We start from the raw sequence: 57203 nt of genomic DNA on the forward strand, positions 1-57203 counted from the left end.
GGCGGACGGGGCGGGGGCGGGCACGGCGGGGTGGGCGGTCCGGTCGGCCGGTGGCGGGGCGCTGTCCCGTACGGCCTGCGGCGGGTCGTCCTCGGGCGGGGGCGGGGCGTCGGTGAAGCGGTCCAGGACCACGACGAGGCGGCCCCCGGCGGTCCCCAGCATGGTCATCAGCGCCTGGACGGCGGGGGCGAGCGCCTGGGTGAGATAGGTCAGCGCGCCGACCAGGGCGCCCGCGGTCAGCCCGTTCCGCAGCAGCCAGGGCGCCGCGAGGAGCAGCAGGAGCGGGGGGAAGCGGCCGCAGACGGCGAGGGCCAGCACCCGGACGGCCGACCAGCGGGCCAGCGACCGGGAGGCGGCGAGCTGGGCTTCGGCCAGGGCCCCGGACTCCGCCACGGTCCGCCCGGCGGTTCCGGCGGCGGCGATGTCGCGTACGGAGGCGGCCAGTTCGCCGGCGTGCGCGGCGTACGCCTCGTCGGCGGCGAGGTAGGCGCGCTGGCGGGCGGCCATCGGGGGCAGGGTGGCGAGGAACAGGGCGGCCCCCACGGCCAGCGGCGGCAGGACGATCAGGAGCAGGGCGGGCGCGAGGGCGAGCAGACCGGTGACGGCCCCGGCGGCGGTGAAGGCGAACGAGCGCAGCGTCAGCACGAGTCCGGCCCAGCCGTCCCGGGCGATCTCACTCTGATGGGTGACCTGTGAGAGGGACCGCGTGCTGACGTCCCCGGAGCGGCCGAGCGCGCCGCCGAGCGCCCGGGACACCGCGCGCCGGACCAGTCCGTCGCGCAGCGGCTCCACCAGGTCCGCGAGCCGCCCGAACACCCCGCGTGCGGCGAGCACGGAGGGCAGGACGGCGACCGCGGCGACGGCCAGCCAGCAGAGGCCGGTCGCCGGGCGTGAGGCGAGGAAGCCGTCATCGAGCGCGCGGGCGACCCCGTACCCGCTGAGGAAGGTCTGCGCGAACTCCAGCAGGGACCAGCCGGCCAGCCGCAGGACCGCCCCCGTGCGCGCCCGCAGGAAGGGGCGGGCCTCCCGGGCGACGCGGCGCAGCGCGGTGTCGCGCCGGGGGCGCGGGGCCGTGGGGCCGTTCGCCTTCACCGGGCCGCCTCCGCTCCGGTCGGTTGGTGGGGGGTGTTCGGTCCGGTGGGTTCGTGGAGTGGGTGGGGGCCGGTCGGTTCGCGGGACGCCTTCGCATCGGCCCGTGCCCGGGTCGCGTCCGGCGCTGTCGATTCGCGGGACGGGTCCGGCCCGGTCGGTTCGGGGGACGCCTCCGTCTCGGCCCGTGCCCGGGTCGCGTCCGGCGCCGTCCGTTCGCGGGGCGTGTCCGGTCCGGTCGGTTGGTGGAGCGGGTCGGGGCCGGTGGGTTCGCGGGCGGTTTCCGTCCCGGCCCGTGCTCGGGTCGCGTCCGCCGGTTCGTCGCGGAAGACCGCCCGGTACTCAGGATCGGCCCACAGTTCGTCGTGGCGGCCCGTCGCGCGGAGCCTGCCGTCCTCAAGCCAGGCGACGCGGTCGGCCCGCGCGGCCGACGACAGCCGGTGGGCCACGATGATCCGGGTGCAGCGGCCGGCCCGCGCGTCGAGGGCGCGCCGGACGTGGTGCTCGGTCACGGTGTCGAGGCTGGACAACGCGTCGTCGAGGATCAGCAGGCGGCCCGGGTGGGCGAACGCGCGGGCCAGCCCGAGGCGTTGGCGTTCACCGCCGGAGAGGGGGGCGTCGGCGAGCGGGGTGGCGTAGCCGTACGGGAGCAGGGCGACGAACCCGTCGGCGCGGGCCGCGCGGGCGGCCTCGCGTACGGCGTCGGGCGCGGCGGTCCAGGGGCCGTGGGCGATCGTGTCCTCGACGGTGGTGCCGGGGAGGGCCGGGCGGGCGAAGGCGTACGCCACCTCGCGGCGGAGCCGGGCCGGTTCCATGCCGTCCAGCGGGACGCCGTCCAGCAGCACATGGCCGGTGTCCGGGTCGAGGAGCCGCCCGGCGACCGCGGCGAGCTGCGACTTGCCGGAGCCCGAGCGCCCGACGACGGCCAGGGACGTACCGCCGGGGACGGTCAGATGGACGCCGGTCAGCAACGGGACGCCGTCCTGTTCGACGCCGACGTCCCGGAGTTCGAGCTCTCCGGGGGCGTCCGGGACCGGTCCCAGGCCGCGGTGCGGCAGCGGGGCGAGGGCGAGGAGCGGTTCGAGGGCGGTGGCGGCGGCGCGGCTGCGGGCGAGCGCACCGAGGGCGCCGGTCAGGGAGCCGATGCCGACGGCGAGGCTCGCGTAGCGGGAGGCGGCGACCAGGTCGCCGACGCCGATCGCGCCCGCGCCGAGGCGGAGTCCGGCGACCGCGAGGACCAGCAGCATGAGCAGGGGCAGCAGGAGTCCACTGCGGCCCACGGCCCGCCCGTACACCTCCCACGTACGCCTGCCGTGTTCGGCGAGGGCGGTCAGGGGTTCCAGGACGCGGCGGTGTTCGCGGGCGGCGGTGCGGGCGGCCCGGATGGTGTCGGCGCCCTCCAGGGCCTCGGTCAGCCGGTGGGCGATGAGCGACTGGGCGCGCTGGTAGTCGGCCCCGGCGTCGGCGGTCCCCCGGGTGAAGGCGCGCAGCAGGACGACGAGCAGGGGCGCGCCCACGAGGAGCGCGGCGGCCGTCCACACGTCGATGAGGAGGAGGCCCACGAGCGCGCCGAGCGGCAGCAGGACGCCCGCGACGGCTCCGGCGGCGGTGGCCGGGCCGGCGGCGGCGTCGGCGGTGCGGGCGGTGAGCCGGGCGGTCAGGTCGCCGGTGGGCAGCGCGAGGGCGCGGCGGGGTTCTGCGGCCAGGACGCGGGCGGCGGTGCGGGTGCGCAGGGACGCGGTGAGCCGGGCGGTGGTGGTCGTGCCGGTCACGGCGGCGGCCGCGTCGAACCCGGTCTCGGCGAGGGTGAGGGCGGCGCAGAGCAGCAGCCCGGACCAGGGCACGGGACCGCCGGAGACCAGCCGGTCGACGGTGTGGCCGAGGGCGGCGGGAAGGGCGAGGGCGGCCAGCGCGCCGCCGGTGGAGCAGAGGAACAGCCAGGTCAGGGCGGCCGGGTGCCGCCGGGAGAGCCGCCGGACGCCGGACGCGGGGCCCGGTCGGAGGTGCAGCGGCACGGGTCGCCTTTCTGGTCGGCGGGACGGCCGCGGGGACGTCCCGGCCGCGCGGTCGGCGCCGGGCCCTCGCGGGCACGTGGCCGGCCGGCCCATCGGCGGTGCTCGCCGATGGGCCGGCCGGGGTGGTTCACGGGGTGCAGAGGACCACGCTGAGCGAGCTGTACTCGCAGACCAGCACCGAGACCTGGCTGCCCGTCGCGAGCTCGCCGAACGAGTCCTCGGCCGGGGTGTCCATCGCCTGGAGGTCGAGAAGCGCCATGATGATGTCCTTTCGGGGACGGTTGCTTACTGAACGGTGGTGTTGCCACGACCCCTGGAGGGGCCGGTCTGTGGGGCCGCTGGAGCGGCCGGGTGCGCCGCCGGGGCGGCGGGCAGGAAGGGAAGTCCGATCGGGGCGCCGTGCGCGGCCCCCAGGGCGAGGAGCGCGCCGGCGGTCCCGGTGGCCAGGTCCATCGACAGGCGCATCAACTGTTCGCCGGGGAAGGCGAGTCCGCCGCCGTCGGTCAGGGCGTGGCTCGCCAGCAGGTCGAGGTGGCGGTCGATCGCGCGGAGCCGGTCGGCCGGCTCCGCCAGCGGGGTGGCCGCGAGGTGGGCCAGGAGTCCGGCGGAGCCCCGGAACAGTCCCGGCTGCACGTAGAAGGCGGAGCAGGCGGCCGGCAGGAGGGCGCGGCCCGCTTCTTCGAGCGCGGGGTCCGGCCGCTGGGCCAGGTAGGCGTCGATGACGGCGGCTATCCCGGCGCTGCCCGAACCGAGGTACGGCATCAGCCGTTTGCCCTCGACGACGAGGAGTTCGCCGTCGTCGCCTGCCCGGCACCGCTCCAGGTCGCGGTGGAGCGCGGCGGCGGCCAGGTCGAGGAGGGCGGTGTCCCCGGTGTTCTCGTACCGGCGTATCAGCAGCAGGGCGACGCCGCTCGCGCCGTGCAGCAGTCCGGTGCGGGGCGAGGGAGGGCCCTCGGTGAGCGCGCGGACGGCGAAGGCGGTGCAGCGGGCGGCGGCGGCGGAGAGGGCCGGGGCGTCGGGGCCGGAGGCGGTGCGGGCCAGGTCGTCGAGGGCGAGGCCGATGCCCGCGTACCCGTTGTGCAGGCCGGGCGCCAGGCCCTCCAGCGGCTGGTCGAGGACGATCCGCAGGAGGTCGGCGGCCTCCGCGGTGCGGCCGAGCCGGTGCAGGGTCCAGGCGATGCCGGTCAGCCCGTCGTAGAAGCCGAGGGGGCTGCCGGACGCCGGGGCCTTGGCGTGGCGCAGGAGCCAGTCCTCGGCGGCCGGGCAGGGCGGGGCGCCGGTCTCGTGGAGGGCGTAGAGCACGCCGGCCGCCCCGTACGCGAAGGACTGGCCGCCGGTGGCCGTGGCGAACTGGGCGATGTCCCCGGGGAAGCAGCGGTCGTCGCGCTCCGGCGTACAGGAGGCGGCGATGGCGTCGGCCATGGCCTCCCGGGCGCGCGGCCAGTCCCGGAGGTCGGGCCCGGCGGCGTCGGCGTACGGGCCGGGTGCGGCGGTCGCTGCGTCGGGCGTACGCGGGGCGGTCGAGGCGTCGGAGGTACGCGGACCGGGTACGGCGGCGTGCGGCGGGGCGTCCGTCGCGGCGGTCGCGTCCGCCTCGCCCGTCCCCCGCAGGATCTCGGCGACCGCCGGCCGCAGCGCCTCCTCCGTGACCGGGAAGACGCGGGCGATGTCCCGGGCGAGCCCGGCCGCCTTGGTGCGGTCGATGCCGAACAGCGTGGTGAGCGGGAGGTACAGGGCGAGCCGCAGGCAGGCCAGCGCGTACCGGTCGATGTCGGTGCCGCGCCGGTCGGCCGGGGCGACGAAGGCCGGGTTGGCGACGATCTGGCGTCGGCGGTCGGCCGCCGGGAAGGCCGCCTCGAAGTCGAGCAGGGCGATCCGGCCGCTCTCCTCGTCGACCATGACGTTGCTCATGTGCAGGTCGCTGATGACGATGCCCCGGGCGTGGACCGCCTCGACGGCGCGCTCCACCTGCCCGTGGACGTCCTCGGCCCACGCCGCGTGGGCGGCGAGCAGTTCGGGCGAGGGGTGCCGCCGGGCGAGCGGGAAGCGGCGGGCGAAGACGGTGTTGAGGGTGGCGCCGGGCATGTACTGGAGGACCAGGAAGTGGTGGTCGCCCACCTCGAAGGCGTCCTTGACCTCCGGCACGCACTCCAGCCCGGCGAGGTGTTCCAGGGCGGTCCGTTCGCGGTCCAGCCGGGCGACGGCGTCCGCCCCGTCGGCGGCCAGTCCGGCGTACGGGCGGGCCTCCTTGAGGACGACCTGCTCGCCGGTGCGGGTGTCGCGGCCCAGGTAGACCCCGCCGCCGTTGGAGAAGTGCAGCGCCTTCTCCACGGTGTACGGGAGGTCGCCGAGGCCCACGGCGGCGCGGGCTTCGAGGTGCGGGGCCAGGAAGCCGGGCGGCGTCACCCAGGAGGGGATGCGGAAGGCGGGGCCCCGGTCGTCCGGGACGAGCCGGCCCCGGGGGTCGGCGACGGCCGGCACCGGCCGCCCGTCCGGGCCGGAGCAGAAGCGGGCGGCGAACGCCCCGTAGCGGGTGTGCACGGGACCGTTCCCGCAGCGCAGGTCGCTCAGGATGTACGGTCCGTGCTCGCCGTCCAGCAGCTCCATGAGGGCGGTGCACACCTCGGGGAACGCCTCGTCGGACGGCGGGTAGACGGTGATGAACTTCCCGCTGCCCGCCCGGTCCGCGTACTTGGCGTTCCGCAGCGCCAGCAACCCCGGGTTCGGTACGCACTTGAAGGCCAGCCGGTGCGCCAGACAGTGGGCGACGACCCGCTCCAGCACCGAGTCCGCGTTGTCGAGGGCGGCGGATATGTGCAGCTTCCAGCCCTGGGGCGGCAGACGCAGCCCGTCGGGGCTGTACGAGAGCCAGTCGCCGCGCCGGGAGCGGGTCCACCCCTGGGGGGCGGCGCCTCGGACGGCCGGGTAGAACGCAAGCTCCTCACCACCGGCGCCCCCGGCCGGCTGGAGGGCGCGGTGGGGTGCGTCGTAGAAGCGGCGGTCCGCCTGGCAGTACGCGGCGTACTCCGGATTCACGCACGTTCCCCTCGCTCGGTTCGGTCGCGGCGAGAGAGAAATTGTCATAACGACGAGCGGTGCCCATAGTCACGGTTGTCACGAGTCGTACATGCACGCCAACCGTCACCGCACATGCGAAGCGCACGGGTTACCGGTGCGTACCCCCTTCCGCGCAGGTACGGACCGGTGCGGACCGGGGGGCGCACCGGGGCGTGCGCCCGGCGCTTTCGGTGCCGGTCAGCTCGCGCTGCGCACCAGGACGTCGCCCGCTTCCGTACGGACGTAGAGCACGGAGCGGCCCGCACGGCGCCGGCGGACCAGGCCGGCGTCCCGGAGGACCCGCAGATGGCGGCCGACCGAGCCCAGCCCCTGGCCGGTCAGCGCGACGAGTTGCGTCGTGCTGAGCGGCGAGGCCAGCAGCACCAGGACCGCCGCCCGCGCCGCGCCGAGCAGCGCTCCCAGCGCGGTCGGTACGGGGCCGCGCCCGGCGTCGGTGAGCGCGCCGGAGCACGGGTACACCAGCGCGTACCGGCGCGGGATGTCCCAGCCGACCCAGCACTGGTTCGGGGTGACGGGGACGAACAGCAGCTCGGCGCGGCCCAGTTCGCGGGGCGGGTTGTCGTAGGCGTTGATCTGGAGGCGGCTCTCGCCGAGCCAGCGGATGCCGGGGCGCATGCCGTTCAGCGCTTCGGCCCAGCCGCCCCGTCCCAGGCGGGCCGTCCGCGCGACCACATCGGCTTCGAGCACCCGCCGCCGCCTCGGCCAGTCGGGCAGCACGGTGTGCGTCCAGACCCACGCGACGGCGTCGGCGGCACGGTCGGCCAGGTCGTCCCGGTCGAGCGCGGCGGGGAGCGGGCCGCCGCCCAGGGTCACCGCCAGGTCGGCGCGGGCCTGGTCGGGCGGGGTGGCCCGCATCCGGGCCAGTTCCTCGGCGAAGGCGGGCGCGGGCCGGCCGGGCGGGGCGGGGACGGGGGCGGCGCCCAGGAAGTCGGCGGTCCAGCGAGGTGCGAGGGCGGACCGGATCACCAGCGCGGAGACCGGGTCCTCGGCCGCCCGCCGCCGGTAGGCGGGCAGGTGCTCCGCCAGCCAGGCGCGCTCCCCCGGGTGGGCGGCGGCGGCCCGCTCCAGGAGCAGCAGACTGGCGACGGCCTCCGCGAGCGGTGAGACGACGAACCGGCTCCCGGCGAGGGTGTCGGCGCTGATCTGCCACCAGCCCATCCCGCTCTTCACCGCCCTGTTCGCTCGGTCCGCTCGGTGCGCGCTGTGGTGACGGCCGCACCGTCCGCTCGCGCTCAGCATGCGGTGTGCGGGGGCTCCGCCTGCGCGGCGGCCCCGGGCTTTCGCGTCCGCGCGAAACAGTAACGGCCTCGGCGGCGGCCTCCGCAGACTCCGGTCATGCGCACCTACCGCGAGCTGTTCCGGACCCCGGAGTTCACCCCCTTCTTCACGGCCGTCTCGGTCCAGACGGCCGCCCACACCGCGACCGGCCTGGCGCTGGGCACCCTCGTGTACACGCGAACGGGCTCGCCCCTGCTGTCGGCGCTGGCGATGTTCGGCCCGTCGCTGGCCCAGGCGGCCGGGGCGCTCACGCTGCTCTCGGCGGCGGACCGGCTGCCGCCACGCGCCACGCTGAGCGCGCTGGCCCTGCTGTCGGCGGTGGCCGCCTGTGTGCAGGCCGTACCCGGACTGCCGCTGTGGGGAGCCTTCGCCGTGCTGCTGGTGGTCGGGGCGGCCGGGTCGGCGGGCGGCGGGGTGCGGTACGGGCTGCTCAACGAGATCGTACCGCGCGAGGGGTTCCTGATCGGCCGTTCGGTGCTCAACATGACGGGCGGCGCGATGCAGATCTGCGGGTTCGCGGTGGGCGGGGCGCTGGTGGCGGTGGTCTCGGCGCGCGGCACGCTGCTGGTCGGGGCCGCCCTGTACGTCGTCGCGGCGGCCGTGACCCGGTTCGGCCTGTCGGCCCGGCCACCGAGGGCCCCGGGCCGTCCCTCCGTCCGCGAGACCCGGCGGACGAACGCGCTGCTCTGGTCGTCGGTCCCGCGCCGGTACGTGTTCCTGGCGCTGTGGGTGCCCAACGGGCTCGTCGTCGGCTGCGAGTCCCTGTACGTGGCGTACGCGCCGGCGCACGCCGGGCTCCTCTTCGCCTGCGGGGCCCTGGGGATGCTGGCCGGGGACACCGTGGTGGGGCGGTTCGTGCCGGCCCGGTGGCGAGCCCGGCTCGGGGCTCCGCTGCGGCTGCTGCTGGCCGCGCCGTACCTCCTGTTCGCGCTGCGCCCGGGGCTGCCGGTCGCTCTGGCGGCGGTGGCCGTGGCGAGCACGGGGTTCGCCGCGAGCCTGCTGCTCCAGGAACGGCTGGTGGCGCTCACCCCGCCCGAGCTGAGCGGCCAGGCGCTCGGGCTCGCCTCGTCGGGGACGATGGCGATGCAGGGGGTGGGGGCGGCCGTGGCCGGCGGCATCGCCCAGTTGACCTCGCCCGCGACGGGCATGGCGGCGGTCGCGGGGCTGTCGGTGGCGGTGACGTCGGCGCTGGCCCCGGGCCTGGGCGATCGTCGCGCGGGCGGACGGGGCAGACTGCTGGGAGCGGACGGAGTGCCTCCGGAACCCGGAGCTCCCGACGCGCCGCGCGCACCCCGGACGAAGGAGACGAGTTGAGCGACGAGACCAGGCCCGGCCAGGACGACGGCAGGCCCAGCCAGAAGGAGGCCATGCTCTCCGGCGAGCTGTACCTCGCGGACGATCCCGAACTGGCGGCGGACGCGCTGCACGCGGCCGTCCTGAGCGAGCGCTACAACGCCACGTCGGCCGCCGACCCCGAGGCCCGGCGCGCGGTCCTGGCCGAACTCCTCGGCGAGGTGGGCGAGGAGGTGGACGTACGGCCGCCGCTGCGGGTGGACTACGGCTACCAGACCACCATCGGGCCCCGGACCTTCGTCAACTTCGGCGCGGTCTTCCTCGACGTCGCCCGCATCACCATCGGCGCGGACGTCCAGATGGGCCCGAACGTCCAACTGCTCACCCCGACGCACCCGGTCGACCCCGAACCGCGTCGCGCCAAGTGGGAGGCGGCGCTGCCGATCACCATCGGCGACAACGTGTGGCTGGGCGGCGGGGTGATCGTCTGCCCCGGGGTGACCATCGGCGAGAACACGGTGGTCGGCGCGGGCGCGGTGGTCACCAGGGACCTGCCCGCGAACGTGGTGGCGGTCGGCAACCCGGCCCGGGTGATCCGCGCGATCGGCGAGGAGACGACCGAGGCGTGACGCGCCGCCGGCCCGCCCCCGGACGAGGCCGGCCGATCCGCGCCCCGTACGCGCTGAGACCCGCCGGCCCGTACCCCGTACGCGCCGAGACCCGCCGGCCCGTACCCCGTACGCGCCGAGACCCGCCGGCCCGCCGGGTTCAGCGTCCCGGTACGAACCGGCGGGTTCCGCGCCCCGCTTGAGACCCGCCGGCCCGCCGGGATCCGCACCCCGGGTCCGGACCGGCGGGCGGGCCTCACGCCCCCGGGGCCTGCCCGGCGACCACGCCCCGCGGGCCTCACGCCTCCCGTACCGGCCAGGTGATCGCCCCGCGCGGTCTCACGCCTCCCGCCAGGTCTCGGTGGAGCACGGCACCTCGAAGTGCCACCAGCCCTCGTCCTGGCCCCGGGCGAGCAGTTCCTTGACCCCGCGCAGGTCCGCCCCGCCCGGCACGGTCAGCGCGAGGAGCGGGAACTCCTTGCTGAAGACCTCGCCCGTGAGGCCGAACCCGGCGAGCCGCTCGTGCACGGCGCGGGCGTCGCGCCCGAGTGGACCGGAGGGCACCGGCAGCACCCGTACCGTGCAGTTGTCCGACGCCGCCACCCGCTCGACGGCCCAGTGCTGCCCGTCGTCGTCCGTCCGGAACCGTACGGTGTCCCCCTCGGCGACCCCGTCCTGGAGGAAGGGCACGTTGTCCACCCGCGCGGTGTCCGGACCGAGCCGCCGCGCCCAGAGTCCCTCGGTGTCCTGCGGCAGCCAGCCCTCACGCGGGACGAACCGGAACCAGACCTTGATCTGGTCGGCGTCGATCTCATCGGCTTCGCGGGAAGAGTGTTCCGGACCGGCGGAGAGGTTCATGGCCCCATCGTCTCGCGTACACGAGACGCACGCGAAGCGCCCCCCTCACCCGCGCCACCGCTACCGCGACCGGACGCGACGTCTTCCCGCTACGGACCCACGGAGCCCGTACGAGGACGCACCGACGACTCCGCCCCCGGCCGGGGTTCCCGGGCGGGGGCGGAGAGGGGTGCGGGTGGAGTGGTGGTGCGGGGTCAGCCCTGGCCGGTCAGGTCGATGGTGACCGTGCGCTCGGCCTCCGTCGTGCCGGTCAGGGCGGTCTTCATCGCCTGGGCGACGTCGTCCGGGCCGACCTCGTGCTCCTTGCCGTCGGCCTTGACCGCCATGATTCCGTCGAAGACGCCGTCCAGCAGCTCGTCGATCGCCTGCTTGTCGTAGACGTCGACCAGCCTGCCGTCCACGGCCTTCATCGAGAGGATCTGCGGCAGCGACCGGGCCGGGCCGAACTGGATCTGCTTCGGGCCGGCCTTGATGGTGATCAGGCCGGACATCGCGGGCTGCGCGAACTCCTTCATCGCCCGGTCCAGTTCGGCCTTGGTGATGGTGGGCTCGCTGGTGGTGACGGGGAGTTCGACCAGGCGGGCCTTCCCCGTCTGTACCTGGGCCCGGTAGGCGTCCCGGACGGAGATCAGGGACTGCGCCGCGTCGAGCCGCTTGCCCGGCTTGCCCGGCACCGCCACGGCCTTGTTCGGCTCGAAGCGGATGGTGCCGTCGTTGGCCGAACCGGACGTGCCCGCCAGATCGTTCAGCGCCACGCCGAGCTTCTCCTCGTCGACCGGGATCACCGGGTCGGCGGGACGCTCCCCGCCGAACAGCGAACCGATCACCGAGACGGGGTTGTAGTCGCTGCCCGCCGCGCCGCGCACGGTCTCCTGGCTGTCCAGGGTGAGCCCGGCCTTCTCCGGGTCGAGCTTCTCCTCCTTGCCGTCCACCGACAACTGGAGGGGCGCCTTGGCGCGCTCGCCGAGGGCGCCGTCGAGCTTGGCGACCGCCTCCTCCTTCGTGCCGCCGCCGATGTCGACGCCGAGCACCGTGGTGCCCTTGGGGACCTCGGCGTGGTTCAGCAGGAGGCCGGCCCCGTACGCGATGCCGAGCAGCACGACCGCGGCCACGCCGAGCAGGACCAGCTTGGAGCGGCCCTTCCTGGCGGGGGCGGGGGCCGGTTCGGGGGCCGGGCGCTGCGCCGCCGGACGCGGCGCCGCCGGGCCGGACCCGGGACCGCCCGGAACGCCGGGGCCGCCCGCGCCGGGGCCGCCGGGGGTGCGCGGGCCGCCCGGGAACGTGGAGCGCGGTTCGCCGGAGATCACGGGGATGCCGCTCGTCAGCGTGTCACCCGAGACATGGCCGCCGGGCTCGGGCGCCGGGGCCTGCGGCGTGAGGATCGCGGTGTCGTCGGACATCCGGGGCGGGTGCGCACCGGGGCCGCCCGGGGCCATCGGCCCGGTGCCGGGGCCGGGCCCGGCGATGTCCGGGACGCCGTCGAGGTTCGGGGTCAGCGAGGACGTACCGGTGACCGGTCCCGTGGTGGGGCCGGACGGTCCGGGCATACGCGGACCACCGCCGGGCAGGTCGGCGCCGTAGCCGTCGAGCGCGCTGCGTTCGGGGCCGGGCGCGCCGGGGCCGCCACCGGGCTGCCCCGGTGCGCCGCCGGGCTGCGGAGCGTCCGAGAAGTACGGCAGGTCGGGGCGCGGCCGGCCGGGACCGCCGTCGGACGCGCCGCCGGGGCCGGCGGGGCCGCCCGGAAGGCCGGCGCCCGGGCCGGAAGGACCACCCGGGCCGGAGGGTGCGCCCGTGCCGCCCGGCGCTCCCGCGCCCTGGGGCTGCGTTCCCGGCGCGGGGGCCGGAGCCTTGCGCGGGGCGAACCAGTCGCTGCCGCCCTTCTCGCGGGCGGGCTTCTCGGCGGGCGGCTCGGCGGCGGCCGGAGCGGCGTCCCGGGACCGGTCCGCGGGCGTCCCGCCGTCCGGCCCCGTCGAACGGTCCGCCGCCATCGGCGCCGGCGCGGCCGGCGGGGTGCCGGGCCGCGGGGTCGCCGAGGTGCGCTCCGGGTCGGGGCGGTCGCCTGAGATGTCGCTCTCCGCCATCGGCGTGCGCATCACGACGGGCGGGATGGGGCGCGATCCGGGGATGTTGATCCGGATGCGCGTCGTCAGCGTCGTCTCGGTCTTCGGCTCCTCGGGCCGCGGCGGATTCACGGATTCCGGGTCCATGTCGGAGCCGTCCTGCGCCGAATGCGGCGACGGATACTGGCCGGATCCGTACGGCGGCGTACCCGACGGGTACGCGGCTCCACCGCGCCCCTGGGGCCCGGAGGACGAACTGTCAGTTTCACGACTCAAAGCAGGTTCTCCCGATTGGCTCCGCCGCCCGTACTTCCCCCATGCCGCAGGCCAGGGGACGGCTCGGCGCGCGCACCACCATACTGGCCGCCGCCGCCGGACACTCCGCGACCGGGGGAAACCTCCCCCTTCGCGTCACACCTCTGAGGACCGTTCACGGCCCCGACTTGGCACTTCACGTACCGGACCGACCGCTGTGCATGGCTGATTGCGGCACTCTGGACGTGGTGGCACAGATCACAGCGACGGCGGTTCCGCCGAGCATGAAGAGAATCAGGCCGAGTTCGTCGCCGAAGACGTAGTCGCCCTCCGGCCGGCCGCTCAGCAGCAGGAACACCGTGATGAACCAGCCGGCCGCCGGGGCCAGCGCGCCGATCTGGGTCCGGATCAGGACCCGGCCGCCGTAGAAGAGCCCCGCGGCGGCCGCCAGCGCGATGATCAACCCGCCCGGGAACCAGGCGGCTTGGACGAGGGTGCCGGCGAGTCCGACGAGCGCGCCGACGACGGCGAGGCCCGCATAGGCCGCGATCCGGGCCGGGTTGGGCCGGGCGGCGAACCCGACGGGCTCGGGCTCCCTGGGCGGGGCGTTCCGTCGCGGAGCGTACGAGGACGAGGAGGCGGAAGCGGACGACCGCGCCCGGACGCGCCCCTTGCCCTCACGGGCCTTCCCGGCAGACCCTTCGGCCTTCCCGGCGGACGCACCGCCGTTCCCGGCCTTCCCGGTGCCGGCGCCCTTCCCGACGGACCCACCGCCGCTTTCGGCGCTCCCGGCCTGCCCGGTGCCGCCGCTCATGCCGCGTCCTCCCCGGCGCCCGTGAGCCCGGCGAACAGGTCGCTCTCGCGCACGGGCGCGACCACGCCCCGTTCGCCCCGCACCAGTTCGTAGTACTCGGTCGTCAGCAGCGGCTGGCAGAGATCGTTGGAGAGCGCGAAGTAGGGCTCCTCGACCGCGATCTGGGTGGCGTGGGCGCGCATCGCCGCCGCCTTCACCCCGGCGTACGCCGATCCGTCGATCTCCGCCGTGATCCGCTCCCCGTCCGTCACGCCCGGTACGTCGTCCACGGCGGCGATGCCCGGGAAAGCGTCCGGCGCGGTCGTGCGCAGCCGGTCGAAGGCGGCCTCGACCACCTGGCGCTCCACCCGGTTCCAGTAGATCTTCGCGACCGCGTGCGGGGCGTCGGAGCCGTACGCCGGATCGGCGGCCAGCTCGGCGGCGCGCATCGCGACGCGGTGGGCCTGGATGTGGTCGGGGTGGCCGTAGCCGCCGTCCGGGTCGTAGGTGACCAGGACCTGGGGGCGGACCTCGCGGATGACCTCGACGAGGTGGGCCGCGGCGTCGTCCACCGGGGTGGACCAGAAGGAGCCGGGGCGGCCGTTCTGCTCGGCGCCCATCATCCCGGAGTCCCGGTAGCGGCCCGCCCCGCCGAGGAAGCGGTGGTCGCTGACGCCGAGTTCGCGCATCGCCGCGGCCAGCTCGCCGACGCGGTGCGGGCCGAGGGCGTCGTCCCGGTCGGCGGTGAGGCGCGCGAGCGCGGGCGGGATGACCTCGCCCTCCTCGCCGAGCGTGCACGTCACCAGGGTGACGTGGGCGCCCTCGGCCGCGTACCTGGCCATCGTGGCGCCGTTGTTGATCGACTCGTCGTCGGGGTGCGCGTGCACCAGCAGCAGGCGGCGGTCGCGGAGGTCCTTCATGGGGACCACCCTACGAGCCCCGGAGGCCCCGCGGTGACCTCCGCCCCCGCCACCGGCACGCGCACCGCGCCCGCGCCCGCCCTCACGCCCGCGGACGCGCGGGCGGCGGACCGGCGGTCAGAACTTGATGCTGCTGATCATCCCCGCCACGTTGCTCGTCAGATCGGAGATGGTCGGCGCGACGGACGAGCTCGCGATGTAGAACCCGAGCAGCATGCAGACCACCGCGTGCCCTCCCTTCAATCCGGATTTCCGGATCAGCAGGAAGACGATGATCGCCAGCAGCACTACCGCCGAAATCGAGAGCGCCACGGCGGTTCACCTCCATCGGTACGTTCGGACGGTCGGAACGGGGGTACACGCTCGGCAGGTATCTACCCACCGAGCGCTACGGATCATAACTATCCGTGCCAACGCATTGATCGGGGCACAGCAGCACGAGGGGCGCACGGACCGGCCCGCGCGGATAGGTTCGGTGCCATGACCTCGCAGAAGCTGTCCTTTCCCCGCCAGCAGGCTCGCACCCAGCGCTTCACCCTCGGCGCCCCTCGGGCCTTCACCGTCTCACCGGATGAGACGCGCGTGATCTTCCTGCGGTCCGCCTCCGGGACGGACCGGACCAACCGGCTCTGGGTGCTCGACCCGGCGACCGGCGAGGAGCGCGTCGCCGCCGATCCCGAGGCCCTGCTGGGCGGTTCGGCCGAGAAGCTGTCGCCACAGGAGCGGGCCCGGCGGGAGCGGACCCGGGAGGGTTCGTCGGGGATCGTCTCCTACGCGGTGGACGCGGCGGTGGAGTTGGCCGCTTTCGCCCTGTCCGGGAAGGCGTACGTGGCCGAGTTGCGGGCCGGGACCGCGCGGGCGCTGCCGGTGCCCGGCCCGGTGATCGACCCCCGCCCCTCCCCGGACGGCCGGCACGTCGCGTACGTGGCGAAGGGCGCGCTGCGGGTCGTGGGCGCGGACGGCGAGGGCGACCGGGCGCTGGCCGAGCCGGAGGACCCCCAGGTCACCTATGGTCTGGCGGAGTTCATCGCGGCCGAGGAGATGCACCGGTACCGGGGCTTCTGGTGGTCCCCGGAGTCGGACCGGCTGCTGGTGGCGCGGGCCGATGAGAGCCCCGTGCGGCGCTGGTACATCGCGGACCCCGCGCACCCCGACCGCAAGCCGGCCGAGGTCGCCTACCCGGCGGCCGGGACACCCAACGCCGACGTGCGGCTCTACGTGACGGACCTGGAGGGGGCCCGTACCGAAGTGGTCTGGGACCGGGCGGCGTTCCCGTACCTGGCCCAGGTGCACTGGTCGGCGGCGGGCGCTCCGCTGCTGCTGGTGCAGGCGCGGGACCAGCGTGCCCAGCGGTATCTGGCGGTGGACCCGGAGAGCGGTGCGACCCGGATCGTCCACGTCGACGAGGACCCGGTGTGGCTGGATCTCTTCCCCGGGGTGCCCGCGTGGGCGCCGGACGGCCGGCTCGTGCGGATCGTGGACGAGGGCGGGGCGCGGGTGCTGGCGGTCGGGGACCGGCCGCTCACCGGCTCGCAGCTGCACGTCCAGTCGGTGCTGGACATCGGGGAGTCGGACATCCTGGTCTCGGCGGTGGCCGGTGAGGACGCGGTCGAGCCGGAGGTCGGGCAGGTCCATGTGTACCGGGTGAACGAGCTGGGAATCGAGAGGATTTCCGAAGGGGTGGGTGTGCACTCCGCGGTCCGCTCGGGCGCTCTGTCGGTGGTGGTGTCGGCCGTTCCCGAGGAGCCGGGGGCCACCGCGTGGGTGGTGCGGGACGGCGAGCGGCTGTCCCGGATCGCGAGCCACGCCCAGGAGCCGGTGATCTCCGCGCGGGTGACCCTCACCGAGGGGGGCGCACGGCGGATTCCGTGCGCCGTGCTGCTTCCGTCGGACTACCGCGAGGAGGACGGTCCGCTTCCGGTCCTGATGGACCCGTACGGCGGTCCGCACGGCCGCCGGGTGGTCGCCGCCCACAACGCGCACCTGACGTCGCAGTGGTTCGCGGACCAGGGCTTCGCGGTGGTCGTGGCGGACGGCCGGGGCGCGCCGGGCCGTTCGCCCGCCTGGGAGAAGGCCGTACGGGACAACCTCGTGCTGACCATGGAGGACCAGGTCGAGGCGTTGCACGGGCTGGCCGGCCGCTTCCCGCTCGACCTGTCCCGGGTGGCGATCCGCGGCTGGTCCTTCGGCGGGTACCTGGCGGGGCTCGCGGTGCTGCGGCGGCCCGACGTCTTCCACGCGGCGGTCGTGGGCGCGCCGGTGACGGACCAGCGGCTGTACGACACCCACTACACCGAGCGCTATCTCGGGGACCCGGCGGTTCAGCCGGAGGTGTACGCGTACAACTCGCTGCTCACCGACGACGGGCTCTCCGAGCCGGCCTCCGAGGTGCGGCCGATGATGATCGTGCACGGTCTGGCCGACGACAACGTGGTGGTCGCCCACGCGCTGCGGCTCTCCTCGGCGCTGCTGGCGGCCGGGCAGCCGCACGAGGTGCTGCCGCTGAGCGGGGTGACCCACATGACGCCGCAGGAGCAGGTCGCGGAGAACCTGCTGCTGCTCCAGGTGGACTTCCTCAAGCGGTCGCTGGGGATGTCGGGGGCCTGAGCGGGGCGGGGGCGGGGCGCCCGGCCGGGGCGACAGGACGACGCCCCGGCCGGACCACGGCACCCGCACGGCCGTACGCGGTCCAGCATGGGGCGTCCGTATATCGGGGCGGCGTCGGCCGGGTTGCCCGCGTGTTAACGCCCCCGCCGCCCGCTCACGGCGTCCCGTCCTCCTGCTGCGACGGCGTCCCGTCCTCCTCCGGCAACCGCCCCGCTCGCGGTTCCCCGGGCCCCGGCAGGTCCTCCACCGCCGGCCCGCCCCGGCCCGGCGCGTCCGGCGACGGCCCCTCCCGCTCGCCCTCCGGCGGCACCACGCGCTTCTCCTCCGCGAAGTGGCACGCGGAGTCGTGGCGGGCCGGGGTGTCGGCCGAGCGGAACACCGCGGGCACCGCCAGCAGCGGCACCTCCAGCTCGCACCGCTCCTGCGCCTTCCAGCACCGGGTGCGGAAGCGGCAGCCCGAGGGGATGTTGGCGGGCGAGGGCACGTCCCCGTGCAGGATGATCCGCTCCCGGTGCTCGCGGGCCGACGGGTCGGGCACGGGGACGGCGGACAGCAGCGCCTGGGTGTACGGGTGGGTGGGGTGGTCGTAGATCTCGGCGTCGGAGCCGATCTCCACGATCCGGCCCAGGTACATCACGCCGACCCGGTCGGAGATGTGCCGCACGATGGAGAGGTCGTGGGCGATGAAGACGAAGCTGAGGCTGAACTCGGCCTGGAGCCGGTCCAGCAGGTTGACCACCTGGGCCTGTACGGAGACGTCGAGCGCGGAGACCGGTTCGTCGGCGACGATGATCTCCGGGTTGAGCGCGAGGCCGCGGGCGATGCCGATGCGCTGGCGCTGGCCGCCGGAGAACTGGTGCGGGTAGCGGTTGATGTACTCCGGGTTGAGCCCGACGACGTCCAGCAGGTCCTGCACCTTCTGCCGCCGGCTGCCCTTCGGTGCGACCTCGGGGTGGATCTCGTACGGCTCCCCGATGATGTCGCCGACCGTCATGCGCGGGTTCAGCGAGGTGTACGGGTCCTGGAAGACCATCTGGATGTTGCGGCGCACGGCCTTCAGCGCGCGGCCGGAGAGCCGGGAGATGTCCTCGCCCTTGTAGCGGATCGACCCTGCGGTGGGGCGCTCCAGGTGGACGAGCATCTTGGCGACGGTGGACTTGCCGCAGCCGGACTCCCCCACGATGCCGAGCGTCTCGCCCGCGTGCAGGTCGAAGTCGACGCCGTCGACGGCCCTGACCGCGCCGATCTGCCGCTTGAAGAGGATGCCCTGGGTGAGCGGGTAGTGCTTGGCGAGTCCCCGCACCTGGAGGATCGGGTCGCCCTCGGCGTACGGGGCGACGGCGTCCTCCCGCGCTTCGGACAGCAGGGTCGATCCCCCGCCGCTCCCGCCCGTGTCGCGCCCGTCGCGGTCAGCGTGCATCGAGCGTCTCCTTCCAGAAGTGGCAGGCGCTCCGGCGCCCGGCGTCGACCTCGTAGAGCGGCGGCACGTCGGTGCGGCACACGTCCCGCGCGATCGGGCAGCGGGGGTTGAACGCGCAGCCCGGCGGGATGCGGGTGAGGTTGGGCGGCAGGCCCTTGATCGCGTACAGCTCCCGGCCCTTCTGGTCCAGGCGCGGGATCGACCGCAGGAGGCCCTTGGTGTAGGGGTGGGCGGGGGCCTTGTAGATCTCGTGCACGGGGGCGGTCTCGACGATGCGGCCCGCGTACATCACGGCGATCTTGTCGGCGACGTCGGCGACGACGCCGAGGTCGTGGGTGATCAGGATCAGCCCCATGTTGTACTCGCGCTGGAGCTCGGCCAGCAGGTCCATGACCTGGGCCTGCACGGTGACGTCGAGGGCGGTGGTGGGCTCGTCCGCGATGATCAGGGACGGCTCCAGCGCCATCGCCATGGCGATCATGATGCGCTGGCGCATACCGCCGGAGAACTGGTGCGGGTACTGGTTGACCCGCTCCTTGGCGGCCGGGATGCGGACCCGGTCCATCAGCTCGACGGACTTGGCCTTCGCGTCCTTGCGGGACATCCCCCGGTGCACGACGAACATCTCGCCGAGCTGCTGGCCGACGGTGAGGACCGGGTTCAGCGAGGAGAGCGCGTCCTGGAAGATCATGGCCATCTCCTGGCCCCGGATCCTGCGCCGTTCCTCCGGCTTGAGCTTCAGCAGGTCCTGGTCCTTGAAGAGGATCTCCCCGCCGGCGATCTTCCCGGGCGGCATGTCGAGGATGCCCATGATCGCCTGGGCGGTGACGGACTTGCCGGAGCCGGACTCCCCGAGCACGGCCAGGGTCTCGCCCTCGGCCACCGAGTAGTTGACCCCGTTGACGGCCTTGGCGACGCCTTCGCGGGTGTGGAACTCCACGTGCAGATCGCGCACTTCGAGCAACATGGCAACCGGCTCCTCAGCGCAGCTTGGGGTCGAGGGCGTCGCGCACCGCGTCGCCGAGCATGATGAAGGCGAGCACGGTGATCGCCAGCGCCCCGGCGGGCCAGAGCAGCATGTGCGGGGCGTTGCGGACGTAGTTGGCGGCGGCGGAGATGTCGATGCCCCAGGAGACGGCCGGGTCCTTCAGTCCGACGCCGAGGAACGAGAGGGTCGCCTCCAGGGAGATGTACGTGCCGAGCGCGATGGTCGCCACGACGATGACGGGCGCGATGGCGTTCGGGGTGATGTGGCGCAGCATCATCCGGGAGTTGGAGGCGCCGAGGGCGCGGGCCGCCTGCACGTAGTCGTTCTGTTTGGCGGTGATGACCGAGCCGCGGGCGATGCGGGCGATCTGGGGCCAGCCGAGCAGGACGATGAAGCCGACGACGGGCCAGACGGTGGAGCTGGTGACGACGGAGAGGAAGACCAGGCCGCCGAGGACGACGGGGATGCCGAAGAAGACGTCGGTGAGGCGGGAGAGGATCGAGTCCCACCAGCCGCCGAAGAAGCCCGCGAGTCCGCCGAGCACGCTGCCGAGGATCGCGACGCCGAGGGTGGCGCAGACGCCGACGGTCACCGAGGTGCGGGTGCCGTGGACGACCCGGGTGTAGACGTCGCGGCCCTGCGGGTCGAAGCCGAAGGGGTGGCCGGGTTCGGAGCCCTTCTGGGCGTCGTCCAGGTTGGCCTGGAGGGGGTCGCCGCTCGCGATGAGTCCGGGCCAGATCGAGATGACCACCAGGAAGAGGATGACCAGGGCGGAGATGATGAAGACCGGGTTGCGCCGCAGGTCGCGCCAGGCGTCCGACCAGAGGCTGCGGGGCTTCCCGGAGGGCCCGGTGCCGTCCGGGCCCCCCGGGTTCTTCTCCAGGCTGGCGCCCTCCTCCAGGGCGAGGTCCATCGGGCCACCGGTGCCCGCCGGGGAGATCGCTCCGTCCGATGACTGCGGCTCAGGCATAGCGGATCCTCGGGTCGAGTACGGCGTACAGGAGGTCGACGATCAGGTTGGCGGCCAGGAAGACGAGGACCAGGATCGTGACGAAGCCGACGACGGTCTGGGAGTTCTGGCGCAGGATGCCCTGGTAGAGCTGGTAGCCGACGCCGTGGATGTTGAAGATCCGCTCGGTGACGATGGCCCCGCCCATCAGGGCGCCGACGTCGGTGCCGATGAAGGTGACGACGGGGATCAGCGAGTTGCGCAGCAGGTGCCGTACGACGACCCGGCGGCGGGGCAGCCCCTTGGCGACGGCGGTGCGTACGTAGTCGGCGCGGGCGTTCTCGGCGATCGAGGTGCGGGTGAGCCGGGTGACGTAGGCGAGCGAGACCGAGGCGAGGACCAGGCCGGGGACGAGCAGCTCGTCGAAGGTGGGGTCGGCGGAGACCGAGGGTTTGATGATGCCCCACTTGACGCCCAGGAGGAGCTGGAGCAGCAGGCCGGTGACGAAGGTCGGGATGGCGATGACGACCAGCGTGAGGATGAGGACGGTGGTGTCGACGGGCCGGCCGCGCCGCAGGCCGGTGACGACGCCGAGGGTGATGCCGATGACGACCTCGAAGACGATCGCGACGACGGTGAGCCGGATCGTGATGGGGAAGGCCGTGGACATCAGCTCGGTGACCTTCTGCCCGTTGAACGCGGTGCCGAAGTCGCCGGTGAACACGTTGCCCATGTAGGTGAGGTATTGCTGCCAGACCGGCTTGTCGAGGCCGAACTCGGAGCGCAGCCGGGCGGCGGTGGCGGGGTCGCACTGGCGGTCGCCGCAGAGGCCGGCGATGGGGTCGCCCATCACGTTCACCATGAGGAAGATCAACAGCGTGGTGCCGAAGAAGACGGGGATCATCTGCAGCAGCCGCCGGATCACATAACGTCCCATGAGGGGCTCCGGGGGTCGGGTCGAGCGGTACCGGGCGGGTGGGGCGCGGAGGTACGAGCACCGTGCGGGGCACGGGGTGCGCGGACGGCCGGGCGCCGGTGTGTCGGGGCGTCCCGGCCGTCCGCGTCGCTCAGCGCGTCACTTGACGGTGATCTCTGAGTAGACCGGGACGCTGAACGGGTTCAGCGCGACGTTGTCGACCCGGTCCGAGTAGCCGGCGCTGCCGTTCTGGTACCAGAGCGGGATGACCGGCATCTGCTCGACGAGGACCTTCTCCGCGTCCTGGAAGGTGGTGACGGCCTTGGCCTTGTCGCTCTCGGCGTTCGCCTTGTCGATCAGGTCGTCGAACTTCTTGTCGCTCCACTTGCCGTCGTTGGACGGGGCGTTGGTGTAGTAGAGCGGCTGGAGGAAGTTCTGGATGAGCGGGTAGTCCATCTGCCAGCCCGCGCGCCAGGCGCCGGAGAGCTTCTGGGTGGAGACCTGGGCGCGGAAGTCGGCGAAGGTGCCGACCGGTCCGCCGACGCACGCCTTGTTGTTGCCCATGACGTTGTTGATGCTATTGCAGACGGCGTCGACCCACTCCTTGTGGGAGCCGGTGTCCGCGTTGTACGAGATCTTGAGCTGGCCGCCGGGGATGCCGCCGCCCTCGTCGATCAGCTTCTTGGCGGCGGCCTTGTCGTACGTGCACTCCTTGCCGCACAGCCCCTTCTTGAAGCCGCCGTCGTCGCCGAGTACCGGGGAGGTCCAGTCGGAGGCGGGGGTGCGGGTCTTCTGGAAGATCTGGTCGGTGATCTGCGCCCGGTTGATCGCCATCGACAGGCCCTGGCGGACCTTGCGCGCGTCGTCGGTGTCCCACTCCTTGTCGTAGAAGGGGAAGGCCAGGGTCTGGATGATGCCGGCGGGGGTGTTGATGTACCGGTCGCCGAGGTCGGCCTCGACGTTGCGGAGCTGGGAGGCCGGCACGTCGTCGACGAGGTCGAGGTTGCCCGAGGTCAGGTCGCTGTAGGCGGTGTTGTTGTCGGTGAAGACCTTGAGGTCGACGCCGCCGTTCTTCGCCTTGTCGTCGCCCGGGTAGTCGTCCCACTTGCGGAGCTTCATCGACGAGCCCTTGGCGTACGAGTCGATGGTGTACGGGCCGTTCCCGACGGGCTTGGAGAGCCAGGCGTCGTGGTCGTCGTAGAACGCCTTGGGCAGCGGGACGAAGGCGCTGTAGCCGAGGGTGTCGGGCCACAGGGAGAACTTCTGGGTGAGCTTGGCGGTGAAGGTCAGGTCGTCGACGACCTTCAGCCCGGACAGGGTCTCGGCGGAGGCGGAGCCGGACTCCGGGTGGACCTTGTCGTAGCCCTCGATGTACTGGAAGAAGTAGGCGTTCTTCTGGTTGTTCTTCAGCGCCGCGCCGTAGTTCCAGGCGTCCACGAAGGACTTGGCGGTGACCTTCTCGCCGTTGGAGAACGTCCAGCCGTCCTTGAGCTTGACCGTGAAGTTCTGGGAGTCCTTCGTGTCGATGGACTCGGCGATCATGTTCTTGGCCTCGCCGGTCTTCGGGTCGTAGCGGATCAGTCCGCGGAAGACCATGTCGAGGACCTTGCCGCCCTGGACCTCGTTGGTGTTGGCGGGCTCCAGCGGGTTCTGCGGGTCTCCCCAGGAGGAGCTGACGATGCCGTCGGCACCGCCGCCGCCGCTGCCACCGCCGTCACCGCCGCCGCAGGCCGTCGCTGCGAGGGCGACGGCCACCGCACATGCGGCCCACCTGACCTGTGTGGCTCCGCGCATGAAGTGCCTCCTAGAGTCATCGAGTAGCTCAATGCCTCATATCACCCCATAACGCCACGTACCGCATGCGGGGTTGCCCCGTACGGGCACGGCCGCGGGCGGACGCGACGATGCCCGGCCCCCTCCGAGGGGGGCCGGGCATCGTCGTCGGAGAGCGGAAGCGGTTACGCCGCGTTCACGACGTCCTTCTCCTCGGCGAAGTGGCACGCCGACTCGTGCGCGGCCGGGGTCCTGCCCGCCACGAAGCGCTCCGGGATCGCCAGCAGGGGCTCCTCCGTCGCGCAGCGCTCCTCCGCCTTCCAGCACCGGGTGCGGAAGCGGCAGCCCGAGGGCGGGTTCGCCGGCGACGGAACGTCACCGGTCAGGATGATCCGCTCGCGTCCCTCGCGGGCCGTCGGGTCGGGGACCGGGACCGCCGACAGCAGCGCCTGGGTGTAGGGGTGCGTCGGGTGGTCGTAGATCTGGGTGTCCGTGCCGATCTCGGCCATCTTGCCGAGGTACATCACGCCGACCCGGTCGGAGATGTGCCGGACGATGGACAGGTCGTGCGCGATGAAGACGTAGGACAGGTTGAACTCGTCCTGGAGCTTCTCCATCAGGTTGATGACCTGCGCCTGCACCGACACGTCGAGCGCGGAGACCGGCTCGTCGCAGATGATGATCTCCGGGTTGAGCGCGAGGCCGCGGGCGATGCCGATGCGCTGGCGCTGACCGCCGGAGAACTGGTGCGGGTACCGGTTGATGTACTCCGGGTTCAGGCCGACGACGTCCAGGAGCTCCTGGACGCGGCGGCGCCGGTCGCCCTTCGGGGCAACCTCGGGGTGGATCTCGAAGGTCTCCCCGATGATGTCGCCGACCGTCATACGCGGGTTCAGCGAGGTGTACGGGTCCTGGAACACCATCTGGATGTTGCGGCGCACGGCCTTCAGCGCGCGGCCGGACAGCTTGGTGATGTCCTGGCCCTTGTAGAAGACCTCGCCGGCGGTGGCCCGCTCCAGCGTCATCAGGAGCTTGGCGACCGTGGACTTGCCGCAGCCGGACTCGCCCACGATGCCGAGGGTCTCCCCGGCGTACAGGTCGAAGGAGATCCCGTCGACGGCCTTGACCGCGCCGATCTGCTTCTTGAAGAGGATGCCCTGGGTCAGCGGGAAGTGCTTGACCAGGTTGCGCACCTGGAGGATCGGCTCACCCTGGCTGACGGGCGCGTCGATGGCGGCTACGGCCTCCGCCTCGGTCGCGGCGTCCACGGTCTCCACGTCGGAGACGTTGGGGGTGGCGTCCACGGGCTCCTTCTTGAGCTCAGCCATGGATCGTCTCCTTCCAGAAGTGGCACGCGCTGCCGCGGCCGACCAGCTCGGCGCCGTCCGGCTCGGTCACCGGGGCGAGCGGCGGAACCTCGGTACGGCAGATGTCCTGTGCCTTGGGGCAGCGGGGGCTGAAGGCGCAGCCCGCGGGGATACGCGTCAGGTTGGGCGGGAGGCCCTTGATCGCGTACAGCTCCTGGCCCTTCTGGTCCAGGCGCGGGATGGAGTCCAGCAGACCCCTGGTGTACGGGTGGGCCGGGCGGCTGTACAGCTCGCCGACCGGGGCCGTCTCCACGATCCGCCCCGCGTACATCACGGCGATCTTGTCCGCCACGTCGGCGACGACGCCGAGGTCGTGGGTGATCAGGATCAGACCCATGTTGTACTCGCGCTGCAGCTCGGCCAGCAGGTCCATGACCTGGGCCTGCACCGTCACGTCGAGCGCGGTGGTCGGCTCGTCCGCGATGATCAGGTCCGGCTCCAGGGCCAGCGCCATGGCGATCATGATGCGCTGGCGCATACCGCCGGAGAACTGGTGCGGGTAGTCCGAGATCCGGGCCGCGGCGGCGGGGATCTTGACCTGGTCCATCAGCTCGATGGCCTTGGCCTTGGCGTCCTTGCGGGACAGGCCCTGGTGGACCCGGAACATCTCGCCGAGCTGGTAGCCGACGGTGAGGACCGGGTTCAGCGAGGAGAGCGCGTCCTGGAAGATCATCGCGATCTTGCGGCCGCGGATCTTCCGGCGCTCCTCGTTGGACATCTTCAGCATGTCCTGGCCGCGGAAGAGGATCTCGCCCTGCGTGATCTTCCCGGGCGGCATGTCGAGGATGCCCATGATGGTCTGCGCGGTCACGGACTTGCCGGAGCCGGACTCGCCCAGCACCGCGAGGGTCTCGCCGGCGCTGACGGTGTAGTTCACACCGTTGACCGCCTTGGCCACACCGTCGCGGGTGTGGAACTCCACGTGCAGGTCACGGACGTCGAGCAGTGGACCGTCGCCACTCACGGACTCCCGCGGTGCGGGAACGTGAGCCGTCTTGTCGATGGTGGTCACGAACGCCTCCCTCAGCGCATCTTGGGGTCGAGGGCGTTGCGGACCGCATCGCCGAACATCAGGAAGGACAGCACCGTGATCGAGACCATCACCGACGGGATGATCAGGACGTACGGGGCGTTGCGCAGCTGCGCGGACGCGGCGGACACGTCGATGCCCCAGGAGACCGTCGGCTCGGCGAGGCCGATACCGAGGAAGGACAGCGTGGCCTCGGCGGCGATGTAGCCGCCGAGCGCGATGGTGGCGACCACGATCACCGGAGCGATGGCGTTCGGCAGGATGTGCCGCGTCAGGATCCGGGTGGTGGAGGCGCCGAGCGCCTTGGCGGCGACCACGTAGTCGGCCTGCTTGATCGTGATGACCGAGCCGCGGGCGACACGGGCGATCTGCGTCCAGCCGAGGAAGGACAGCGACAGGATGACGACCCAGACCGAGCGCTGCTCGAAGCTGGTCAGGATGACCATGGCGCCGACGATGAAGGGGACGCCGAAGAAGATGTCGGTGACCCGGGACAGGATCGTGTCGATCCAGCCGCCGAAGTAACCGGCGATCATGCCGATGATCAGGCCGAGCACGGTCACCGCGATGGTGACGACCACGCCGACCATGATGGACGCGCGGGCGCCGTAGATCAGACGCGCGTAGATGGAGCGGCCCTGGCCGTCGTACCCGAGCCAGTCGGGGGCGAAGAAGTGGCCCCAGTTCGGGTGCTGCAGGTAGTGCTTGGCCAGGTCGGCGTCGCGGGGCGAGGCGCTGGTGAAGAGGCTCGGGAAGATCGCCATGACGACGAGCAGGAGGATCAGCACCATCGAGATGAGGAAGAGCGGGTTGCGGCGCAGGTCGTGCCAGGCGTCCGACCAGAGGCTGCGCGGCTTGCCGGGAGCCGGGCCGCTGTCCGTGACCGGCGGTGCGTCGACGGCGGCGGCCGGAGCGTCGGTGCTCTTGAGTGCGGTGGTGTCAGGCATACCGGATCCTCGGGTCCAGGACCGCGTAGAGCAGGTCGACGAGCAGGCTGCAGACGAGATAGACGACGACGAGCAGGGTCACGACGCCGACGACGGTGGCTCCCTCACGCTTCTTGAGGGCCTCGAAGACGAGGCTGCCGACGCCCTTGATGTTGAAGATGCCCTCGGTCACGATCGCGCCGCCCATGAGGGCGCCGATGTCGGTGCCGAGGAAGGTGACGACCGGGATGAGCGAGTTACGCATCAGGTGGACGCCGATGACCCGGCGGCGCGGCAGGCCCTTGGCGACCGCCGTGCGCATGTAGTCGGCGCGGATGTTCTCGGCGACCGAGGTACGGGTGAGGCGGGCCACGTACGCGAGCGACAGGGACGCCAGCACGATGGCCGGCATGATCAGCTCGCCGTTGGTGGGTTCGAGACTCACGTTCGGCTTGGCGATGCCCAGCTCGAACGCGACGAAGTACTGCACGAGGAAGCCCAGCACGAAGGACGGCATGGAGATCAGCACCAGCGTCAGACCGAGCAGACCGCGGTCCCGGATGGACTCGGCCTTCAGGCCGGCGATGATGCCGAGGGAGATTCCGGCGACGACCGTGAAGACGAAGGCGAAGATCGCCAGTCTGACGGTGATCGGGTAGGCCTCGGAGATGACTTCGGCGACCGGACGCTGCGTTCCGATCTGCTGGCCGAAGTCGCCCTGGAACAGGTTGCCCAGGTAGTTCAGGTACTGCAGCCAGATCGGCTTGTCGAGACCTAGGCTCGCCTTCATGGCGGCGATCTGCGAAGCGTCTACATGCTGCTCACCGGCAAGCGCTCTGACGGGGTCGCCGGGCAGTGCGTACATCATCAGGAAGACCAGCAGGGTCGACCCGAGGAAGACCGGGATCATCTGGAGCAGTCGTCGTGCGACATAGCGCCCCATGGGTGCCTCCGTGTGGGGATAACTGCGGCGCGGGGGCCGCCTCTTCGCAGAGACGACCCCCGCGCCTCCGACCGCACTGAGGGGCAGTACGGCCGGATGACGGCCAGTTGGGGAATGACCCGCAGGCGTTACTTGGTGGTGACGCCGGTCAGTTCGAGGTCACCGTGGAAGTCGACCTTGACGTTGTCGACGTTCTTGCCGTGGCCGCCGTTGATGGCGTAGTACCAGAGCGGAATGGCCGGCATCTTCTCGACCAGCTTCTTCTCGACCTCCTGGTAGGCGGCGACGGACTCCTCCAGCGAGTCGGCCTTGTCGCCCTTGGCCATCAGCGCGTCGACCTCCTTGTCGTTGAAGCGACCGTTGTTCGACTCCGCCTTGGAGTGGTAGAGCTCCTTGAGGAAGTTCACGTTGACGGGGTAGTCGGCCACCCAGCCACCGCGGTAGAAGCCCTTGACCTCGTCGTTGTCACGCGCTTCGAGGTCGGTCGGGAAGTCCGGCTTGGCGTCGCCGGTGCACTCGACCCCGGTGGCGTTGCGGATGGACTCGCAGACAGCGGTCACCCACTCCTTGTGCCCACCGTCGGCGTTGTACTGGATGGTGAACTTGTTCTCCGGGACACCGCCGCCGGCCTTGATGAGCTCCTTGGCCTTGGCCGGGTTGTACTTCAGGATGTCCGAGTCGAGCGTCTGGTTGCCCTTGACCTGCGGGGGCGTGAAGCTCGTCGCCGGGATGCGGGTGCCGTTCAGGACGGTCTTCGTGATCGTGTCACGGTCGATCGCCATGGACAGACCCTGGAGGACCTTGGGGTCGATGTCCTTGAACGACTTCGAGTAGAACGCCGGCACCAGCGTCTGGATCGCGGCGTACGGCTGGTCGATCGCACCGTCACCGAGGTCCGTCTTGTACTTCGGGAGGTCACGCGGGCCGACCTGGCGGATCATGTCCAGGTTGCCGGAGATGACGTCCTGGTACGCGGCCTCGACGGTCGAGTAGTTCTTGAACTGGATGCCCTTGTTGGCAGCCTTGTTCGGACCCTGGTACTCGGGCCAGGCCCTGACCTGGATGAGCTTCTTGTGGGTCCACTTCTCGAACGTGTACGGGCCGTTGCCGATCGGCTTCTGGCCGAACGCCTTCGGGTCGTCGTAGAAGACCTTGGGCAGCGGCGCGAAGGTCGCGTAGCCGAGCTTGTAGTTGAAGTACGGGACCTTGTCGGTCAGCTCGATCGTGAAGGTGGTGTCGTCCACGGCCTTCAGACCGGACATCTTGTCGCTCTTCGGGTCACCCTTCTCCGGGTGGACGTCCGCGTAGCCCTTGATGTCGGAGAACCAGAACGCGTTCTGCTGGGCGTTCTTGACGTTGGCGTACCAGTTCCACGCGTCGATGTACGACTGCGCGGTCACGGCCTCGCCGTTGTGGAACTTCCAGCCGGCCTTGAGCTTGACGGTCCAGGTCTTGGAGTCCTCGGTCTCGACGGACTCGGCGTTCGTGAGAACGATCTCGCCCTTGTCGTCGAAGTCCAGCAGCTGTGTGAACAGCGACTGGATGACGTAGGAGCCGTTGCTCTCGTTCGTGTCGGCCGGCATCAGAGGCTTCTGGGGCTCACCGACGTCGATCGAGACGTATCCGGCGGGCTGGCCCGACGTGTTCTTCTTGCCACCGTCGCTGTCGCCACCGCCACAGGCAGTCGCGGCCAGGGCGATGACGGCCGCTCCCGCGACCCACTTGGCGCTCTTGGCACCGCGCATGGGTTTCCTCCTCATGAGTCCACTTTTGACTACAAGAAGGGCACTGGAGAGATTCACCGACACCCCTGACGGTGATCGTTCAGTGCCCCGAGTGTGCTCGTGAGTCGGCACTCCCCACAGTGCGTGACCCATTGACCCGAGCTCAATGGAGCCAACTATTGAGTACGACCGGGCTGTAAACCACACTTAAAGGGTCTCGGTTTGACAACATCAGACCGGCCCGTGTGCCCGAAATCCGGACAAAGCGATCCCAGACAGACACGCCCGAAACGGACTGTTAACACATGTTCCGGAGAGCGACCCCCGATATCCGGACACCGCGGTCAGGAAAAACGATTGACGAAGGCCCGGCCCTCCACAGTCTCCGTGGCGGGCCGGGCCTTCTGTCAATGCCTGGGCTGACACACCGTCCGATGAGGTGACGGTACGCACGGAGACCTTCGCATACGGAGCGTACGGCTCCGGCGCCGGGCCGAACGGGGCGAAGCGGGTGAACCCGCCCTCCGGGGCTCCCAGGGGCCCTCACGGGGCCGCCGGGACGCCGTCCGCGGGGCGGCCGCAGGGCGGGGGCGCCGGGGCCGCACGGGATGCCCGGCACCGTATGCCGACGCGTCCGGCACCGCACAGGGCGCCCGGCACCGCACGGGAGCCCGCGCCCCGTCGAACGCGGGGCGCGGGCTCAGGTACCGCTCACGGCGGGAAGGGTCAGCCGTGCTTGGCGCGGGAGGCGGCGCGGCTGCGCTCGCGCTGGTCGAGGACGACCTTGCGGATGCGCACGGTCTCCGGGGTCACCTCGATGCACTCGTCCTCGCGGCAGAACTCCAGGGACTGCTCCAGCGACAGCTTGCGGGCCGGGACCACGTTCTCGGTGGTGTCCGCGGAGGCCGCACGCATGTTGGTGAGCTTCTTCTCCTTGGTGATGTTGACGTCCATGTCGTCGGCGCGGGAGTTCTCGCCGATGATCATGCCCTCGTACACCTCGGTGCCGGCCTCGGTGAAGATGACGCCGCGCTCCTGGAGGTTGACCATCGCGAACGGCGTGACCGAGCCCGCGCGGTCCGCGACCAGCGAACCGTTGTGGCGGGTGCGCAGCTCGCCGAACCACGGCTCGTGGCCCTCGAAGATGGAGTGCGCGATGCCGGTGCCGCGGGTCTGGGTCAGGAACTCCGTACGGAAGCCGATGAGGCCGCGGGACGGGACGATCCACTCCATGCGGACCCAGCCGGAGCCGTGGTTCGTCATGGTCTCCATGCGGCCCTTGCGGGTCGCCATGAGCTGGGTGATGGCGCCGAGGTGCTCCTCGGGCGAGTCGATCGTCATGCGCTCGATGGGCTCGTACGTCTTGCCGTCGATCTGCTTGGTGACGACCTCGGGCTTGCCGACGGTCAGCTCGAAGCCCTCGCGGCGCATCTGCTCGACCAGGATGGCGAGCGCCAGCTCGCCGCGGCCCTGGACCTCCCAGGCGTCGGGGCGCTCGGTGTCCAGGACGCGGAGCGAGACGTTACCGATCAGCTCGCGGTCGAGGCGGTCCTTCACCTGGCGGGCGGTGACCTTGTGGCCCTTGCCGCCCTTGCCGACGAGCGGCGAGGTGTTGGTGCCGATGGTCATGGAGATGGCGGGCTCGTCGACCGTGATCAGCGGCAGCGCGATCGGGTTCTCCGGGTCGGCCAGCGTCTCGCCGATCATGATGTCCGGGATGCCGGCGATGGCGCAGATGTCACCGGGGCCCGCCACCTCGGCCGGCTTGCGGGTGAGCGCCTCGGTCATCAGCAGCTCGGTGATGCGGACGTTGGACATGGTGCCGTCGCGCTTGATCCAGGTGACGGTCTGGCCCTTGCGCAGCTCGCCCTGCTCGACGCGGCAGAGCGCGATGCGGCCGAGGAAGTTGTCGGCGTCCAGGTTGGTCACGTGGGCCTGGAGCGGCGCGTCCGCGTCGAACTCGGGGGCCGGGACGTGCGCCAGGATCGTGTTGAAGAACGGCTCCAGGCTGTCGCTGTCCTGCGGGACGGTGCCGTCCTCGGGCTTGGTCAGCGAGGCCACGCCGTCACGGGCGCAGGCGTAGACGATCGGGAACTCGATCTGGTCCTCGTCCGCGTCCAGGTCCAGGAACAGGTCGTACGTCTCGTCGACGACCTCGGCGATCCGGGAGTCGGGGCGGTCCGTCTTGTTGATGCAGAGGATGACCGGCATCCGCGCGGAGAGCGCCTTGCGCAGCACGAAGCGGGTCTGGGGCAGCGGGCCCTCGGAGGCGTCGACGAGCAGCACGACGGCGTCCACCATCGACAGACCGCGCTCGACCTCGCCGCCGAAGTCGGCGTGGCCGGGGGTGTCGATGATGTTGATCGTGATCGGGTCCCCGCCGTCCTTGGGGTGATACTTCACCGCCGTGTTCTTGGCGAGGATCGTGATGCCCTTCTCACGCTCCAGGTCGTTCGAGTCCATCATGCGGTCGTCGAGCGACTCGGCGGCGTGCGCGGCGAAGGAGCCGGCCTGCTTGAGCATGGCGTCGACCAGGGTGGTCTTGCCGTGGTCGACGTGGGCGACGATGGCTACGTTACGGATGTCGTGGCGCGTGGGCATGGGTGGCTTGAGCTTCTCTCGGATCGTGGGATCAGGCGTCTCAGTCGGTCTTCGAGTCCTCGTACGCCCGCCGGGCGGCACGCCACGGCTCGTCCCATGGTACGGGCCCGGGGCCCACCGGGCTTCCCGGGCTGATCCGCGGAAGCGGTCTTCCCGTGTGATTCACACGATATTCAGCCGGTGTCAAACAACTGTCGGGCCATCGAAGTGGCCGAAAAACGCGGGCGGAGCTGTGGGGGGTGAGGAGCGGTGACGCGATGAACGGCCCGGGTCAGGGCAGACACCACACTGCCCGCCGGCGGAACCGGCGGGCAAGGGTTTTGAGGGGTACTTGAGCTTCGCGGGGTGCGGGTGTGGTAGTTGGCCGCTACTTCTTGCGGTCTGCGGAGGAACCGGCGGCTTGGCGGTTCTTGAACCCGATGTCCTGGTAGCGGGGGGCCGCGAACCCGAACGCCCCGACGTTCGCGAGCTTCTTGTCGACGGCGACGAGCTGCGGACGCTGGTAGAGCGGGATCGAACCGGCGGCGGCCCAGATCCGGGCGTCGGCCTGCTTCATCAGGTCCCGCGCGGCCTTCTCGTCCAGTTCCCCGGCGGCGCGGTCGAAGAGCTGGTCGATGTGGTCGGTGCCGACCCGGGTGTAGTTCTGCTCGACCAGGAGCGATCCGTCGGTGGCGGGCTCGGGCTTGGCGTAGATGGGGCGGCCGTCGGTGGCCGGGTAGGCGGAGGCGGGCCACGAGTAGAGCGCCAGGTCGTAGACGCCGGAGGCGATGTGGTCCTTGAAGTAGCTCTCGTCGGGGACCTTGGTGATCTCGGTGCCGATGCCGATCTTCTCCAGCATCGCCGCGATCTTGTCCCCGACGGTGCGCAGCGACTGGGAGCCCGGCCCGGAGGGGAGCACGAAGCGCAGGGTCAGCGCCTTGCCGTCCTTGCCGAGCTGCCCCTTGGCCGCGGCGGGCGCGGGGGCGGGGGTGCCGGCGGGGGCGTACGCGCCGGCGGCTCCGCCGGGCTGCTTGTCCTGGGCGGCGACGGCCCCGTCCTCGCCGAGGACGGCGGCGGCCTGGCGGAGCAGCGCGGCGCTCTGGAAGGCGGCGTGCCGGGCGGGGGCGAGGGCGGGAACGGCGGACGTGCCGGTGGCGGCGGGGGCGTGCGCGGCGGGCTTGTCGTCCTCGCCGACGATGTAGAGGCCCTCGTCGCGGGAGGCGGCGGAGTCCTCCTCGTCGCGGGACGCCTTGTCGGCCTTGCCCTCGTCCTTCTCGGCGTCCTTGTCGGTCTTCTCCGCGTCCTTGTCCGCGTCCTTGTCGGTCTTCTCGGCGTCCTTCTTCTCGGCGCCCCCGGTGGTCTTCTTCTCCTCGCCGGTGTCCGCGTCGGCGCCGTCCTCGCCCGCCTTCTCGCCCTTCTTCTCCGCCTCGCTGCCGGCCTTGGTGTCCTTGGGCTGCTGGAGCGCGCCGCCCCGGGTCCAGCCCGCGTCGGCCAGCAGGGCGCGCGCTTCCTTCTCGTTCTGCTCGCCGAGCGCGCCGCTGCCGTCCGCGTAGCCGGGCTGCCCCGCGAGGGCGAGGTGGCTGCCGAGCGGCTTCGCCGGGAGCCCCAGCGGGCCCAGCACCGTCCGCGCCAGCTCCTCGCGGTCCAGGGCGCGGGCCACCGCGCGGCGGACCCGGTCGTCGGCCAGCGGTCCTGACTCGCCGTTCAGTGCGAGCTGGGTGTAGGCGGGCTCCAGGGACTTGCGCACGGCGAAGTCGCGCAGCGCCTTCTGCTCGGCGGCGTACGCGAGGACGGCCTTGCGGTTCTTCGCCCGCGCGGCCTGCTCGGCCTCGGCGGCCTTCTCGTCGCTGCCGTGCGCCACGGCGTACGAGTACAGGGCGGCGGCGGGCGAGACGTCGGCGCCGGGGCCGTGCGTGAGCGGCTGGCCGTCGCCGCCCCGGTCGCGGCGGGCGAGCGTGATGCGGTCGGCCGTGGACGGGTCGACGTCGGCGACGTCCACCGTGCCGTCCGTGAGGGCCTTCGTACGGTCCTTCGGGGCGACCGCCCGGAAGACGAGGGTGTCGAGCTTGGCCTTGTCGCCCCACCAGCGCGGGTTGCGGGCGAGGGTGACCGTGCCGTCGGCCTTGCTGACGCCGCGCAGCACAAACGGCCCGGCGGTGTTCTTGAGGGTGGTGCGCGCGCCGTCGTTGAAGGTCTCCGGGGAGCCGGTGATCTCCTTCGGGTACAGCGGCGAGAACAGCGAGCGCCAGTCGCCGTACGGCTTGGAGAAGGTGACCCGCACCTGGAGGTCGTCCGCGCCGCGTTCGATCTTCTCGATCCGCTCGTAGCCGGAGTTGCGGGCGGTCCAGAACGCGGAGTCCTTGCCCCGCAGGGCCCGCCACTGGGCGACGAAGTCGGGGGCCCCGATCTCGCGGCCGTCGCTCCACACCGCCTGCTGGTTGAGCTTGTAGAGCACGACCTGCTTCGGCTCGCGTTCGATGACCTTCGCGGACTCCAGGTAGTCCGGGTTGAGCCGCGGCTGCCCGGCCTTGTCCATCGGGAAGAGCGTGGGGAGCAGGGCTTCGGTGACCCGGGTGGTGGCGCTGTCCGCGTCCGCCTGGAAGGCGTTGAAGGTGGCGGGGAGCGCGTCGATCGCCCAGTTCACCGTGGACCCGTCGGCGACCGCCTGGCGCGCGGTGGGCGCGATGTCCTGGGCCACCCCCCGGGGGGCCTCCTCGTCGCCGGAGCTGCACCCCGCCAGCACCGGGATCGTGAGGACCCCCGTCGTGAGGAGCGCGAGCGTGCGGCGCTTGCGAACCGTCCCGCGCGGGACGCCGACGTGGGACATGGCTGTTACCTCCGGGGCCGGCCCGGACCACCCCGTACCGGAATGGACCGGATAGTGCGTATGTGGTGGCATTTGCAGTTGATCACACTGATTCCTCCGCCCACTGAAAACGCCCCCTCGCGCGAGGGGGCGCAGACACGGCGGGCCGGGGCCGCAAGCTCACCCGCCCGGAGGAACGTTCCGCCGGGCCGCCCCCGCACGGGAACGCCGACCGGCTGTCAGCCGGGCACGGTGGCGGAGGGCGGGTGCCGACGACCCGCGCGGTGGGAGGCGGAGGGAACGCCGTACTCCTTCTCGAACTGCTCCGGGGCTGCGTCATGGACGCGCCGGGCGTCCGAGGGGGAGGAACCACCATCGGACGAGGGGGACGCCCGCCTGTGCGCATGGGCGAGTGGGGCCCCGGGCCGGGGTGCTACGCCTTCCGGCCGCGTCACGGCGCCTCCACGCTCATGGCGAGCCCGTGGGGCGGGGCACTCCGTGCGACGCCCCGGATCAGGGGTGGCGGCGTATCACCTGACGGATCCAGTCCGCGTGGGCGGGCACGCTGGAGTAGAGCCCCGGGCCCTCGCCGCACCGTACGCCGGGGGCGCCGGGGCCGGAGGTGATGCCGACGAGTTCCCAGCGTCCCGTCCGGTTCCGCTGGAGCTGCGGGCCGCCCGAGTCGCCGTTGCACGCCATGGCGCCGGGCACCTGGCTGGTGGTGCACAGGCGCGTGTGGTCCGCGTAGCCCGGTGCGCAGTCGGAGACCGCGCCCCGGCGGGTGTCGAGCTGCTGGAGCCGGTCGGGGAAGTCCCAGGGAGCGTCGGGGGCGTCGTCGGTCCTGCCGAAGCCCAGGATCCGCGTCGGGGTTCCCGGCCTGCCCGGCCGGTCGGCGATCCGGACGGGCTTCTCCTGGACCGGCCGGTCCAGGAGGACCAGAGCGACGTCGTCCCGGTTGGGCCCGGTGTCCTCACCGTTCCTGTAGCCCGTGTGGGAGACCGTCTTCGCGATGGACCGGACCGTGCCTCCGGAGTCCTTCCATTCGCTTCCGACCCGGACGGTACCGTCCAAGGTGACCAGCGTCGGGTCCACACAATGCGCTGCGGTGAGCACCCATCGGCGGTCGATCAGCGCTCCCCCGCAGACTCCTTTGAACGTGTCGTCCTCCACTCCCGTCACCGGGATCGACACCATGGACGGGTAACGCTGCGTGGAGTTTTCTCCGTTGACGATGGCCTGGGCGTTCCCGGTCATCACGGCGGTGCATGCCGCCGCTGCCAGGACACCTGCGACGGCGCGCGCCCACGTACGGGGCGAGGACTTCGAACTGAACACTGGGTTCTCCGATCGGTGAGCATCTTGCTGCCTGCTCAGCCTCCGGGATCGGGACAAGCCCATCCATCCGGCCCGCACGTCTTTTCGGGGTCCCGTTGGCAGGACCGTTCGAAGGGGGAAAACCCCACCACGCGTGGCCGGTGTGGACGCGGCCCGCCGCAGCTCCTACCGGAGCCTCCCCCCGAGGTCCCAGAACGATGCGCTCGGTTCAGGAGCCCGCTCACTGCCGAAGGCCACGTCGCCGAACCTACTGTTCCTGCTCCACGAAGTCGTACGACGCGTCGCCGACGGGCCCCGACCGCACGAAGGCCGCGCGTTCGGAAGCAAGGAGTTCCTGTGAAACCGACCCTCCGGGCCACGCTGCGCCGCGCCGCCGCGGTCGCCGCGGCGACCGGTCTGACCGCCTCTCCGGCAGCGCAGGCCGCGCAGAACGACCGAGCCGAGCCCCGGCCCGCCATGGTGCGGGCGGCGCACCTGGAACGGATGACCATTCCCGACATCCAACGGGCCATGGACCGCGGCCGGTTCACGTCGCAGCAACTCACCGGCCTCTACCTGGAACGGATCCGCGCGCTGAACCCGCTGCTGAAGGCCGTCGTGACGGTCAACCCCGACGCGGTGGCCATCGCCCGCGACAGCGACCGCAGGCGTCGTGCCCACGGGGCGCGGGGACCGCTGGAAGGCGTCCCTGTGCTGCTGAAGGAGAACATGGACACCGCCGACCGCCAGCCGACCACAGCCGGGTCGACCGCTCTCCTCGGCGCTCGGCCGCGTCAGGACGCGGAGGTGGTGAGACGGCTGCGTGCCGCCGGAGCCGTGATTCTCGGCAAGGCGAACATGACGGAGTGGGCCAACTTCCGTGACCCGTACGCCGTCGCGGGTTGGAGCGCGGTCGGCGGGCTGACCCGTAACCCGTACGTCCTGGACCGCAGCGCCGCCGGGTCCTCCAGCGGATCGGCGGCCGCGGTCGCCGCGAACCTGGCCACGGTGGCGCTCGGCACCGACACCGGAGGCTCCGTCGTCGACCCGGCGGCCATGACGTCCACCGTCGGTGTGCGCCCCTCCCTCGGGGTGGCCGGCAGGACCGGCATCGTGCCGATCTCGTCCCGTCACGACACCCCCGGGCCCCTGGCCCGCAATGTCACCGACGCCGCGCTCACCCTGTCCGTGATCAGCGGCCCCGACCCCGCCGACCCCGACACCAACTCCGCCGAAGCCCTGCCGGCGGACATCGGCTCCGTTCTGGACGCGGACGCGCTCAGGGGAAAACGCATCGGCGTCTGGCGCACGGGGCACACCGGTGTGGACCGTGACGTCGACCGCGTATTCGAGGCGACGGTACGCGAACTGCGGGCACAGGGCGCGACCGTCGTGGAGGGAGCGGACGTGACCGAACCGGAGGAACTCCTCGGCCACCTCCTGCCCGCCCTGCTCTCCGAGTTCAAGCACGACGTCAACGCCTACCTCGCCGCGACTCCCGGTTCCCACCCGAAGAGCCTGGCCGGTCTCATCGCCTACAACGAGAAGCACCGCGCCGTGGAGCGCATGGACTGGTTCGGCCAGATGTACTTCACGGAGGCGCAGAGGAACGGCGTCGGTCTGGAGGACCCGGGGTACCGGGCGCACCGGGTCGCCGCCACCGCGCTCGCCCGCCGCTCGATCGACGACGTGGTGGAGTCGAAGAGGCTGGACGCGATCGTCACCCCCACCGCCCTGCCCGCGCCGCCTGTCGATCACCAGGCCGGTGAAGGGGACACGAGCCCGTTCGTCAGTACGACCAACAGCTCCGTCGCCGCCGGTTACCCCCAGATCAGCGTCCCCGCCGGGTACACCGCCGAGGGGCTCCCGCTCGGTGTGACCTTCCTCGGTACGAAGGCGAGCGACGCCGCGCTCCTGGGCTACGCGTACGCCTTCGAGCAGGGGTCGCAGGTCCGCAGGACACCTCGCTACCTGCACGGCGCCGGCTGAGCGCACCGCCTGTGGCGAAGGAGGAGACCGCCCTCGCCGACCGCCGCCGTCAGGCGCGCTCGCCCGCCCTGATCAGCCCGGCCTCGTAGGCGGCGATCACCGCCTGCGCCCGGTCGCGGACCTGGAGCTTCGCGAAGAGCGCGGTGATGTGGTTCTTCACCGTCGACGGGCTGATGAACATCTCGGCGGCGATGCCGGCGTTGTCCAGGCCGGTGGCGATCAGCCGCCACACCTCGCGCTCGCGCGGCGTCAGCTCGTCCAGGACGCCTGTCGCCCCGGCGGCGGACCGCGCCGGGCCGCGCGGGGCGGTCACATACGAGGAGATGAGGCGGGTGAGCAGGCGCGGGGCGACCACCGCCTCACCGGTGTGGACCACGCGCAGGGCGGTGACCAGCTCCTCGGGAGAGACGTCCTTGGGCAGGAAGCCGCAGGCGCCCGCGCGCAGGGCGGCGACCACGTGGTCGTCCATGTCGAACGTGCTGAGAGCGAGCACCCGGCAGTCTGGCACCTGCTGGGTGACCTGTGCGGTGGCGGCGATGCCGTCCAGGACCGGCATACGGATGTCCATGATGACGACGTCGGGCCGCAGTCGGCGCGCGAGTTCCACGGCCTGTGCTCCGTCAGCGGCCTCCCCGACGACCTCGACGGTGGGTTCCGGCCCGAGCATGAGCACCAGACCGCGCCGCACGAGGAGTTGGTCGTCGGCGATCAGTACCCGGATGGGTGGGGGGCCCGCCGCACCCGTCACGCTCCCCGCGCCCGCCTCTTCCGCCGCGCCCGAACCGTCCGTCGTCCCGCTCACCGCAGTGCTCCTTCTTCTTTCGGCAGAGGCAGCCGCGCCGTCACCAGGTAGCCGCGTTCTTCGCAGCGGCCCGTCCACAAGGACCCGCCGTGCAGCGCGACGCGTTCACGCATGCCGATCTGGCCGTATCCGGAGCCGGCCGCAGGTCCGGGGCCCCCCGGCTTCTCTGCTCCGTCGTCCCGTACGTCCACCACCGTCTCGTGGTCACCGTAGGTGAGGCGTACGTGTGCGCGGGCACCGTTCCCGCCGTGCTTGCGGGCGTTGGTCAGAGCCTCCTGCACGACGCGGAACACCGTCAGCTGCATGCCTTCCGGCAGCTCACGGGGGGCGCCCCGCACCTCGAACCCGGTGGGCAGCCCCGCCTCGCACGACTCGGCGACGATCCGGTCCAGGTCCGCGACCCCCGGTTGGGGAGCGGTCGACGACCCCCGCGCCTCGCCGTCGGTCCGCAGCACGTCGAGGAGTTCCCGCATCTCGTGCAGTGCCGTGCGCCCGAGTCCCTCCAAGGTGACCAGGGCGTCCCGCGCGACCTCGGGGTTCCGGTCGAGGTTGGCCCGGGCGCCGCCCGCCATCAGCTGCATGGTCGTGACGTGGTGGGCGACGATGTCGTGCATCTCCCTGGCGATACGGCGGCGTTCGTCGGCCACGGCCCGCTCGGCGAGCAGCCTGCGGTGGGCGTCGACCTCCTGCTGCCAGCGGTTCATCCCCAGCCCGGCGGCGACCACGAACAGCACGGCCGCGCCGTTCCCCGCCAGCTTCAGCAGCGAGCCCTGCGACCAGGGTCCCCACGCGGTCAGGGGCAGGACGGCGGCCACCAGGACCGCGGGCACGTACACCGCCGCGCCCCGGACGCGCACGACGGAGTAGAGGGCGACGATCATCGAGGCGTTGAGCCCCTGGCCCACCGGCCAGCTCACATGGACGGTGAGGCCGAGGACCAGGACGGCGGCGAACGTGAGCACCGGGGCCCGTCGGCGCGCGAGGAGCGCCAGCCCGGACACCGTCATCAGCAGGCAGCCGGTCACGGGGACGAAACCCTGTGCGTCCTGGCTGCTGAGAGTGAAGCCGATCAGGTCGAGGGCCGCAGCCCCGACGGCGACGAGGGCGTCGTTGCGGGTCCAGGGCGGGGCCTCGCCGAAGCGCGGCATGCCGCGCTTCCCGGCGGGCTCGGCGTCGGCCGTGGGCATCGTGTTCCTTCCTCGGCCCCGTCCACGGCGCCTCATCCACCATTCTCCCCGGGTTCCCGCCGAGGACGTGGGGCCCCAGGACGATACCGGCCTGGGAGCAGGGTCCCGGTCCGGGTCGGTACGGCACCCCGCTCCCCCCTCGCATCTCGTTCCCGGCTCCGAGGATCCGGCGCCTTCGCGCTGATGTGCTGGAAGCAGGCCGGGCTCCCGGCACGATCCCACTCCACTTCTCTGCCGGAGGCATGCTGTGATCCGCGCCCTGACCGGGTTCTCGACCCGTCATCCCTGGAAGGTCATCGCCCTGTGGTCGGTGATCGGCATCTTCCTCACCGTGGTCGCCGGAGCGCTGATGCCCCGCGCGATGCAGGCGCAGACCGGCGACTTCCTGCCGAAGGGCTACGACTCGGCCGCCGCCCTCCGCACCGCCGAGGAGAGGTTCGGCGTGACGTCCGACGCCGGCGTGTTCACCGTCCTGGTCGGCAGGGCGGACGGCGAGGCGCTGACCGGCGCCGACGAGAAGGCCGTCGCGTCCGTGGCGGAGGAGCTGGGCGGCCGCCGCGTGACGATGCCGGACCCGCGGGACACCCCGAGCACGAGCGACGACCAGATCCCCTTCCTCGTCACGGACTACTCGCAGACACCCGAGGTCCACGTGAGCATGACCGCTCCGGACCGCGCCTTCACCCTGCTGTCGGTGCGCCTGGAGGGCAACACCGTCGACCCCGGCATGCACAACCTGTTCCGGGCGTTCCGCGAGCACGCCGAGGACGCCTTCGCCGAGGTGCGTCTGCGGACCGGGTTCACCGGCGGCCTCGCCGACCAGGTCGACACCCGCGACGCCGAGGAGCCCACCCAGCGCATTGTCGGCATGCTGATGCTGGGCCTGATCGTCCTGGTGAACGTGCTGGTCTTCCGCAGTCTGTGCGCCGCGTTCGTCCCGCTGCTCGCGGTGACCGTCGTGGGCGGTGCGGCGACCGGCGTCATCGTCGGCGGCGCCCTCCTCACCGGCACCTCGCTCGACACGTCGACACCCAGCATGATCAGCGTCGTCCTCATCGGCATCGGCGTCGACTACTTCCTGTTCCTGCTCTTCCGCTTCCGCGAACTCCTGCGGGACCGCCCCGACGCGCCCCCGCGTGCCGTCGCCGCCGAGGTCGGGGCCCGCGTCGGCACCGCCGTCACCTCGGCCGCCCTCACCATCGTGGCCGCCTTCGCCACCCTGGGCATCGCGACCTACGGGGGGTTCCAGGTGCTCGGTCCCTCCGTCGCGGTGGCCGTCCTCGTCATGCTCCTCGCCAGTCTCACCCTGATGCCCGCCCTCCTCGCGGTCACGGGCCGCCGCATGTTCTGGCCCTCCCGCGCCCTGGAGCGCACGCCCCGCCCCGGGCTCGCCGGGCGCACCGGTGACTTCGTATCCCGCAGGCCGCTGGCCGCACTCCTCGCCTGCACCGCTCTGCTGGGCGCGCTCGCGGTGGGCATGCACGGCATCCGGATGGACTTCGGTCAGGGCGCGACCCCCCGGGAGACGGAGGCGGCCGCCACCGCCTCCGAGATCGCCAGGGCCCTTCCGGCCGGCGTGTCCGACCCCGCCACCGTCTATGTCACGGCCCCCGAGGGCGGCAGCGTCACCCCCGGGGCCCTGGGTGCGCTCTCCGGCGAACTGGCCCGGCTCAACGGCGTCGGCGAGGTCGGTGAGCCCGTCCTCAACGGACAGGGGGACGCCGCCCGCATCGACCTCTACCTGACGTCGGAGTCCCAGACGCAGGCGGCCCGGGACCTGGTCTCGGGCCCGGTGCGCGACACCATCGCGGCCCACACTCCCAAGGGCCTCGAAGCCCATGTGGGGGGCACGGCGGCGATCTTCGCGGACCTCTCCACCGCTGTCGACGAAGACCTGAGGAAGGTCTTCCCCCTGGCCGCGGGCCTGATCGCCCTGATCCTGCTCGTGCTGCTGCGCAGCGTGCTCGCCCCCGTCGTCCTGCTGCTCTCCGTGGGACTGTGCTTCGCCGCCACGCTCGGCGCGTCGACCCTGGTCTTCCAGCACGCCCTGGACGGGCCCGGCGTCAACTTCGTCCTGCCGCTCGTGCTGTTCCTCTTCGTCGTCGCGATCGGCACCGACTACAACATCCTGATCAGCGACCGCATCCGCGAGGAGATGGAGGGCCCGCGCCGGGCCCGGGACGCCGTCGCCCGCGCCGTACGCCACACCGCACCGGCCATCGCCACCGCGGGCATCGTCCTCGCCGCGTCCTTCGGCAGTCTCGCCGTCGGCTCGAACGCCTCCACCCAGCAGATCGGCTTCGCGACGGGCCTCGGCATCCTGCTGTCGGCGTTCGTCCTCTCCGTCGTGCTCGTCCCCGCCGCGGCGGCGCTGCTGGGCCGCCGCATCTGGTGGCCGGTTCGCCCGCGCGGACACCGCGACCACGGCACCCTCCCGGAACCCGCCGCCCCGGTGGACACCGCGGGAGAGCACCGCCCGGGTCCCCTCCCCGTCCCGTCCGGGCGCTGACCGCCTCCTTCCCCCCCCAGACGCCGGCCTGCGCACGCACGCGCCGGGCCGCCCCGACCCCCCCGAACCCCCGAACCCCCGAACCAAGGGAGTCATCCATGTCCGTGTCCACCCGGGCCGCGTTCCGCGCGGCCACCCTGAGCGCGGTCGCCGCCGTCGCCGCGAGTCTCCTCAGCACTCCCGGCGCCGCCGCGGCATCCCCCGCCCGCACCCCCGACCCCGTGCAGCGGCAGTTGGAAGCGATGGTTCACGACGGCGACGCCCCCGCCGCCCTCGCCCACGTCGTGAAGGCCGAAGGCACGGCACGGCACTACACCTCCGGCATCGGCAATCTGGCGACCGGTGCCGCCGTGCCCCGCGACGGCTCCGTCCGCATCGGCAGCAACACCAAGGCGTTCACCGCGACGGTCGTGCTCCAGTTGGCCGGTGAGGGCGGCATCGCCCTCGACGAGCCGGTGGACGCGTACCTGCCGGGACTGCTGCGCGGCGACGGCATCGACGGGCGGTCCATCACGGTCCGCCAGCTCCTCCAGCACACCAGCGGACTGCCCGAGTACCTGGACCAGCACGCGGTGCTCACCGATCCGCGCCGCTACTACGAGCCCCGGGAGCTCCTCGCCCACGCCCTCGACCGCCCGGCCGACTTCGCACCGGGGGCCCGGTGGGCCTACAGCAACACCAACTACCTCGTCGCCGGACTGCTCGTGCAGAAGGTCACCGGCCGGCCGCTGGGCGAGGAGATCCAGCGGCGGATCACCGACCGCGTCGGCCTGCGGCACACCTACCTGCCGACCCCCGGCGACATGACCCTGCGCGGCAGGCATCCGCACGGCTACCACCGGTCGGCCGCCGACGGCGCCTGGCGCGACTACACCCGCCTGGACCCGTCGTGGGGGTGGGCGGCGGGCGGCATGATCTCGACCAACAGCGACCTCAACCGCTTCTACGCCGCGCTCTTCTCCGGCCGGCTCCTCGCTCCGGCCCAGCTCGCCGAGATGCGCAGGACCGTCCCCGTCGACGCCGAGGGAGCGGCCCCCGGCACCCGGTACGGCCTCGGCGTCCAGAGCATCCCGCTGAGCTGCGGCGGCCGGTACTGGGGCCACGGCGGTTCCCTCCCCGGCTTCAGCACGTACGGCGGCGTCACCGCGGACGGCAGAGCGGTGAACGTCACCCTCACCGCCCTGCCGGACCGCAGGACCGCTTCGCGGGCGGCCGACACGGTGGACACGGCGCTGTGCCACTGACGTGAACCTCCGCCGGGTCCCCGGCGCACGTGCCGGTGTGCCAGGGACGCGGCGGAGCGGCTGACGCAATGCGGGGCGGCGCGGTCCCGCCGCTGAGGGGCCCTCGGACGCGGGAGCGCGATACCGATGAGCAAAAAACTCATGTCCGATATCAAACAGTGCATACGGATACATCCACCCGGTTTCTCGAATTGATGCGGTGAGCGGAGCGCCAGAGGGCACAAGTTTCATCAACTTGAGGAGGCTGTGGTGAGTGACAGGACGGGACTGGCCGCAGTGCTGGCGGCCGCGGAGAAAGCCGCACCGGTGGATTCTCTCGACGTCGTGGCGCGCGACCTGCGGAGCCGGTTCGGCGCGCGGTCCGTGTCGTTCCTCTTCGTGGACGTGGTCGGCAACCGGCTGCTGCGGGTCAACGACACGGCCGACGGCTCCCGGGAGGACCGCACCGAACGGGTCCCCCTGGCCGGCAGCGGCATCTACGACAAGGTGCTGCGCTCGCAGAAGCCGGTGCGGGTCGAGCAGGACGGGCGCGGTCAGCGGGTCCTCGCGCCCGTCACCAATCGCGGTGACGCCATCGGCGTGCTGGAGCTGTTCCTCGACACCGTCACGGAGGACGTGCTGAGCCGGGTCGAGGAGGCCGCGCACGCGCTGGCGTACATCATCGTCACCGACCGCCGCTTCACCGACCTCTACCACTGGGGCAACCGCACCACGCCGGTCAGCCTGGCGGCGGAGATCCAGCGCCAGCTCCTGCCCTCCGCCCCCTCCTGCGACGCGGCCGAGTTCTCCCTGGCCGGGGCGCTGGTCCCGGCCTCCGACATCGCCGGGGACACCTACGACTACAGCCTCGACAACAACGCCCTCCACCTGTCCGTCACCGACGCCATGGGCCACGACGTCAACGCCTCGCTCATGGCCACCCTCGTCGTGAACGCGTCGCGCGGCGCCCGCCGGGCGGGGGCGGAACTGACGGAGCAGGCCCGCCAGATGCACCAGGCCCTCCTCGACCACGGGAACAGCACGTTCGCCACCGGCCAGTTGCTGCGCATCGCCCTGGACGGGAGCCGCGCCCAGCTCGTCAACGCCGGCCATCCGCGCCCGCTCCGGCTGCGTGACGGCACGGTCGAGGAGGTCGCGCCGAAGGTCGACATGCCCTTCGGCTTCCCGCCGCAGGGCGCGTACCAGGTGCAGGAGCTGGATCTGCGCCCCGGCGACCGCCTCCTGCTGTACACCGACGGCGTGCAGGAGCGGGAGGCGGCGGCGGTGGACCTGCCCGGAATCCTGCTGCGGACCGCGGCGGAGCACCCCCGGGAGGTGGTCCGCGCGATGGTCACGGCGGTCGCCGACGCGTACGACGGCCACGCGCCCAAGGACGACGCCACCGCCCTGTGCCTGGACTGGCACGGCCCGGACGGCGGGGCACGGGCCGCGGCCAGGTAGCTTCCGCCGGCGCTCAGCCCCGTACGGGCACCGGGTTGTCCGGGGTGTCCAGCCACGGCGTGTGCCTGCCGTCGGGGGCGATGGTCAGGCCGAACCGTTCCGGCCCGGGGCGGCCGGACTCGCGCCACCAGCCGTGGGCGGCCTCGACCGACGCCCACAACCGGCGCGGCCCGTGCTCCCACACGGTGAAGCGGTCGGTGGTCCGCCCGTCCAGGTCCACGGCCGCCCAGGAGGCCGCGTCGGTGGTGGCCAGCCAGAGGCGGGAGGCGACGCCCTTGACGTCGGGGTTCTCGTGCCAGGTCCGCCAGACGCCGGGCAGTTGCAGCCCGATCGCGAACTGCGCGGCCCAGTCCCCGCCGGCGACCGCCCCGGGGGCCAGCCGGGTCGCGGACTCCTGCGGCACGTGGTGGTCCCGCACCACATCGCGGTAGATCCGCAGGTCCGTACGCTGCCCCCGCATCAGCATGAACGCCGAGTACGGCGAGAAGGAGCCGGACGCGCCCCCGTACCCGTCGACGGTGAGCCTGAGCAGCCCGTAGCAGAGCCAGGGCGACTCCCACGGTACGAGGACGATCCCGCCCGGCCGCGTCCCCTCGATCCACGCCGGAGGGACGGACCGTACGGAGCAGGTCGCGACGGTCCGGTCGTACGGGCCTTCGGCCCCGGCCCCCCGCGCCCCGTCGCCCCGGACCGTCCGGACGCCGAGCCCCGCGTCCTCCAGCCGGGCCGCCGCCCGCGCCGCCAGCGCCGGGTCCACCTCGACGGTGGTCACCCGGCCCGGTCCGAGGCGGTGGGCGAGGAGTGCCGCGTTCCACCCGGTCCCGGTGCCGATCTCCAGGACGCGGTGGCCGGGGCGCACGTCCAGCAGGTCGAGCATGCGGAAGACGATGGACGGGGCGGACGCGGAGGAGGAAGCCCAGCGCTCCCCCGGTGCGGCGGTGCCCCCGTCGTTGACCTGGGTGACGACGGCGGTGTCGGCGTAGGCGTGGCGCAGCCAGTCCACCGGAGCCGCCTCCCGGTCGCACTCCACCAGGTCCTCGCCCACCCAGACGGTCCCGGGCAGGAACGTGTGCCGGGGCACGCCCCTGAAGGCGGCCTCCCACACCGGGGCCATCGGCGCGCCCAGGCTCTCGTTCACCGAGTCGAGCAGGCCGGCCGCCAGGGCGGTCACGTCGTCCGCCCGCTCCTCCACTCCGTTCGCCTCCATGCGCGGTGCGCCTACTTTCCCTTGTGCTTCGGCTCCGGCGCCGGCTTGGCGGTGTCGGACGACGGCTTCGCCGTGCCCGGGTCCTTGCCACCCGCGTGCTTCCCGTCGCCTTTGCCTGTTCCCCAGCCCATGGCTCTCGGTTCCTCTCCCCTGATCGGTCGTGAACGGCTCGGTCGCATCGCAATCTGGCCGTCCGCGTACGTCACTGCGATACGTCGAACGTAGGGAAGGGGCGGGCAGGGAAGCCACGTTGTTGCATGTGATTGCGCGGATTCACCGGAGGGAGTCCAGAGCTGCCACGATCAAGGCGCGCGCGTCGACCCCGTACACAGCCATCTCAGCCAGTTCGGCGAAGGTGTCGGCGTACATCGCGACCTCGCTGGGTTGCGTGAGCGTGAGGTAGCCGGAGACCAGCTCGACGTTGGTCCGGTCGCTGTCGAAGATCCAGAACCCTTCCACAGGCATTCTGGAACGCTCCGCGCTCGTCGGGATCACTCCGAGACTGACGTTGGGCAGAGAACCCACGGTGAGAAGGTGGCCGAGCTGCCCGACGAGCACGTCCGTTCCGCCGATGCCGTTGCGCAGAACCGGCTCCTCCACGAGGAACGCGAATCGGCGTCCTCCTTCGTACAGCACACGCTGCCGCTCCATACGTGCGGCCACGGCCTCCGCCACGTCGTCGACCTCGACACGTCGGCGCTGAACAGCACGCAACACCGCCTCGGTGTACCCGCGGGTCTGGATGAGCCCAGGAACGAACCACGACGAGTAGGACCGGAAGCGGCGCGTGCGCTCGAACAGCGGCAAGCGCGCTTCTTGGGCCTGCTTGAGCCCCGCTTGCTCCATGCGCCGCCAGCCGATCCACATTCCTTCGGCGCTCCGCAGCGATGCGAGAAGGTCGGCGGTCTGGTCCTCCGCACCGCACGCCCGGCACCAGGCCCGGATGTCACCGGTCGACGGGGGCGTGCGGGCGTTCATGATCCGGGAGGACTTGGAGGGGTGCCAGCCGCAGCGCACGGCGAGCTCCCGCCCGGTGAGCCCGGCGTCCCGTGCGAGGCCGGCGAGCCGGTCCGCGAGGATTCGCCGTGCTTGCTGCGCACTCGAAGAAGGTGACTCGGCCATGGCTACGTGTCAGCGGGGTCTGTAGTTCTCATGAGGCGTAGCACGTTCCCACACCGCATCGAAGGCGTCGACACACAGCTTCACCAGTCCGGGGTCAGCCGTGTACTCCCGCCCGTTCTCGTCCAACTCCCCGTGACCGGTGAAGTGGTGGAGGAGAACCCGCTCTCCGTCGAACACCCAGAAGTCAGTGCTGGGCAGCGCGAGGCCGGTCGCCCTCCGCCTGGGCAGCCAGCGCACCGCCTCTCCCGCTGCGACATTCGTGAACGTGATGTCGTACTCGTACGCCACGTAGTCGCTGATCGGTTCCGATACGACTCGGCCCCGCCGGACCGTCACCCCTCGGTCGACGGCGTCGCGCACCGCGTCATGCCAGCCGTTCCACCACGCTGCCCGCTCGTCGCGGTCCAGCCGCGCCCCGTGCTGCCACGCGATGTACCCGGGATCATCGAGGGTGTACGCGTCGCGCAATTCGAGGTGCACCGCGGACTGTCGAGCTTGCGCCAGCGCCTCACGCGCCGGGGGCTGGACGTTCCTCCCGCCCAGCAGCGTGGTGAACCTGCTGAGCAGGAAGGAAGGCCAGCATGGCTGCCGGAAGCCTGATGATCGTCTCGTTGTCCGGAACATCGGTGGAATGACCCGGGATGGAACCGACTTCCTTGCAACTCCCGACTTCCGCGTCAGTCGCTCTGTACGACTGGATCAGAAGGTCTCCGGTCTCTTCGTGGAGCCAGATCGTGGGCGACTCGTCGGTCGGCGAGTCGGGGTCGATCCCGAGGAACCGTAAAGCCATGGCTTGCTCCTGTTGCCGAAGGGTTGCATCGGCATGCACGAGCCTTTCCCTCAAGTGCCGCAGCCGTCAACGCCTCAGAGGGGGCGCAGGGAGGGGAAGGGAGCGACTGGGGGCGCAGTGCCTTGTCACCCGCACCTCGACCCACCCCCCCCTACCCCACCCCGGCCCGCTCCAGCATGCGCCGCTGGTGTTCGCGGCCGAGGGTCTCGTAGCCGACGACCGTCACGAACGGCGCGAGCATCACCACGATCAGGCAGACGGCGAGCGGGGCGCCCGTGACGGCCAGGAGGGCGGCCACCAGCAGGACGGCGGCGGTCAGGCCGATGAGGAGGATGTGGAAGCGGTCGCCCGCCGAGAGCAGCAGGGCGTGCAGCAGGTAGACGACCAGAAGGTAGAGGGCGACGGGGAGGGCCAGGGCGAGCACGACCGTCGTGCGGGAGATCTCCGCGTGGTGCTCCAGGGAGAGGCCCGCCACGTGCAGCCCGGCCCCGGCGCCGGCGACGCCGATGAACAGGGGGATGTGGCCGTACCCGAAGAGGTAGCCCCGGTTGCGGCGGTGTTCCAGGACGTCGCCGAACGGCGTCGTGAAGTAGACCCACCACATGCCGAAGGTGAGGCCGACGCCCACGACGACGACGGCGATCGCGTTCCCGGTCCAGGCCGTGCCGTCGGCCCCGCCGAGCAGTTCGCCCGAGCTGGCGACCGTGCCCACCACGCTCTCCCCGAGCACGATGATGGCGAACAGGCTGTACCGCTCCGCCATGTGGTGCGGGTGCCAGGGCGTACCGCCCGCCGCGCCCTGGGCGAAGACGGGAAGCGCGAGTTCCAGCGCGCCGAGGACGATGAACGCCGCGAAGACGACGTAGACCGGCAGCCCGACGAAGGCCAGGACGACCCAGCCGGCCTGGGCGACCACCGTCCAGCGGATGTTGGCCAGGCAGACGCCACGGAAGCCGGGGGCCTCCCGGGCCGCCCGCCCCCACTGGAGGACCATCGCGATCCGCATCACGACGTACCCGGCGACCATGGCGCGCAGCTCCAGGTGGCCGCCCTCGTCGACGGAGTGGAACATCGCCGGGAGCCCGAGGGAGAAGACGACGACCCCGATCATCTGGACCATCGTCAGGGCCCGGTAGAGCCAGTCGTCGGTGGCGAACGCGGAGGCGAACCAGCTGAAGCTGATCCAGGCGACGCTGATGGCGAACATCGCCATGACGAACGCGGTGACCGCGTGCGCCAGGTGCCCCTCGGCGAGCAACTCCGCGAACTGCGACGACGCCGTGCCCACCGCGACGACGAACGTCAGGTCGAACAGCAGCTCCAGCGGCGAGGAGACCCGCCCGCTCTCCCCCGGGTCGCGGCCGGACATCGGGACGAGCCGTCGCGCCCGGCCGGACGGAGTGCCTTTTTCACGGTCTTTGTCGCTCTTGCGGTGTTCTGGCATGCGCGTCATCATTCCCACGCCCGGCCGTGGCGCCCCGCATCCACGCCGTCGCGCGGCGCGAGGTGCGGGTGCTGCCGCGCCAGTACGGCGTCCACCGCCGCGAGCGTCCCGTCGAGGACGGCCCAGTCGTGGGCGGCGGGGTGCTCCGCGAACAGCCCGCACGCGTCCTCGCCCCGGGGGTCGGTCACGCCGCACCAGGCGAGTTCCGCCAGGGTCGCCCGGTCGCCGCTCCAGCGCGCCCAGACGGCGAGGTGGCGGGGATCGTCCTCCCACAGCACCATCGCGTGGTCCGCGTCGTGCCCGGCGGCCAGCTCGCAGAGGACGTACCCGGCTTCCGGCCGGCGACCGCCGCGCCCGGCGAGCCGCACCAGGAACTCCGGCGGCGGCAGCAGGGTCACGGCGGTGCAGGGGGTGGAGGGATGGGAGGGGTTCATGTGCGGTGGGCCTCCTGTCGCCGTCACGGCGCGTCGCTCTCGGGTCCGTCGGGTGCGTCGGGGTTGCCGGGCGGTCCGGCGTCGCCCGGCGGCTCACGGCGGCCCTGGGTCGCCCGGCGGCTCACGGTGGTCCGGCGGGTCACCGTCGCCCGGCGGGCCCGGGGGCCGGTCGGCGATCAGGTCGCCGAGCGGATCGGTCACCGAGAAGGAGTGCGGCCCGGAGTGGTGGTCGAAGAACGCGCACTGGGTGACCGCCCCCGTCGCCAGGACGCGCAGCCGGGCCGGGCACACCGGCAGCACGTCGAGCCGGTGGACGCGGTGCGCCCCGTCTCCCGACCAGAGCAGCCACAGCTCCTCGCCGAACGTGGTCTCCGACAGCCACAGATGGGCTGCGTGCTCGACCGACTCGTCGTGCTCACCCAGTTCGCACAGCACGAAGTCGTCCTGCTCGACGTAGTCGGTCGGGCGCGCGGGCCCGCCGTCCATCGCGGCGAGCGCCAACAGCGCCTCGGCGTACGGGATGTCGGTCACGGCGGTGCATTGCAGCACGGCGTCAGCCCCCTTCCGTCCACGTCGGACCCGCCGGAGCCCCGCCCGTCGCTTCCTCCCCGTTCACAGCACCTCTCCCCGGCTGCGGGCGTTGAGCCGGGCGGTACGGGCCCGAAGCTGCTCCATGAGCAACGCGGGCCGTACGAATCGGGGTTCGACCTCCCACTCGCGTCCGCCGCCGACCGGCCGGAGGGACCAGTACGGCCCCGCGACGCCCCGGAACTCCCCGACCCGGTCACCCCGGCTCGTATCCACCAGCAGGACCCCACGGGTTGGGACGGCGGAGGCAGGGGGGACGCCCGGGGCAGCAGGGCCGGCGGGGACGCCCGGGGCAGCAGGACCGGCAGATCCGGCCGAAGGCTCGCGTAAAGGCTGCTCCGGGGGCTGTTCCGCATTCGGGCTGGCGTTCTCGCCGTACACCGTTCGCTCCTCTCTGTAGCCAAACGGCTACCGGGGCGACACAGCGTGGCCTAGCGTGAGACTCGCCATCAACGTTTCAAATCCGGGGGGTACGTTGGTAAACCGTCGAGAACTCAACCCCCACGCGAGCCCCGAGGCTGCGTACGGTGCGCGCCTGCGCAGTGCGCGGGAGGCCCGTGGCTGGAAGCAGGACGAACTCGGCTTACGGTGCGGATACTCGGGACGTCACGTCTCCGGCGTGGAAACTTGTACCAAGTCTCCAACCCGCCCTTTCTCGATCGCGATCGACGGCGCGTTCGGCTTCGCCGGAAGCATCGATTCGTTCGAGCGGGAATGGCTCAAGATCAAGCGGGGCGTGCTTCTCCAGGGATTCCCGGAGTACGTGGTACTGGAGGCAGAAGCCACGGAGATCAGGCTGTTCGAGGTGGGAGTGATCCCCGGCCGGTTGCAGACCCGGGCGTACGCGCAGGCACTGGCCAACGCGGCGGTCGTACGTGGCGTCATCAACCATGACCAGGCCGAACAGCGCGTCGCTTTGCTGATGGAGCGCCAGCAGGCACTGATCAGGCTCATCCCACCGATGATCATGTCGGTACTGGACGAAAGCTGCATCCGTCGGACGGTCGGCGGTCTGGCCGTCATGGAGGCGCAGTTGCGGCATCTGGTCGACTTCGCCGCGCAGGGCCACACCATGCTGCAGATCGCCCCCTTCAGCATCGGAGAACGCCGCCCCTTCAACCGGGCCGTGAACCTGCTGACGCTCCGGGACCGGTCCTTGGTCTCCTATGTCGAGTCCGAGACGCAGGGCTATCTGGACCGTGAACTGACCTCAGTTCTCCCCGTAATGAGGGGCTACCATCAGTCGCAGGCCGCGTCTCTGTCCCAGGCGGGGAGCGTGGACATGATCCACCAGCAACGAAAGGGCATCTCGTGACGACCAAGTCCACGACCCAGCAGTGGGTCAAGTCCACCTACAGCGACAACGGCGGCACCTGCGTCGAGTGGGCCCCGCGCACCGCGATCCTCACCGGCACCGTCCCCGTACGCGACTCGAAGACCCCCGACGGCCCGGCCCTCGCCCTCACCGCCGACGCCTTCACCGCGTTCGTGGCAAGCGTCAAGACCGGCGACTTCACCCCCGCCGCCTGACCCCAAGCCACCGCCACCCGGTTACGCCCCACCGCGCCCGCACACGCTGGCCGCACGGTGGGGCGTACTGCTGCCGGAACGCGGGAACGGGAGCCGCCGCCTCCATGGGGGCGGGGTGCCCCGGACGCCTCCGCTCTCCCGTGCCGGTCCCGGTGGCGCGCGCCGAGCCGGTTCCCGGGCGGCCGTCCGCACTGCCCGCCGGGACCATGAACCGTATCCGGGCGGCCTCTTCCGCAGCCGCCCCGTGCCCGGTATCCAGGAGGACCACGCAGACCGCTCTCACCCCCCGCCCCCGGGGCCGCGAAGGAGCAGTTCGGCTCTCCACCGCGGTAGTCGGACACGGTCAACGCGCCCTGGACCGGTGATCTCGGGGGCACCCACCTGACAGATCTGATGACGCTGCTCGACTAGATCCTCGGCCGGGCCCGGTCCGGCCACACGGACCTGGCGCGCGCGATCGAGGATCTCAAGGGGCACCTGCGCCCCCTCCCGCTCCACCCCACCGCCACCGCGCGGCTTCAGCAGCAGGCACCGCCCGGAAGCGCCAACCGGCTGCACTACCAGGGCGTGAACCTGGAGAACGCGGGTGAGGACGTCCCCACGGAGGAGCGCCGGGTCGAGTTCCGCGATCTCGCGGCGCAGAGCAGCTACCAGGAGCTGATGAGCGATCTCGGCTACATCAACCGGCTTCTGCTCGACGTGCGTTCCGAAGTCCTGGGCGCGCAGAACAGCCGCCTGGCGGCCCGCAACGGCGCCTGAGCCGACGCCCTCGCCCCGGCGCACGGCCCAGGCCCCTAACCCGGGGCTCCTCACCCCGGGGCCCTTTTACCGGCACACGGCCCAAGGCCCTCACCTGGGCTCCGGTGCGCCTACCGGCCCCCGTCCCACGCCGCCGTGTCGGGGTCGATGCCATGGGCGCGGGCGTCAGCGTCGACAAGGCGGCGGAACCAGCCGGCCAGCCCCTCGCGGACGCCGTCGTAGTGGGCGGCGAACCCCGGATCGTCCTCGTACACGCGGGCGAGGCAGACCTGCATCTCCCGGGTGAGGGGGAAGTGCGCGGCGAAGACATCGCGGTGCCGTTCCACGAGCCGGTGCGCCTGGGGGCTGCCGGGGGCGACGCCGGCGTCCATCGCCTCCCCGAGGGCCTGGTCGAGGGCGGCGATGTCGTCGGCGACGGCCTGCCACTCCTCCGGGGTGCGGGAGGCGGAACGTTCCGCGTACTGCCGCCACTGCGGGGTGTCCCCGTAGAGGCGGCGGGCCTTGACCGGGCCTTCCGGGTCCCAGCGGGGGCCGAAGATCTCGGTCTGCTCCTCGATGGACAGGAGCAGACCGCGCTCGTGGGCGTCGATCATCCGGTCCAGTCCGCCGATCAGCCGCTGGAGTCGGTCGATCCGCCCGGCGACCTGGGCGCGCTGCGCGCGCAGCGCGCCCGGGACGTCCGTGGTCGCGTCGTCGATGACGGCCCGGATCCGGTCCAGGCCGAGACCCAGCTCGCGGTAGACGACGACGCGGTGCAGGCGTTCCAGGTCACCGGCGGTGTAGAGCCGGTACCCGGCGGCCGTGCGCAGCGACGGCCGCGCGAGCCCGATCTCGTCCCAGTGGTGGAGCGCGCGGACCGTCACGCCCAGGCGCGCCGAGGTCTGGCCGACGGTGAGGCCGTCGCCGTCCGTTGTCTCAGCCATGCCTCTCATTCTCGCCGTCGCCGTCGCCCTCGCCACCACCCGCTCGACCGTCCGCTCCGCCGTCCTCCCGTCCGCTCGGCCGTCCCCCCTCCCGCTCCGCCGTCACCCCTCCCGCCCGTCGTCACCGCTCCCGCCGGGCGGGGTGATCCCGATGTCCGCGAGGTTCCGCGCCTCCTGGCTCGCCGGATCGAAGGGCTTCGCCGCGGTGAAGACGATCCGCGCGTTCTCGGGAGTGATCACCTCCACGTCACGGGTGTTCCAGGGGGTGTCGCGGGGGCCCTCGACCGCGTCCGGGCGCAGCGCACGGCAGTCCCGGGCGAGGGCTTCGACCTGGCCGAGGACGCCCGAGAAGCTGAAGCTCATCGCCGGGGGCTGCTCCGGTACGCTCTCCGCCGCGACGAGCAGGACGTCCTGGAAGGCCCAGCGGCGCAGGTGCACCAGCGTGCCGGGGACGGCGAACAGCTCGAAGAACCCGAGGCCACGGGTCCAGAAGTCCACCGACGCCGCCAGATCGTCGGTGGGGATCGTCACGAAGGACGGCATGCCGTAGATGCCGTGGAACGGCTCCGGCGGGACGGCGTCGGGGCCGGGGGCGGGTACGGGGCTCATCTCGAACGCGTTGTAGTAGTCGCTCATGGCCCCCACCTTTCAGCCTCACGCAGCGTGAGGGTCAAGCGGAGTTTCCGGCCGCCCCGCGCCCCGGGCCGGGCGCGGGGCGGCCGGGCCCGGCGGAACGGCCGGGCCGGGGGCGTCAGCCCTTCAGGAACTGGATGACCTCCGGGGCGACCTTCTTCGGAGCCATGACGACGGCCCCGTGGTTGAGGCCGGGCAGGGTCCGGTGGTCGGCCTTCGGCAGGATTCCGGCGAGCGCTCCGGCCGCCCGCTGGAAGGCCGCCGGGCTCTTGCCGCCGGTGAGGACCCGGGTGGGGACGTCCACGCCCTCCCACTCCCCCGCGTCGAGCGGCCTGCCCCGCTGGGTGTCGCCCATGACCGCGATGTCGTACGGAAGGGTGCGGGCCAGGCCGACGAGGTTCTTCCAGATCTTCGGCATGAGCTTCATGAAGAAGACGGCGATGCCCGGCATGCCCTGCACCCTCGTCATGAAGTACTTCACCGCGTCGGCGTCCCGGCCCTGCTCCAGCAGTGCGCCGACCTGCTCCGCGAGGTCCAGGGGCGGCCCGGCGTCGCCCTCCGCGATCACGAACGGCGGCTCGTACAGGGCCAGTCGGTCCACCTTCACGCCTGCGGCCGCCGCGCGCAGCGCCAGGACCGCGCCGGAGGACGAGCCGAACAGCGAGGCGGAACCGCCGACGTGGTCGACCAGGGCGGCGATGTCCTCGATCTCGCGGTCGACGGCGTAGGCGTCGGCGTCACCGCTGGCGCCCCGTCCGCGCCGGTCGTAGTTGATCACGGTGAAGTGGTCGGCGAGCAGCACGGCGAGCTTCTCCGTGTCGGAGCGGTCGGCCAGCGCGGAAGCCACCAGGATGACGGCGGGGCCACTGCCCGACAGCTCGTAGGCGATCTCGGTGCCATCCGCGGAGCGGGCGACGCCGGTGGCCGCCCCGCCGGCGCCGGCGCCGCCGGTCTGAGTACGGCCGTGGTCTGCGGTCATGAGTAGCTCCCGTTCTGCGTGAGGAACGTCAGGGAAAGAGCGACGAGAGAGTCGCCCTCGTACAGACCTTCGGGCCGTCGGAAACTCATCGGCGGGCGGAGAAGTCACGCGTACGGTGGCCCGCCTGGCAGCATGTTGACATGAGCTTGACACTCTCTTGGTCGCACCGGAGGCTCGGAGTCCCCCCACACACCATGGACAGCTCGATCACAACGAGGTGGAGACCCATGCGATCACGCCCCATCGGATTCCTCGTCTCGGCCGTCGCCGGCGCGGCCCTCGCGTTCGGCGGCACGACCACCGCCTCCGCGGGCCCGGCCCCCACTCCGGCCCCCGCCCCGGCCCCCGGCTCCGCGTCGGCGACGGACGTCCGGGCGGCCGACGGCTGCTACACCTGGAGCGGGACGCTCCGGGAGGGCTCCAGCGGTGAAGCCGTACGCCAGCTCCAGATCCGGGTCGCGGGCTACCCCGGGACCGGGAACCAGATCGCCATCGACGGGCAGTTCGGCCCGGCGACCAAGGCGGCCGTCGCGCGCTTCCAGGCCGCGTACGGGCTGGGCTCCGACGGCATCGCCGGCCCCCAGACGTTCAACAAGATCTACGCGCTCCAGGACAACGACTGCACGCCGGTCAACTTCACCTACGCGGAGCTGAACCGCTGCAACTCCGACTGGTCCGGGGGCAAGGTCAGCGCCGCCACCGCCCGCGCCAACGCCCTGGTCACCATGTGGAAGCTCCAGGCCATGCGGCACGCGATGGGCGACCGGCCGATCACCGTCAACGGCGGCTTCCGCAGCGTCTCGTGCAACAGCTCGGTCGGCGGTGCGGCCAACAGCCGCCACATGTACGGGCACGCGGCCGACCTCGGCGCGGGTTCCCAGGGCTTCTGCGCCCTCGCCAAGGCCGCGCGCAACCACGGCTTCACGGAGATCCTCGGACCGGGCTACCCGGGCCACAACGACCACACCCACGTGGCCGGCGGCAGCGGCCGCTTCTGGTCCGCGCCGAGCTGCGGCATCTGAGGCACGCCGGGGGCGGGGCTTCCCACGGGGAGGTCCCGCCCCTCCCCCGATCAGGCCCGCCCCTCCGCGTCCCCGCCGGGAGGTCCCGCCCTCCGCGTCGCCCGTCGCGTCGGGCGGAGCGACCGCCCCCGGACCCGCCCCGCTACTGTCTGCCGGATGGAGACGCACACGATCCCCCGGGGCCACTGGTTCGACGACGACGACTTCCGGACGCTGGTGAAGCAGGTCATGGGACTGCGACCGCGCTCATGGAGCCTCGCGGAGGTCGAGCGGGCCACGGCCGCACTGGGCTGGGAGCTGCGCGAGCCGAGAACCGTCGGGCACCGGGTGTGGCGCAGATTCGCTCCGCGCACGGGCCCGTCGTACGGATACGGGCTCCTGGAATCCGACGTGTCCGATCCCGAGCGGATACGCAGGCTCAACCTCAGCCTCATCGATCTGCCCGACGAGGGCGAGGATGACGTCGCCGTCGCGGACCGGATACGCGCCGCCTGGTGGGTCATGGAGGACGAGCTGGGGCCGCCCGCGATGTGGGGAGGCTACTCGGGCCCGTGGACGCTGTGGCGGCGTACCGACGTCGGCGACCCCCGACTCGCCGCACTCCCCGACCTCCTGCTGCACGCGCACGACGACGGGCGGATGAGCCTCGACCTGCTGCCGCCCGGCTCGGACGCCGACGCGGTGGGGCAAGCAAGCGTCCGGGGCCGCTGGTACGCCACCGAACCGTCCGACCTGCCGCCCGCCTCCGCGCCGACCGCCACGGCCCTGCCCCCCGGCACCACCTGGGAGGACGTCGAGAAGCGGCTGGCCCAGGCCCTGCGGACACTCGGCCGCGGCATGCCCTTCCTCCCCGGCCGGTTCATCCTCCACCTGGGGGCGGTCGGCGATCCGCAGCGCTTCGTCCAGTGCTGGAGCCAGGACCTGGGCCTCGTCATCGAGGCCACCGGCTTCCTCCACCACCCGGACGCGGCCAACCCGGCTCAACTGACGCGCGACGGCTGGGACTTCTCC

General features: G+C 72.3%; 47 protein-coding genes and 1 pseudogene (1 of these 48 running past the window's edge). 12 read left to right on the plus strand and 36 right to left on the minus strand.

All coding sequences use genetic code 11. The features are described 5' to 3' along the window. From IF19_RS0130510 to IF19_RS0130530, 5 genes and pseudogenes are all read right to left on the minus strand, one after another. The coding region (locus tag IF19_RS0130510) for an ABC transporter ATP-binding protein (RefSeq protein WP_487042841.1) at positions 1-1092 on the minus strand (1092 nt) is incomplete at its 3' end. Beyond that, on the minus strand, positions 1089-3104 hold the full coding sequence (locus tag IF19_RS0130515) for an ABC transporter ATP-binding protein (protein ID WP_234313273.1): 2016 nt from the start codon (positions 3102-3104) through the stop codon (positions 1089-1091). The genes IF19_RS0130510 and IF19_RS0130515, both read right to left, overlap by 4 nt. 127 nt (positions 3105-3231) lie before the next feature. After that, entirely contained in the window at positions 3232-3363 is a 132-nt protein-coding gene (locus tag IF19_RS1000000137250) for a SapB/AmfS family lanthipeptide (RefSeq protein WP_030112254.1), read from the minus strand. Positions 3364-3411: 48 nt separating this feature from the next. Continuing rightward, positions 3412-6140 (minus strand): annotated as a pseudogene (gene lanKC, locus IF19_RS0130525) (class III lanthionine synthetase LanKC); the annotation flags it as partial. Positions 6141-6359: 219 nt separating this feature from the next. Beyond that, a complete protein-coding gene (locus IF19_RS0130530; protein ID WP_030112249.1) occupies positions 6360-7340 on the minus strand; it encodes an ArsR/SmtB family transcription factor in 981 nt (326 codons plus the stop codon). A 177-nt stretch (positions 7341-7517) separates the two neighbouring features. On the opposite strand from IF19_RS0130530, the gene IF19_RS0130535 reads away from it, so the two are divergent. Then, positions 7518-8774 (plus strand): MFS transporter, encoded by a 1257-nt coding sequence (locus IF19_RS0130535; RefSeq protein WP_030277816.1) that lies wholly within the window; start codon positions 7518-7520, stop codon positions 8772-8774. 53 nt (positions 8775-8827) lie between these two features. Then, the gene (locus IF19_RS0130540; RefSeq protein WP_030112246.1) at positions 8828-9382 is read left to right on the plus strand and encodes a sugar O-acetyltransferase; all 555 of its coding nucleotides are present in this window, start codon (positions 8828-8830) and stop codon (positions 9380-9382) included. Between the two features lie 318 nt (positions 9383-9700). On the opposite strand, the gene IF19_RS0130545 is transcribed toward IF19_RS0130540, so the two are convergent. From IF19_RS0130545 to IF19_RS0130565, 5 genes are all read right to left on the minus strand, one after another. Next, positions 9701-10219 (minus strand): DUF4265 domain-containing protein, encoded by a 519-nt coding sequence (locus IF19_RS0130545; protein ID WP_030112245.1) that lies wholly within the window; start codon positions 10217-10219, stop codon positions 9701-9703. Between the two features lie 194 nt (positions 10220-10413). Beyond that, on the minus strand, positions 10414-12555 hold the full coding sequence (locus IF19_RS0130550; RefSeq protein ID WP_172674288.1) for a peptidoglycan binding domain-containing protein: 2142 nt from the start codon (positions 12553-12555) through the stop codon (positions 10414-10416). Positions 12556-12730: 175 nt separating this feature from the next. Further along, on the minus strand, positions 12731-13348 hold the full coding sequence (locus tag IF19_RS0130555; RefSeq protein WP_030112243.1) for a DUF6113 family protein: 618 nt from the start codon (positions 13346-13348) through the stop codon (positions 12731-12733). Then, on the minus strand, positions 13345-14247 hold the full coding sequence (gene mshB / locus IF19_RS0130560) for an N-acetyl-1-D-myo-inositol-2-amino-2-deoxy-alpha-D-glucopyranoside deacetylase (protein WP_030112242.1): 903 nt from the start codon (positions 14245-14247) through the stop codon (positions 13345-13347). Before mshB ends, IF19_RS0130555 begins: the two co-directional genes overlap by 4 nt. A gap of 117 nt (positions 14248-14364) precedes the next feature. Further along, entirely contained in the window at positions 14365-14559 is a 195-nt protein-coding gene (locus IF19_RS0130565) for a hypothetical protein (protein ID WP_026290246.1), read from the minus strand. 168 nt (positions 14560-14727) lie between these two features. Between IF19_RS0130565 and IF19_RS0130570 the strand changes: the two genes are divergently transcribed. Continuing rightward, positions 14728-16854 carry a prolyl oligopeptidase family serine peptidase gene (locus IF19_RS0130570; RefSeq protein WP_030277817.1) on the plus strand — a complete coding sequence of 709 codons (2127 nt, stop codon included), beginning with the start codon at positions 14728-14730 and terminating at the stop codon, positions 16852-16854. A gap of 154 nt (positions 16855-17008) precedes the next feature. On the opposite strand, the gene IF19_RS0130575 is transcribed toward IF19_RS0130570, so the two are convergent. The 13 genes from IF19_RS0130575 to IF19_RS0130635 all read right to left on the minus strand — a co-directional run bounded on the left by IF19_RS0130575 (position 17009) and on the right by IF19_RS0130635 (position 35530). After that, on the minus strand, positions 17009-18274 hold the full coding sequence (locus IF19_RS0130575) for an ABC transporter ATP-binding protein (protein ID WP_030120368.1): 1266 nt from the start codon (positions 18272-18274) through the stop codon (positions 17009-17011). After that, positions 18264-19241, minus strand: coding sequence for an ABC transporter ATP-binding protein (locus IF19_RS0130580; RefSeq protein ID WP_030195351.1), 978 nt, complete (start codon positions 19239-19241; stop codon positions 18264-18266). The genes IF19_RS0130575 and IF19_RS0130580 overlap by 11 nt, the downstream gene beginning before the upstream one ends. Positions 19242-19254: 13 nt before the next feature. Next, complete coding sequence (locus IF19_RS0130585) at positions 19255-20232, minus strand: ABC transporter permease (protein WP_030112235.1); 978 nt, start codon at positions 20230-20232, stop codon at positions 19255-19257. Further along, positions 20225-21148 (minus strand): ABC transporter permease, encoded by a 924-nt coding sequence (locus IF19_RS0130590; protein WP_030112234.1) that lies wholly within the window; start codon positions 21146-21148, stop codon positions 20225-20227. The genes IF19_RS0130585 and IF19_RS0130590 overlap by 8 nt, the downstream gene beginning before the upstream one ends. 138 nt (positions 21149-21286) lie before the next feature. Beyond that, positions 21287-22921: a peptide ABC transporter substrate-binding protein gene (locus IF19_RS0130595; RefSeq protein WP_030112233.1), complete on the minus strand. Its 1635-nt coding sequence runs from the start codon at positions 22919-22921 to the stop codon at positions 21287-21289. A 164-nt stretch (positions 22922-23085) separates the two neighbouring features. Next, positions 23086-24228 carry an ABC transporter ATP-binding protein gene (locus IF19_RS0130600; RefSeq protein WP_030120365.1) on the minus strand — a complete coding sequence of 381 codons (1143 nt, stop codon included), beginning with the start codon at positions 24226-24228 and terminating at the stop codon, positions 23086-23088. Then, positions 24221-25279 carry an ABC transporter ATP-binding protein gene (locus tag IF19_RS0130605; RefSeq protein ID WP_030195350.1) on the minus strand — a complete coding sequence of 353 codons (1059 nt, stop codon included), beginning with the start codon at positions 25277-25279 and terminating at the stop codon, positions 24221-24223. The genes IF19_RS0130600 and IF19_RS0130605 overlap by 8 nt, the downstream gene beginning before the upstream one ends. A gap of 11 nt (positions 25280-25290) precedes the next feature. Then, positions 25291-26244, minus strand: a complete 954-nt coding sequence (locus IF19_RS0130610) for an ABC transporter permease (protein WP_030112227.1) — start codon at positions 26242-26244, stop codon at positions 25291-25293. Next, on the minus strand, positions 26237-27166 hold the full coding sequence (locus tag IF19_RS0130615; RefSeq protein ID WP_030112226.1) for an ABC transporter permease: 930 nt from the start codon (positions 27164-27166) through the stop codon (positions 26237-26239). Before IF19_RS0130615 ends, IF19_RS0130610 begins: the two co-directional genes overlap by 8 nt. A 128-nt stretch (positions 27167-27294) precedes the next feature. Continuing rightward, positions 27295-28911: a peptide ABC transporter substrate-binding protein gene (locus IF19_RS0130620; RefSeq protein ID WP_030112225.1), complete on the minus strand. Its 1617-nt coding sequence runs from the start codon at positions 28909-28911 to the stop codon at positions 27295-27297. 705 nt (positions 28912-29616) lie between these two features. Continuing rightward, on the minus strand, positions 29617-31491 hold the full coding sequence (gene typA, locus IF19_RS0130625) for a translational GTPase TypA (protein WP_030112224.1): 1875 nt from the start codon (positions 31489-31491) through the stop codon (positions 29617-29619). Positions 31492-31858: 367 nt separating this feature from the next. Then, on the minus strand, positions 31859-34297 hold the full coding sequence (locus tag IF19_RS0130630; protein ID WP_030112223.1) for an ABC transporter family substrate-binding protein: 2439 nt from the start codon (positions 34295-34297) through the stop codon (positions 31859-31861). A 492-nt stretch (positions 34298-34789) separates the two neighbouring features. Further along, entirely contained in the window at positions 34790-35530 is a 741-nt protein-coding gene (locus tag IF19_RS0130635) for a S1 family peptidase (RefSeq protein ID WP_167398097.1), read from the minus strand. Between the two features lie 417 nt (positions 35531-35947). On the opposite strand from IF19_RS0130635, the gene IF19_RS0130640 reads away from it, so the two are divergent. Beyond that, entirely contained in the window at positions 35948-37579 is a 1632-nt protein-coding gene (locus tag IF19_RS0130640; RefSeq protein ID WP_030112221.1) for an amidase family protein, read from the plus strand. Positions 37580-37628: 49 nt separating this feature from the next. Here IF19_RS0130640 and IF19_RS0130645 read toward each other — a convergent pair whose 3' ends face one another. After that, positions 37629-38327, minus strand: coding sequence for a response regulator (locus tag IF19_RS0130645; RefSeq protein ID WP_170757292.1), 699 nt, complete (start codon positions 38325-38327; stop codon positions 37629-37631). Positions 38328-38377: 50 nt separating this feature from the next. Beyond that, a complete protein-coding gene (locus IF19_RS0130650; RefSeq protein WP_030112219.1) occupies positions 38378-39568 on the minus strand; it encodes a sensor histidine kinase in 1191 nt (396 codons plus the stop codon). A 247-nt stretch (positions 39569-39815) separates the two neighbouring features. Between IF19_RS0130650 and IF19_RS0130655 the strand changes: the two genes are divergently transcribed. From IF19_RS0130655 to IF19_RS0130665, 3 genes are all read left to right on the plus strand, one after another. Beyond that, positions 39816-42077, plus strand: a complete 2262-nt coding sequence (locus IF19_RS0130655) for an MMPL family transporter (protein WP_030112218.1) — start codon at positions 39816-39818, stop codon at positions 42075-42077. A gap of 98 nt (positions 42078-42175) precedes the next feature. Then, complete coding sequence (locus tag IF19_RS0130660; RefSeq protein WP_030112217.1) at positions 42176-43321, plus strand: serine hydrolase domain-containing protein; 1146 nt, start codon at positions 42176-42178, stop codon at positions 43319-43321. 246 nt (positions 43322-43567) lie between these two features. Beyond that, a complete protein-coding gene (locus IF19_RS0130665) occupies positions 43568-44761 on the plus strand; it encodes a PP2C family protein-serine/threonine phosphatase (RefSeq protein ID WP_030112216.1) in 1194 nt (397 codons plus the stop codon). 13 nt (positions 44762-44774) lie between these two features. Here IF19_RS0130665 and IF19_RS0130670 read toward each other — a convergent pair whose 3' ends face one another. The 8 genes from IF19_RS0130670 to IF19_RS1000000138980 all read right to left on the minus strand — a co-directional run bounded on the left by IF19_RS0130670 (position 44775) and on the right by IF19_RS1000000138980 (position 50727). Beyond that, positions 44775-45968, minus strand: a complete 1194-nt coding sequence (locus tag IF19_RS0130670; RefSeq protein ID WP_030112215.1) for a methyltransferase domain-containing protein — start codon at positions 45966-45968, stop codon at positions 44775-44777. Positions 45969-46241: 273 nt separating this feature from the next. Continuing rightward, positions 46242-47090, minus strand: a complete 849-nt coding sequence (locus IF19_RS0130680; RefSeq protein ID WP_030112214.1) for a helix-turn-helix domain-containing protein — start codon at positions 47088-47090, stop codon at positions 46242-46244. A 9-nt stretch (positions 47091-47099) separates the two neighbouring features. Beyond that, complete coding sequence (locus tag IF19_RS0130685; protein ID WP_324605236.1) at positions 47100-47657, minus strand: DUF6879 family protein; 558 nt, start codon at positions 47655-47657, stop codon at positions 47100-47102. Next, positions 47599-47880 carry a hypothetical protein gene (locus IF19_RS0130690; protein WP_050494005.1) on the minus strand — a complete coding sequence of 94 codons (282 nt, stop codon included), beginning with the start codon at positions 47878-47880 and terminating at the stop codon, positions 47599-47601. Before IF19_RS0130690 ends, IF19_RS0130685 begins: the two co-directional genes overlap by 59 nt. A 151-nt stretch (positions 47881-48031) precedes the next feature. Next, positions 48032-49249 carry a low temperature requirement protein A gene (locus IF19_RS0130695; RefSeq protein ID WP_030112211.1) on the minus strand — a complete coding sequence of 406 codons (1218 nt, stop codon included), beginning with the start codon at positions 49247-49249 and terminating at the stop codon, positions 48032-48034. An 83-nt stretch (positions 49250-49332) separates the two neighbouring features. Further along, a complete protein-coding gene (locus IF19_RS0130700; RefSeq protein WP_030112210.1) occupies positions 49333-49758 on the minus strand; it encodes a hypothetical protein in 426 nt (141 codons plus the stop codon). A 93-nt stretch (positions 49759-49851) separates the two neighbouring features. Continuing rightward, positions 49852-50307 (minus strand): hypothetical protein, encoded by a 456-nt coding sequence (locus IF19_RS0130705; protein ID WP_234310404.1) that lies wholly within the window; start codon positions 50305-50307, stop codon positions 49852-49854. A gap of 63 nt (positions 50308-50370) precedes the next feature. Next, positions 50371-50727 carry a hypothetical protein gene (locus IF19_RS1000000138980; protein ID WP_078580430.1) on the minus strand — a complete coding sequence of 119 codons (357 nt, stop codon included), beginning with the start codon at positions 50725-50727 and terminating at the stop codon, positions 50371-50373. A 94-nt stretch (positions 50728-50821) separates the two neighbouring features. Here IF19_RS1000000138980 and IF19_RS0130715 point away from each other — a divergent pair, with 94 nt between their 5' ends. The 3 genes from IF19_RS0130715 to IF19_RS0130725 all read left to right on the plus strand — a co-directional run bounded on the left by IF19_RS0130715 (position 50822) and on the right by IF19_RS0130725 (position 52635). Beyond that, a complete protein-coding gene (locus IF19_RS0130715; protein WP_030112207.1) occupies positions 50822-51661 on the plus strand; it encodes a helix-turn-helix domain-containing protein in 840 nt (279 codons plus the stop codon). Further along, a complete protein-coding gene (locus IF19_RS0130720) occupies positions 51658-51876 on the plus strand; it encodes a DUF397 domain-containing protein (protein ID WP_030112206.1) in 219 nt (72 codons plus the stop codon). Before IF19_RS0130715 ends, IF19_RS0130720 begins: the two co-directional genes overlap by 4 nt. Before the next feature lie 567 nt (positions 51877-52443). Continuing rightward, positions 52444-52635 carry a hypothetical protein gene (locus tag IF19_RS0130725; RefSeq protein ID WP_030112205.1) on the plus strand — a complete coding sequence of 64 codons (192 nt, stop codon included), beginning with the start codon at positions 52444-52446 and terminating at the stop codon, positions 52633-52635. A gap of 110 nt (positions 52636-52745) precedes the next feature. On the opposite strand, the gene IF19_RS0130730 is transcribed toward IF19_RS0130725, so the two are convergent. The 3 genes from IF19_RS0130730 to IF19_RS0130740 form a co-directional block, all read right to left on the minus strand. After that, the gene (locus IF19_RS0130730) at positions 52746-53558 is read right to left on the minus strand and encodes a MerR family transcriptional regulator (RefSeq protein ID WP_030112204.1); all 813 of its coding nucleotides are present in this window, start codon (positions 53556-53558) and stop codon (positions 52746-52748) included. A gap of 102 nt (positions 53559-53660) precedes the next feature. Beyond that, positions 53661-54194 carry a VOC family protein gene (locus IF19_RS0130735; protein WP_030112203.1) on the minus strand — a complete coding sequence of 178 codons (534 nt, stop codon included), beginning with the start codon at positions 54192-54194 and terminating at the stop codon, positions 53661-53663. A gap of 115 nt (positions 54195-54309) precedes the next feature. Then, the gene (locus IF19_RS0130740) at positions 54310-55170 is read right to left on the minus strand and encodes an alpha/beta fold hydrolase (protein ID WP_050491164.1); all 861 of its coding nucleotides are present in this window, start codon (positions 55168-55170) and stop codon (positions 54310-54312) included. Positions 55171-55397: 227 nt separating this feature from the next. Here IF19_RS0130740 and IF19_RS0130745 point away from each other — a divergent pair, with 227 nt between their 5' ends. After that, on the plus strand, positions 55398-56192 hold the full coding sequence (locus IF19_RS0130745) for a M15 family metallopeptidase (protein ID WP_030195308.1): 795 nt from the start codon (positions 55398-55400) through the stop codon (positions 56190-56192). A 156-nt stretch (positions 56193-56348) separates the two neighbouring features. Continuing rightward, positions 56349-57203: the 5' portion of a TY-Chap domain-containing protein gene (locus IF19_RS0130750; protein WP_030112199.1), read on the plus strand. The gene runs 213 nt beyond the window's last position; 855 of the gene's 1068 nt are visible here — the first part of the coding sequence; its start codon is at positions 56349-56351; its stop codon lies beyond the right edge, outside the window.

This window comes from Streptomyces californicus (assembly GCF_000717645.1).
Classification (GTDB): domain Bacteria; phylum Actinomycetota; class Actinomycetes; order Streptomycetales; family Streptomycetaceae; genus Streptomyces; species Streptomyces californicus.

Excerpts from the sequence above, each read along its gene's own strand:
- IF19_RS1000000137250 (WP_030112254.1), bottom strand. The coding sequence starts at position 3,363 with ATGGCGCTTCTCGACCTCCAGGCGATGGACACCCCGGCCGAGGACTCG.
- IF19_RS0130530 (WP_030112249.1), bottom strand. The coding sequence starts at position 7,340 with ATGGGCTGGTGGCAGATCAGCGCCGACACCCTCGCCGGGAGCCGGTTC.
- IF19_RS0130535 (WP_030277816.1), top strand. The coding sequence starts at position 7,518 with ATGCGCACCTACCGCGAGCTGTTCCGGACCCCGGAGTTCACCCCCTTC.
- IF19_RS0130540 (WP_030112246.1), top strand. The coding sequence starts at position 8,828 with ATGCTCTCCGGCGAGCTGTACCTCGCGGACGATCCCGAACTGGCGGCG.
- IF19_RS0130545 (WP_030112245.1), bottom strand. The coding sequence starts at position 10,219 with ATGAACCTCTCCGCCGGTCCGGAACACTCTTCCCGCGAAGCCGATGAG.
- IF19_RS0130555 (WP_030112243.1), bottom strand. The coding sequence starts at position 13,348 with ATGAGCGGCGGCACCGGGCAGGCCGGGAGCGCCGAAAGCGGCGGTGGG.
- mshB (WP_030112242.1), bottom strand. The coding sequence starts at position 14,247 with ATGAAGGACCTCCGCGACCGCCGCCTGCTGCTGGTGCACGCGCACCCC.
- IF19_RS0130570 (WP_030277817.1), top strand. The coding sequence starts at position 14,728 with ATGACCTCGCAGAAGCTGTCCTTTCCCCGCCAGCAGGCTCGCACCCAG.
- IF19_RS0130575 (WP_030120368.1), bottom strand. The coding sequence starts at position 18,274 with ATGCACGCTGACCGCGACGGGCGCGACACGGGCGGGAGCGGCGGGGGA.
- IF19_RS0130580 (WP_030195351.1), bottom strand. The coding sequence starts at position 19,241 with ATGTTGCTCGAAGTGCGCGATCTGCACGTGGAGTTCCACACCCGCGAA.
- IF19_RS0130585 (WP_030112235.1), bottom strand. The coding sequence starts at position 20,232 with ATGCCTGAGCCGCAGTCATCGGACGGAGCGATCTCCCCGGCGGGCACC.
- IF19_RS0130590 (WP_030112234.1), bottom strand. The coding sequence starts at position 21,148 with ATGGGACGTTATGTGATCCGGCGGCTGCTGCAGATGATCCCCGTCTTC.
- IF19_RS0130595 (WP_030112233.1), bottom strand. The coding sequence starts at position 22,921 with ATGCGCGGAGCCACACAGGTCAGGTGGGCCGCATGTGCGGTGGCCGTC.
- IF19_RS0130600 (WP_030120365.1), bottom strand. The coding sequence starts at position 24,228 with ATGGCTGAGCTCAAGAAGGAGCCCGTGGACGCCACCCCCAACGTCTCC.
- IF19_RS0130610 (WP_030112227.1), bottom strand. The coding sequence starts at position 26,244 with ATGCCTGACACCACCGCACTCAAGAGCACCGACGCTCCGGCCGCCGCC.
- IF19_RS0130615 (WP_030112226.1), bottom strand. The coding sequence starts at position 27,166 with ATGGGGCGCTATGTCGCACGACGACTGCTCCAGATGATCCCGGTCTTC.
- IF19_RS0130620 (WP_030112225.1), bottom strand. The coding sequence starts at position 28,911 with ATGCGCGGTGCCAAGAGCGCCAAGTGGGTCGCGGGAGCGGCCGTCATC.
- typA (WP_030112224.1), bottom strand. The coding sequence starts at position 31,491 with ATGCCCACGCGCCACGACATCCGTAACGTAGCCATCGTCGCCCACGTC.
- IF19_RS0130630 (WP_030112223.1), bottom strand. The coding sequence starts at position 34,297 with ATGTCCCACGTCGGCGTCCCGCGCGGGACGGTTCGCAAGCGCCGCACG.
- IF19_RS0130635 (WP_167398097.1), bottom strand. The coding sequence starts at position 35,530 with ATGACCGGGAACGCCCAGGCCATCGTCAACGGAGAAAACTCCACGCAG.
- IF19_RS0130650 (WP_030112219.1), bottom strand. The coding sequence starts at position 39,568 with ATGCCCACGGCCGACGCCGAGCCCGCCGGGAAGCGCGGCATGCCGCGC.
- IF19_RS0130660 (WP_030112217.1), top strand. The coding sequence starts at position 42,176 with ATGTCCGTGTCCACCCGGGCCGCGTTCCGCGCGGCCACCCTGAGCGCG.
- IF19_RS0130670 (WP_030112215.1), bottom strand. The coding sequence starts at position 45,968 with ATGGAGGCGAACGGAGTGGAGGAGCGGGCGGACGACGTGACCGCCCTG.
- IF19_RS0130680 (WP_030112214.1), bottom strand. The coding sequence starts at position 47,090 with ATGGCCGAGTCACCTTCTTCGAGTGCGCAGCAAGCACGGCGAATCCTC.
- IF19_RS0130690 (WP_050494005.1), bottom strand. The coding sequence starts at position 47,880 with ATGGCTTTACGGTTCCTCGGGATCGACCCCGACTCGCCGACCGACGAG.
- IF19_RS0130695 (WP_030112211.1), bottom strand. The coding sequence starts at position 49,249 with ATGTCCGGCCGCGACCCGGGGGAGAGCGGGCGGGTCTCCTCGCCGCTG.
- IF19_RS0130700 (WP_030112210.1), bottom strand. The coding sequence starts at position 49,758 with ATGAACCCCTCCCATCCCTCCACCCCCTGCACCGCCGTGACCCTGCTG.
- IF19_RS0130730 (WP_030112204.1), bottom strand. The coding sequence starts at position 53,558 with ATGGCTGAGACAACGGACGGCGACGGCCTCACCGTCGGCCAGACCTCG.
- IF19_RS0130735 (WP_030112203.1), bottom strand. The coding sequence starts at position 54,194 with ATGAGCGACTACTACAACGCGTTCGAGATGAGCCCCGTACCCGCCCCC.
- IF19_RS0130740 (WP_050491164.1), bottom strand. The coding sequence starts at position 55,170 with ATGACCGCAGACCACGGCCGTACTCAGACCGGCGGCGCCGGCGCCGGC.
- IF19_RS0130745 (WP_030195308.1), top strand. The coding sequence starts at position 55,398 with ATGCGATCACGCCCCATCGGATTCCTCGTCTCGGCCGTCGCCGGCGCG.